Source organism: Candidatus Yanofskybacteria bacterium (assembly GCA_003514055.1).
Taxonomy (GTDB): Bacteria; Patescibacteriota; Minisyncoccia; order 2-02-FULL-40-12; family GWA2-44-9; genus UBA12115.
The window spans coordinates 1-49,646 of the sequence record DOSG01000009.1 but is presented as its reverse complement, the minus strand read 5'-3'; the positions used below and the strand labels follow the sequence as shown (position 1 = coordinate 49,646).

Here is a 49,646-nt window from a genome sequence, read left to right as displayed (position 1 = left end):
ATTACTTCAATTGAAGAGATCGAGAGAATATTGTAATAAAAAACGACCTTTATAATCTGTAGGCAAATGCCCATACTCATAAAGAGTGCGGGACAGGATAATTCCGAGGAGTAATTCAGTCGAAACCAAACTATCCATCTAGATAGTATCCCGATTGAATCCGTGTGTATAAATATACTAGACTCAATTGCCTACAGATTATAAAGGTCGTTAGTAGGTACAAATTAAAACCGGTTAAACCGGGTTTAAGCCTACCTATATTTTAAGCCAAATACCCATGAGTGTCAAGATACCCAATTTAGCCCAGAAAAGCGGCCCAGAAGACCAAGTTTTAGACCTAGCCCTCAGGCCGCAGACATTTGAGGAATATATTGGCCAAGAGAAAATTAAGGCCAATCTAGAGGTCGCCATTGGCGCTTCCAAGAAGCGCAAAGACCAGATAGAGCACATCCTACTACATGGTCCGTCTGGATTAGGCAAAACGACCCTAGCCTACTTAATAGCCAAAAAACTTGGAGCTTCCATTAAGATAACTTCTGGCACCGCCCTCGAGAAAGCCGGCGATGTTGGATCTATTCTAACCGGCCTAAACGATGGCGATATCCTATTCATAGACGAAGTTCACAGACTAAACAAGACCATCGAAGAGGTTATATATCCGGCGATGGAAAACTACAAGCTAGACATCGTTATAGGCAAGGGCAATGCCGCAAAGACTATTCAGATTAATCTCCCCCGCTTTACCCTAATAGCCGCGACTACGAGGATATCTCTATTATCTGCTCCTTTTAGATCGCGATTTGGTATGAACTTCAGATTAGACTTTTACAACGAAACGGAGATAGCCAAGATAGTTTTGAGGTCAGCCTCCTTGCTAGGCATAGCCATAGACCAGGAATCTCTCCTCAAAATATCCGCAGCGTCTAGGTTTACTCCTAGAGTTGCCAATAGATTATTAAAAAGAGCTCGGGACTACGCTCAAATGAAGGATTCTCTAAAGATAACAGCAGACCTAGCCCAAGAGAGCCTAGACATGCTAGAGATAGACAATCGCGGGTTAGAAGATACTGATCGTAAAATATTATTAGCCATCGCAAAAAAATTCAATGGCGGACCAGTGGGCTTAAAAACTATAGCCGCATCAATATCCGAGGAAGAGAATACTATTGAGGACGTCTACGAACCCTACCTAATGCAGATTGGATTCATGGCTCGTACCCCCAAGGGTCGCGTCGTAACCCCTGAAGGCGCAACCCATGTCGGCGCAACAGTACAAAATAAATTAGCATAGAATTATGTCCGGGCACTCAAAGTGGTCTCAGATAAAGCATAGAAAGGCTATCACCGACAAAAAGAAAAGTCAGGCCTTTTCCAGACTCTCTCGTTTGATCACTATAGCCGCAAAGAAAGGGGTAGACTCAAAATTTAATATCGCCCTAACTCAGATAATCGAGAGAGCGAAGAAGGAGAACATGCCCAACGAGAACATTGAGAGAGCGATAAAGAAAGTTAAAGACGGCGGACTAGACCAGCTGGAAGAACTCTCTATAGAAGCTGTGGGTCCAGGAGGAGTCGCCTTGAAGATAAAGGCAATCACAGATAGTCGCAACCGAACCATAGCTGAAATAAAAAGATTCTATCGAACAATAACGCAAAAATGGTATCACCAGATAGCATTGGCTGGATGTTTAGCCAACCCCCTCTTCAGATGACAGATCCAATTCACCAAGAACAGCTAGAAAAACTATTAGAAGCCCTAGGCGACCAAGACGACGTCGAGGATATAACCGACAACCTAGCATAACGATATGCGAATAATTGGTATAGACCCGGGCACAACTAGAATTGGCTTTGGCATCGTAGACTACGAAAACTCTAAGTTCAGTCCCGTAAAGTTCGGGATAATTAAGAACCTAAAGAAAGACAATTCCTATAGCCTAGTCCTAGCTGAGAAAGAAATTTTAAAACTAGTAAAAGAATATAAGCCAACTTTGGCCGGCATAGAGAAGTTGTTCTTTTTCAATAACCAGCGAACCGTTATGGCGGTCAGTGAAATGCGCGGAGTGCTTCTTTTGGCTCTGACCAAAGCTGGATTACCCATAGTAGAGCCCACTCCCCTGCAGGTTAAGCAAGGCCTAAGTGGCTATGGCAAGGCCGACAAGACACAAGTACAGAAGATGGTAAGAATGCTTCTAGGGATACAGGAGGAAATACGACCCGACGACGCTGCAGACGCCTTGGCTATTGCAATTTGCGTGGCAAATAATTATACTCCCATTATTAAATAGTTTAGTTCGTTTTTTGTTATAATTACGTCCACTAAATTTATTCTATTCACTAGCTCAAAAAAAACGTCAGAGCTAGTGAGGATAAGTGGTGGAGACTAACAATGATTCTCGACAAAAAATACCTATTATTGGACGAGGACGACCTTAACGAAATAGAGGAAGGGGCCGAAAAGGAAGGCGACCCCAAGAAAAAAAACGTCCTCGAAGATCAAGACGCAGAAGAGGAAGACGACGAGGAGGACGAGGAGGAAGAAGACCCAAAGGCCGCGGAGGGATGGGATACGGAGGACGAGGAGGAAGAAGACGCGGCTTAGCATTAAATAAAAAGAGAGGGAGCATACGACTCCCTCTCTTTTTATTTAATACGCATTGATAATATCCATATTTTATGGCATTATACTACGTAATGCACTACGACATTAGACCTATTATCCGACGCGCGAAAAAACTTGGACGAAGCTTTGTTTACATCCCAACAAAAAAAATACTCGCAATCGTACCGTGGCTAATCGTTATAGGCGCCATATGTGGCTTCTCTTATTTTATATACCTAGAAAGAACTATCCCCGATCCTGGCACCTTAGTGTTTAGGAAAGTCAGCGAGTCTACTAAAATATTTGATCGTACTGGCGAAATACTCTTATACGACATCCACGGAACCGAGAAGAGAACCGTAATCCCCTGGGAACAGATGCCTATCAGTATTAAAAATGCCGTTTTGGCCTCAGAAGATAGTGGTTTCTATACTCATAAGGGGTTAGATATTCAGGGTATTATGAGAGCGTTTTGGAAAGACATTACCGGGCTGAATCTCTCTCAGGGCGGCTCAACAATAACTCAGCAATTAGTAAAAAATGCCCTCCTTGGCCAACAGAAAACTATATCTAGAAAATTAAGAGAAGTAATTTTGGCGATAGAGATAGAGCGTAGATTTTCAAAAGACCAGATATTCTGGATGTATCTCAATCAAATACCTTTCGGATCAACTCTTTACGGGATAGAAGCAGCTAGTGTTAATTATTTTGGCAAAAGAGCCTCAGAGATGTCTATCTCAGAATCCGCTACTCTTGCGGCGCTAATCAAGGCTCCGTCTTATTATTCTCCCTATGGCAACCACTTAGAAGAGTTATTCGGCCGCCGAGATTTTGTCTTGGATAGAATGCAGTCCTTGGAATTAATAAGTGCCGAAGAATCTCGAAGCGCTAAAGAAGAAAAGATAACTTTCAAGCCGTCTAAGGAGGCCCTACTCGCGCCTCATTTTGTGATCATGGTAAAAGAGTATCTGACTCAAAAATACGGAGAAGAAGTAGTCGAGAACGAGGGGCTCAAGATAATCACTACGCTCGACGTGGATCTTCAAAAAATTGCTGAAGAGTCTGTAACAAAATACGCAGCTATAAATAAAAAACAGTACGGAGCTAAGAATCTAGCCATGGTTGCCTTGGATCCAAAAAACGGAGGAGTTCTCGCGCTAGTCGGATCTAGCGACTATTTCGATATAGCTAACCAAGGCAACTTTAATGTAATCACTTCTCCTAATCGCCAGCCCGGCTCGTCTTTCAAGCCCTTCGCTTACGCCGCCGCACTCAACAAAGGCTTTACCGATTACACAATATTGTTTGATTTAAAGACAGAATTCAATCCCCTCTGCAATCCTGATGGATTACAGAATAAAGACAAGTACGGACTCTCTTGCTATCATCCTCAAAATTATGATGTCTCTTATCGCGGGCCAGTCACCATACGGCAGTCTCTAGCTCAGTCACTCAACGTTCCATCGGTAAAAACGCTCTATCTAGCTGGCACTAAAGAAACCCAAGAACTCGCCACAAATATGGGTATTACCACCCTGAAGGGCGACTACGGCTTATCTTTAGTCCTTGGTGGAGCAGAAGTTCGAGCTATAGATCTAGTCTCTGCCTATGGAGTTTTCGCTAATGACGGCATAAAAAATAACTGGAACATAGTAGCCAGAGTCGAGTCTAATGATGGCTCGATAATGGAAGAAAGAGATGTAAAGCCAGAAAGGGTTTTAAACGCCCAGACTTCTAGATTAATTAGCAACATCTTATCAGATAACGCGGCAAGATCCGCAGTCTTTGGCTACTCCAGCTCTCTGTATATCCCAAACAGAGAAGTGGCGGCTAAAACTGGAACAACTCAAAACAATCGAGATGCCTGGGTACTTGGATATGCTCCCAATATAGCCGTAGGTGTGTGGAGTGGGAACAACGACAACACATCAATGTCTCGTGCAGGTGCCGGCATAAGCGCTTCAGGGCCTCTCTGGCACGAGTTTATGGTAAAAGCACTCGCTAGACTACCAAAAGAAGATTTCATCAAGCCTGAGCCAGTTTCAACAAATAAAATAATGTTAGATGGCAATTATATATACAAGAAAGATGAGTTATCTACTCCGGAGATACACAGTATTTTATATTATATAGATAAAAACAATCCTTTAGGCCCTTTTCCCTCTAATCCCAGTAACGATCCTCAATTCAATAATTGGGAATGGATCGTTCGTAGTACCTATGACTTCTAAAATATTAAATAACAAATAAGTCCNNGGACTTATTTGTTATTTAATATTTAACTTGTCAGGCTTGAGTCCTTTACTTACTAAGTGCCTACGCAAAGACTCTATTCTAAGATTAATTTCCATAGCAATTGTCTTATTTGATGTTATTACTGTGAATGCATTTATTCTTCTATTAGATTCTATGGATATGTTAAATTCTAATATATCATTCCCAAACTCGTCTATTAAAAAATCTTGCAAGGCCTGCTCAGCTTCTCTATTATCCTGACCAATTAGGACAAAACCTTTATTTCTTTTGTTTAGAGCGTTGGCTATACCTCTGAACATATTAAGATTGATTCCTTAGAGGCATTATAAGATACAGCGTATTGCCCTTGTCTTCTGCCGGTCTTAATACGATAGGACTTCCTGCGCCAACGAATTCTATAACCAGCTTCTCAGTATCTATTATCTTCGTTCCATCTAGCAGATAGTGATAGTTTACAGAAACATCAAATGGCTCCCCTCTTAATAGTGATTCTATTCCTGTTTCTATCTCTCCCTTATCGGAATTTTTTGCTATTATTTTTGTCTCTTCTTCGGAGCAACTTATCTTAACATCGGAGATATTAGAAGAAAATAGTCCAGCTAATCGTACTGTTTTTTCCAAATCGTTTTTATTGACCAGAAGTTTAGATGTGAATTTCTCAGGTATAACTTTTTTATAGTCAGGATAATTACCATCAACTATCCTGGATACAAAATCCATATCTTCACTTGAGAAAGCAATCTGATTTTCACTAAGATAAACATTTAGATCTCCTTCAATATCTCCACATATTCTAATAAGCTCGACTACTGTATTCCTTGGTAATATGACCGACGCCGTCTGTGTATTTTTTACAGAGATGCTCTTCTCGGCAAGCCTAAAACTATCCGTAGCCGCGACTGTTACTGTACTAGACCTGAAGTCTGTATAAACCCCTGCTAGCTCTGGCCTAGTCTCAGATATGGCTATAGAATCAAAAACTGAAGCAAGTAGCAATTTAACCGCCTTTGCCTGAACCACGCTAATTAAATTATTTTTAATCTTAGGAATTATGGGAAAATCACTAGCACTAAAACCTAATACTTGGGTCTTATACTTCTCGGAATTAATAATTAAGATATTATTTTTAGTTGAGATACTAATTTTGTCATCTTCTATTCCATTAATAAGATCTACCAGTATCCTTGCTGGTACAGCTATCTCTCCAACTTCATCAATCTTTGATCCAATTGAGTAACTTATACCAACCTCTAAGTTAGTAGCCGATATCTTTAGCCTACCGTTCTCTGTTTTAATCAAAATATTACTTAGCATTGGTAAGGTGGTATTTTTGGAAACAACTTTTTCTACAATACTGAGAGCTTTCTTAAAATTCTTTTGGTTAACAACTGCTTTCATGTGTGGTTATAATAATATATTTATTAGATATTATTACTCTTATTATAGATGTATTTTCTGTGGATAGATAGTCACCCAGAGTCTTAAATCGTAGGCCCAGAGTAGTCAGGTGAGAATATTCATCTTGGACACAAGTGTTCATAAGGTATGGACTGTCTAGGTATAAGCTAAGTACAACTAGAGGATAAGAAATTGCATATCGCCCTAAGCAGCTACTTATACGCAGGCTTTTCAACTACTTATCAAAAGAATTATACACACGTTCTTTGATGAGTACTAATTCTTGTTTTAACGGTTCATCTCCGCTAGATTCTTCTCTTATCTTCTCGCAGGCATGAATTACCGTAGAATGATCTCGGCCACCTAATTTTTGACCTATCTCTGGGAATGAAAGTTTAGTCTCTTCTCTCAATAAGAACATAGCAACTTGTCTGGGTCTAACAACTTCCTTCTTTCTGCTACGCTTTGTTAGGTCATTGGCGGATATGTTGTAAAAATCAGCAACAGCTTTTAGTATTATCTGAGGAGATGTCTTCCTATATGGGGTACTAAGGTATGTATTCAGAATATTCTTAACTTCTTTTAGATCTGGGGTTTTATTATATATCTGACTAAAAGCCACAACTCTATTCAGGGCGCCTTCAAGCTCTCTAACATTTTTTTGAATATGAGTAGCTATATAGGTTAGAACGTCTGTATCTAAGCTAGTTGCTTTTTCGGTACATTTGTTTGTGATAATAGCTAATCTAGTCTCAAAATCAGGTAGCCCAATATCGGCTATCATGCCGCCCTCAAAACGAGATCTTAGGCGCTCTTCTAGAGTGGGGATGGCTTTTGGAGGCCTGTCCGAAGATAGGACAATTTGTTTATTCTTTCCGTACAATTCATTAAAAACCGAGAAAACTATTTCTTGAGTTTTTTCTTTCCCGGCTATGAACTGAATGTCGTCTATAATAAGCAGATCTAGTTTAGAATACCAATTCTTAAGATCTTCTATGCTTCGAGTTCTTATGGCATCTAGCATATCGGCTGTAAATTTTTCAGTTGGAATGTACAGAACCTTACGATCTTTGTTCTCTGAGATTATTTTATTGCCAATAGCCTGAAGAAGATGAGTCTTCCCAAGGCCAACTCCACCGTAAAGGAATAATGGATTGTAAAGCTTGCCGATATTTTTAGTTACTCCAAGCGCGGCGGCATAGGCAAGCTCGTTATTAGAGCCCACCACGTAAGTCTCAAAAGAATAACGCTTATTGAGGTTTGTAGCCTTGTCGACATCGACGTCGTGGGTGCTACTTTCTAGTTTGTCATCCAACTCCTTATCTAGGACAAGCCTAGAGACGTCTGGGCGTATGGGCTCTAGCTTAGGACGACCAATAGTGTATTTAACATCTCTAACGTCTGGTGCTAAGCTTCGAACGGACTGAAGAATTTTTTTGTTGAATTTATTCTCAAGCCACTCCTTAATAAAGCCATTAGGCACGCTAACCAGGACCCCATTCTTATCTTTGGACACGATAGAGGTGTTTTTGAACCAGGTAGTAAAATTTGCCCTACTTAAAGACAACTCCATTTCTCCCAGCACAGCTTTCCATAGTTCCTCGTTAGTCATCTTAGTTTGGTAAATTTAATTTAGTGTTTGGCACTTACTCAACTCTGTCTAAAGCATTATAGGACAATGGCAACTAGAAGAAAGGTTTCAACAAGTGGATATACTGTTTATAACAAGTGGAGATAATAAGTAAATATTGACTTTAAAAATTTTAATTGCAAAAGATTGAATGTTTTAAAAATAACTTACCCTGCCGGTTGACTGTCTCCTGAAATGATAATAGAATTAACGTATTAATCTTAAATTAGGGTTATAACACATGCAAACCACAACATTTAGACCGAAAAAGACGCCTAGAAAAAGAAAACACGGTTTTCTAGAGAGGATGAGGACTAAGTCTGGAAGAAAAGTAATAGCTCGACGCAGGCAGAAGGGCAGAAAGAGGTTGACTGTATAATCGTGGCCCTCTCAGGAAGGAATAGGCTGGCGGCTAGAAACGACATAGATGAGGTTTTTAAGCTCGGGAAAGCTGCTAGAGGCAGCTTTTTACTCGTTAAATACGTGCTAAAGGGTGCTGGCGCAGTCAAGGTCGCGGTTATGGTGCCCATGAGCGTCGCCAAGAGCTCCGTAGACAGAAATCGTATAAAGAGAACGATGCTAGAGGCTGTTAGGGTACAGATAGGTTCCATGCAAGAAGGTTGTCGAATTGTCTTAGTGGCACAGAAGGGCATACTTTCAGAAGACAGAGATGCCATCGCTAGAGAAATCGTATTTCTAATAAAAAAGGCTAATCTAAATAATCATGAGTAAGGCGATCGTGGCGTTGATAAATTTTTATAGAAAAATAAATAGATACTGGAGCGTTGTTCCAATTCCTTTTGCTGTCGCTGGATGTAAATTTCATCCAAGCTGCTCAGAATATGCAATTCTAGCGATAGAGAAAGACGGAGCTCTGTCTGGCGTAGCCAGAGCTTTAAAAAGAATAATAAGGTGTAATCCCCTTTCAAGTGGGGGCGTAGACCTACCATAGTAATATGTCCATGTTTTTTAATGAGATAATATATAGGCCGCTACTGAACATAGCAATAGTAATTTATAACGCTCTACCCGGGAATGATTTTGGAATTGCGATTGTAGTAATGACCGTTTTAGTTAGGCTGGCGCTCATGCCCCTCTCTCTTAAGGCCTTAAGGTCTCAGCAGGCTTTAAACAAAATAAATCCCAAATTAAACGAAATAAAAGAAAAGTTTAAGGATAATAAAGCTGCCCAGTCTGAAGCGATAATGAAGCTATATAAGGAAGAGGGCGTGAATCCTCTAGCTGGATGCCTCCCACTACTTATTCAGTTGCCCCTTTTATTCGCACTGTACAAGGTCTTTGCCGTTGGATTAACCGAATCAAGCTTGAGCCTCTTGTACAGTTTCATAAGTAGGCCGGACGCGGTGAGCCATCTATTCCTTGGCATCGTAGATATAACACAAAGAAGCATACCCCTAACGGTCCTAGCCGGGGTCTTACAATTTATTCAGGGCTGGCAACAAAAAAACAGCGTCAAAGGAACTCCCGGCGTAGGCAAAGAGGTCGCGGCTTTAAATAGTCAAATGTTGTATTTCTTGCCAGTTTTCATTATAATTATTGGTTGGAAAATGCCAGCTGGATTAATAGTGTATTGGGTAGCAACTACAGCCTTTTCCATATTTGAACAGTTTTATATAAAATCAAAAAAATCATAATAATATGGAAGACTACATAAAGAACAAAGACAAAATAAAGGAGGCCATAAAGAGGATCGTCTCCTACATGAATATTGAATGCCAAGTCGAGATAGACAAAGAAGTCGGGGGTAATTCGAAAACTGTCCTGGTGTCCATATATACTCCGGATAATGCCAAGTTTTTAATTGGGAGAGACGGGCAAAATCTAAAAGCTCTGGAATACGTGGTTAGGAACATGTTCGCTAAAGACGTTGGAAGCGATGTCTCGTTGGCGGTAGATGTTAATGATTATAAAAAGTCTAAGGCGAATTACGTTATCGATCTAGCCAGACAAGCGGTCATGCGGGTTAGAAACATACAAAAGGCTGAAGCCTTACAGCCAATGTCCTCGTATGAGCGCAGGCTAGTACATATGGAGCTGGCTTCATATCCGGATATTGCCACAGAAAGCATAGGCGAAGAGCCACAGAGGAGAATAGTGATAAAGCCATATTCTATATAACTCTAAAATATAAACAACAGTTCCGCCAAAAGCGGAACTGTTGTTTATATTGCTAGCAGAAAGACTATTCTGCCGTCTCAACTAAATACAGTCTCTCGTCTATGTCGTTGAGTACTATTAGGTAGTCTTCAAGTAGAGATAAGTGGGCCTCTCTCGGGCTTATGTGTCCCGGTACGGGCTTTACGTCTATAGGCTTGCCGTCTTCAGCGTTGATTTTGTAGAGTCTCTGATTTGGGTCTCCTGGATCTTTAGCTCCAATGCAATACACCGTGCGACTATCCATGCTCCAGGCGCAATCAGAGGGCCTGAGGCTTAACTCAACAGAAGACATGACGCCCGTCTCAATATCTATAATCCTTAGCAAAGGTTGCGACTCACCGGCCTGAGAATATATCATTCTCTTACCGTCTTTTGACCACAACTCAGACAATTCGGATACGTTGTTTAGTATGGAGGAGATTTCTCCTTTAGTATTTATTCCTAGTAAATTAGTGGAGCCCGTGTTCTCATCTACGCTCTTTAGAATGATTAAGTCGGCCTTGGGCCACGCTAGAGAGACACTGCTCATGCGTGTGCTTAATATTCTTTTTGCCCCAGATCCATCAGGAGAAGATATGTAGATATAATTTAGTTCATCGCCTACTAGAAAGTAGGTTAAGTTCTTTCCATCTGGAGAGAAGGCAACCGACCGGATGCCTTCGGTTAAGAGAGTAGACTTCTTGGTTTTGTAGTTAAAGTATTTGTAGGCGTTACCAGCCGGCTCATAAAATAGACTTATTACCTCTTTCTGCGTAGGAGACCAGACGGTGGATAAGAAATTAGGCAGGTTAGCTAAGGATAGTGGCAATTCTTTTTTTGTTGATAGGTTAAGTTCAAAAACATGTCCAGTTGCCTTTTCGTAATATAAGATCGAATTGTTGTCTTTCGATGGGGCTATAGAGTTTATCTTTCTGGTGATTGCGATTCTATCCGAACTAGGGCCTAGGGTATCTGCTGTGGCCTCCAGCGATTTATCGTCGAACCTGGATAGCATGTTCCCCGTTCCGGCAGAGTCCGTATCTGGTAGTCCCCCCCTACTAATAATATAGCCACCCAAAAAAGCTATTACTATTAGACTTAGCATTATTAGCCCAATTAATATTTTTTTTGAATTCATTTTTAGATAAGCCATATAATTCCGAGGAGGTCGTTATTACTCTCCAAATGCTTCGTCTGCGGCTTTGGCGGCGTCCTTCAGGGCCTCGCTCTCATCTCTATAGCTTAGATATGTGCCTATAATCTGCCAAGGCAGAAGGCCTAGCGCTGGCACTAAATTGGCACAAGATGCTGCGATAAATTTAGATAAGGGGCTACTTCTTGCCGCTTTATATATCCTTGCGGTTTGTCTACCAATCTTCGCCACTCCCTTCCCGCCAATTTTCCTAACAGTTTTATTGCGGCTAAGTTTATGCGCTATTCTGGAGATCTGCACGGTGCGTCTCTCAATGTGAGCCATGTTCTTCTCCAAATTTTTTAGAAAAACAGCTAGCTTCTGTTGGTATTTCTTGGCATCGTTTTGCTTAGTGTTGGTCAGCCAGAATATCCACAGCATAATCAAGGAGAGCGTGATGCTAATTACTGCCGCTATGAAATAGCCAACTCCGGTTAAAGCCAAGAGGTCAAGTGCGTCTACAATCGTAGCGAGCAAGAATAATATTCCGTACTTAATTTTGGAGGGTTTTCCAAATGAATGACCCTCTTCTTTGATTTGGGCTACCTCGTGATTGATTTCGCTCAAGTCTGTGGCTAGACGCAATTCTTCCAGTTGGGCGCCTAAAAGCTCTTCTTCGCTTGCGACGTCTTCCTCTCCTAAGTCTACAGTATCCTCTGAGGTCTCGTTTTGAGTGGCCTGTTCGTCTGCGGGCGAACTATCTATGGATTCATCTCTAGGATCGATCTCGGCGGAGACTTGGTCCGGCAGAATGTTTTCAGTGTCGCTGGGCTCGGCTTCTGTGGGTGGCCCATAATTACCCGCGCTCACGCCCCTACTCTCGTCTGACTGTGATGTCGATTTTTTCTCTCTCAAGTCTATAATATTTCCCGACGTTTGGTTCTGTCCGGCTGCCATTCATATGAATAGTTAATCTCTTGTTTTAGCCCAATCCTCTTTGGCCTTCTCTATCTCGAGAATTTGCTTGGGGTCAGAGGTGATTATTTGATCTTCAGCGAATGAAGAGACCATTCTTATGCCAACGTGAGTTTGACCAAGGAAAAACAGTCCGAAGCCAACTCTGGCCTCTAGTAGATAGTACTTTTCTGCGTTGGTTAGACTAAATGTCTTTTGTATCAAGTCGATTGTGGCTGGAGATTGCTTCATAAGTATCTGGATTGAAGAGTTGTTTAAGATGCTCTTGCCATCGTCAGTGGCTAGGAACTCTGGGATGTCTTGTGAGATGGTAGTAAGTCCGGCGTAGTACTTTCTAGCTCTTTTGGCGATAGACGACAAGAAGTTGGCTCCAACCTTGGTTCTTAATAGTATCCAGGCCTCATCAACCAACAAGATTCTCCTTTTAAGATTGCGTCTGATGGCCGTCCACATGAAATTAAGAACTATATACATAGCGATTGGTCGTAGCTCCTCCTCCATGTCTCGAATACTGAAGACGACAATCTGGTTGTCTAGAGAGATATTGGTAGGTTGATTTAAGAAGCCGGCGAATGTCCCCTGTGTGAATCGTCTCAATCTGACTGCCAGAGATTCAGATCCTTGCATGCCATCAAGTACGTTTTGAAGATCAGTCATGACTGGCGGTGCCATGTTGCCGAAATCTGAGTCTGGGCCGATATCTTTGATGGCGTATGTCTGACGAAGAGCTTCGTCAAGTAACGTTTCTTCTTCCGACGTTATATCCCCTAGCATGAGCCTGACCAGGCCGGTTAGATTTAAGATGTGGGATTTGAATATGTCAGAAGCAGATTCGTCCTCTTTGGGAATGGGAAGATCGAAGGGATTGATGTGTTGATCAGAGCTTATCGAGACTTTAACAACTGACCCACCGACTGTTTCGGCTAGATATTTATATTCGTCTTCCGGGTCAATAATTATTGCCTGGACGCCGAATATCAGGCTTCTAAGTATCTCTAGCTTTACGGTATAGCTTTTGCCTCCGCCAGACTTACCAAAGACAACGGTGTTAGAGTTTTCAAGACTGAAGCGGTCGAATAACACCAAGGAATTGTTATGAGTATTTATCCCGTATAATATTCCAGACGTGGACGTTAAATCAAAGGACACGAATGGGAATATGGATGATATGGGTTCGGTATTGAGTGAAGTGTGGACGTTGAGCTTGTCGTTGTTTAGGGGCAGAGTCGAGGAAAAACCTTCTGCCATTCTAAATATCGCAGACTTAGGGAACACCAGTTGGTTCTCAAACATTCCCTTTATTTTATTCTCGGTCTCGTCTAACAATTTCACATCGTTCTCAAAAAATGTGATATAGACTCCTAGCTCAAAAAAGCGATCTGTGCCCTGCTGGAGCTTATCTCTGAGCGATTCTATGTCGCCAATAGCAGTCTCTAGCAGGGGGTCTCTTACTTGGCCCTTGGCTGCCCCCTCCATAGCTTGGGCCTCTAAGCGACCAAGCTGGTCTCTGAGTTGTTTCAATGTGTCGGCAGTGTTCTTAGGGACAACGTAAATTGATACGTTAAAAGCCTTATCTAGGTTAATAATCGGCGAGAACCAGCTCATACTTAAGTATCTGGGATATGTCGCCAGAAACATTGTGCGTGCGAAAGTGTCCCCTATCTGTATGTAGTTGGGGTTAATACTAAAAGCTTCTGGAGCGAATGATTCGTCTAGTTGTAATTTTTGATCTTGCATTATGTTGTGGCCGCTTCGGTGCCCTCTGTATTAAACTTTGTTTTTGAGCCGGGGTTATATATTTGATAGAAGAGATTCATTAGGTCGTCTCCTTTTAAGAGCTTTGCTTTTAGGCCAAGGCCTACGAGATTGCTGAAGACTAGGTCGACTCTCTGCATGAGTTGTGAGTGATACTTCTCGACGCTTGTGTCGTCTATCTTAGCTGTAGATTTCTTGTTTGAAAATATTCCGGTAATTCCACTAAATAGTCCGCTGGTAGTCTGTAGTGGCGTGGCATAAAATGGCACCACCACATAGAATTTCTTGGCCATAATGTTTGATAGCTCAGCCAATTGCGAGACAAATTTTGCGTATTCAGCGGCTTGAATTTTTAATAAGTCGTTATCTAGCGTCTCAATCGTAGCCTCAAGGTTTTTTACATAGTCATCTAGAGATAATCTTCTTGATGTCGACACTATTTGCAAAGGGAAATCTATAGAATTTAGAAGATTCTGAAAGTTTTGAACTATCGCGGTTTGCTCATCTGTTGATCGAAGCTCGAAGTTGATGGCGGATACTTCGATTATAGATCTTAGAGATCCATTCTTAAGTAAAACAACGTCGTCTCTTATGGCGGCGATATCGACTAGATTTTTTGTAGTAGCTTCAGGCATGATTAATTGTAAGGCAATCTAATTTTATCATCATTTTTGCGGAATAGATAACGCTTGCTACCGAAAGTATAATTTATAGCATATAAAACGTAGTTGAATAGCGGCGTGCCGTCGATATTCACAAAGGCTAGGGCGGCAGCAGAGGCGGCAATGGGAATAGCTGTTACGAAAAACCATATGGTCAGCTTTAGCCACAAAAATAATACGTAGCTTAGCGATGCGCCTCCAGCTATCCAAAGAAACTGTTTCAAAGTGAACGGCCCAACGAGCTTGGTTTCGGTCTCTATGAATTGTGGTAGTTCGAATCTCATTTATTTTGATCTCTTAGGTCTACGATATTATTTGGATTTATCTGGCCCGGAGATGTCGCGGTCGGTGGTGGCGACGTCTGGGGCTGTCTTTTGTTGAGAGTTTTTAGATCTTCTATCGTGGGAGCAAGGGGTCCCGATAATAAGCCGTTACATATCTCTCTGGCCACATCCACTGGCACGGTAAGTTTCTGAGACATTACGCGGAGGGCGTCGCTTAATAAAATATCCCCCATCAGAATATCTCTAACTATCCGTGTCAGCTCTATCTTTTGATCTGCCGTCAATTCAAATCTTTCCCCGAGGACGTCTTCTATGAATTCAGCTATAGAAAAATCATATATAGAATCTTGGATAGCTTTTGGCAGGACACTGATTCTCTTATCGAAAGAGTCGAGCGCAAGGCCAGTCATTTTTCCTAGATCAACCATATAGGGGGTAAAATAGTTTCTACTAGTGATAGGCATTTTATTACGTGATTAATCCCGCAGTTCTAAGCACGGTAAGTTTCTGTGCTGATTCTGGCGTGTTTTTTATGTTCTTAACCAACGCATTCCTTTCTCTGGCGCGTTGTCTGTATTCAGAATTCCAGTCTTGCCATACTTGCGTTTTCTGGAATTCCTTGTCGGTCCGTATGCTAGCTGGTTTGCGGGGTTCTGGTATAGCTTCAAGCTTTTCTTTCAGGGCTTCTTGGAAAGATGGCTCACTCCAAATTCCGTCATAGGCGAGCTCAGCGACACTCTTTATCTCCGTCTTGTCGATGTATGCTTCGTAATGGTCTTGTTCTAGGTCGGCCGGCGTTACTGGGGCGGTAGGAGCTAGACCTTTCTTGGTTCTATAGTCTTTCATCGCCTCAGCCATCTTGGCGGGATCCGCAGTGCGAATGGTTTGCTGACGCGCATAGGTTAAATCTGGCCTAAATTTACCAAGTTCTTTAGCGAATTTGCTGCCTTCGAAAGATTTGTCTCCGCCCAGCATTTTGATCGCTTCTTCGTATTCGGCGGCCGTTAGTTCTTTAGCAACTTTTGCATTACCCTGCATGTGTTTTAATAACTCTTTTCTGGCTGGTCTTGCTACGTCATTGTTTACGGCTAAGGCATGTATTGTTTTTGCCTTTATGCCAGCGAATTCAGATTCTTGGGCAGTCTTTATTAGATCCTGCGCCGCATAGGGATTGTTGACGGTGGACATGGCTTTTATCGTTTCTTCGAATTGAGTGTCGCCTAGCTCTCCTAATTTTGCGAGCATCTTGCGATAGGCAAATACTTTGGGATCGGCTGCGTCGCCGCTGGCCCCAGCTTTTACTTTGGCTATATCGATTTTACCAATATCGAAATCGTTTTTTATTAAATCGAACTCTTTGCCGGCAGATTCAGTAAACACTTTTTGACGAGCAAGGTCAGCGCCTCTTACGCCGAAAAGCTGGCCCATTTTAGCTTGGCGATCTTTATCGGCCGCTTCGCCGCCGTAGACCTTGTTCAGATATTTATTCTGGAAGCCTTGCTGTTGGAATTGTTTCTTCCTAGCTTCGATAGCGGTCTTCCCTCCTTTGTAATATCCCCCTAGCCACGGCGTATTACTTAGGAGCATATCGCCAGTCAATTTGCCTAAGGTTTTATTCACGCCGGTGGCTGATGCCTGAGCGCTGCTCATGGCTAATTTAGTGCCGCCAACTAAGATAGTATTAACGATTATATAGAAGAAGACGACTTGAACGGTTATCCCAGGGTTGCCAGTATTAAGCCCGTAATCAGCAGTCTGAGCTTTTTGAAGGGCTGATGTCCAAATAGAATCCTGTTTCGACAGAACAAAAAGAGCTAGATAAACAAAAAACAGATAGTATGGCAAGAACAATACCCAGCCGAGGAATTTGGTCCACCACTCGGAAAAACTCTTTCTTGTGCTCGGAAATATGTTGGCAATCCAAATTAGGGGCGAGAACATTAAAAGCATCCAGATAATGGGGATACGCATTATCATGAATAACGTGGCCGTGAGTATCGACATGAAGAAGGACCCTAGTAGTATGATCATGAAAACAACAGATACTATAGCCGCCGTTGTTACGTCTGCAGTTTCAGTTATGGTGGCGGACCCGCCAGTACCGCTATAAGCTAGCATCCCTTGAACATTTAGACCTCCTCCGAGTCTACCGGATATATCCCCCATCGAAGTGAGAAGCATGTTTGTGGGGACCTGCACTATGTCGATAACTACAACGCCCAAGGTCATGCTAAAGTTAATGAGTACCGCAGCTATTAAAAGCTTGGCCAGCATACTCTTCCAGTCGGTGCCCTTGAATGCCCCAAAGCGACTACCGAGATCGAATATGGTAGAGAAGGCCATGACTATGAGGGCAAGGATAAATATCATATTAGCCATATCTCTAAATATCTTCCACATTTCTTCTACGACAGGGACACCGGTTTTAGGATAGACGGCTATGGTCGCAACCGAGTGCATTAGGCCAATGAAGAAAGACAGCATTCGGCCTATGAGCTGAAGGAATGTGTAAAGTGAACTGAGTATCGCGCCCTTGGTCGCGTCTAGGGCCGCGCTCCCTACGGCATCCATGACCCAGCTTATGGGGTTAGCCGCAGCAGCTGACCCCGGATAGAGCAGCGCAGATAAAGCAAAAACAACCATGAGGATGGATGCGTATATCTTCTTTTGACCGTAGGAGTTTTTAAACGTTTTAATCACTTTTTCGTAAATAAAATGCCTAAGACGGATTATTGGTATTAATCGGGAACGACTCTAGCCCAATCAGTCAGTTCGCCGCCATCGCTAGTCTGCAGGGCATCGCGAAGAGGCCTTCCATCTGATTCAGCGGTACCGCTTTTGAAATCATAGACTTCGCCGAATACGTCGTAATCTTTGCCGAAAATAATCGCGTCTGTGCCAATACTACCTCCAGGCTCGCAGCTGGTATATATTCTGCCACCTCTGAAATTAGACATATTTGATTTTATGATAGATATAAGAGCAGCAGCTGTTTTATCGAGATCTGTTTGAGGATAGGATATCTCTTCGGGATGTCTTGGGTTCCCTCCAAGCACGGGAACACTGTTTAGGAAATTTGGATTTTGACTCTTAAGCGTGTCTATAGCCACAGAAAGCTCTCTTCCGTATTGGAACGGGCCCTCGGTGCTACACTCGAGCGTACCTGGCGTCGGCGTGAGGGTTGGTAATGGGCTAATACTGGGTATGGGCTGAGTAGTATAGTCGCCCTCGTTTGGGTTGCTGAGGTCTCCGAGTCTGTTTATGAGTATGTCCACGCCAGACGCTATCATCTCTGATAGCTCGTCTACGTTTGTTATCCAGGCTAGTTCTTGCTGGACTACGGCGGCTAAGTTGGCCGCTACATAGCTACCCGGAGTTTTTATATCCTTATATTTAATACACTTGCCTCGCTCGTCTTTCAGTGCACAACTATCGCTAGCATTCTTACCGCTAATACCCTGATAGCCATTATTGGCCAAAGCCTCAGCTTGATCAGCCTGCTGTTCCAAATTTCTCTGATTTGATATTTCTTGCCCGGCCAATAAGGCCATCCCGAGTGGGTTATTCTGAGTCTCTAAGAGTCTATTAAATGCTTCCCATCCGCCATTACCGCTGAAATCTTTCATGTAGCCATCCATGCTGAAACTAGAGGGCATGCTACAATTGGCAGTCAGTTGAAATGGGCTCGTGCTGCCAGTCCTAGTATTTAATCCAGATAGGGATACCTGCTTCGTGACTCCGAAGCCTTGCTTTACTCCCGTTTCCATATATTTACAAACCTTAGTATTCGATAGGATCGTCCTAAAAATACTCTCTCCTCTGTATTGAGATCCCGTGAGGTAATTACGCCAGTTCTGGATAAACGTAGTTCCGCCATCTCTGCCTCCCGTCCTTGCCATGTTGGTCAAGTCCTTTGACGCCCTATTGAATATCTCCCTAGCTAAGCACCTGGCAACGACATCTCCGAACTTTTCTTTAGCGTCTGTATTCTGTCTAGTCTTACTAGCTTGATTGTTTATCTCATCTTCTACTCTACTATCGTATACTGGTACTTTCGTTATGCCCGTTACCGTGCTAGTAAATTTACCAAAAAGACCTGGAAGTTTTGCCTTTACCCAGTTCATGCCTAAGTCTTGGAGCTCCGTGATCCCCTTTTCTAGAAATGGCGCCAATACTCCGCCAGTCACGCATGCCGGCATACTAGCCGCCGAAACATAAGCTGGAGTCGCCAGAATGAATGCTGCGGATAGGCTTATAATTATGTTTTTTGAAATTTTATATTTCATTGCGTACTAATTTTTCTAGGAACGAGCTGCCTTTTAGATTTAGCTTTTGAGCGCCAATGATGAATGGATTGATGACGTCGGATGAGCCATCGATCAAAGTCTTCAAGCCATTGAACCCGGCAATCGCTTTTATGGGATCTTTATCTCCGCCAGCTATTGTCTTATTCACTCCGGCAAGATTATAAGACATTCTTAATATGGCCAAGTGAGCATCCTTCCAGTCGGTCGGAACAATTATTCTCTCTATCGAGTCGGTTATGTCTAGGAAGACTTTAGATTTACTCGAAAAGTATCTGTTGACTTCTTGATCAGCAAAACCCCTAGACTCAATTAGGGCTAATTTAGATTCGAGATCAGCCACTTCACCATAGAATTCAATCATGATTTTTTCGAAGTTCGGAGAAATTGCCTGGATATACGCCTGACTATTCTGAGTCGAGGCCGAAGTGGTTTTTAGGTTAAATGTCCTCGGCTTATTAAATATTACTTCCGAGGCGATACTGTTAGTCATGTCGGATAGTTTGTCTATGTAATCTGGGTCAGACGTCTTTATGGACCCATCGGCATAGCTGGCTAATGTCATAGCTAGGAAATTCTTGGTTATGTTGTCCGACTCTACTAAGTCGTCGGGACCTTTCTTCATGGGGTCATGGCCAGAGATAACCTCTTCGCCATCTTTAAAGCCATCGCCATCTGAGTCAGGATTTTGAAAATCTGTACCCCAGATAGATTCCTCGGCATTTGATAGGCCATCGTGGTCAGTATCGGTTTCTAGAGACATATCTATCTCGTTTCTGGAGGGAGCAACATCTAAGGATGACCCCGATCTGAACTTGCCGTATAGAGATAAAACCGAAATCAGGGCGACTAAGCCCAAAGCGCCAAAAATTAATTTAATCTTGGCCGTCATCTAGTCAAATTATACCACTTTAAGCCGTTGTTTTAGCCAAAATATCTGTGCATATCTTATCTCAAAAACGGCCTCGGAAGAGGCCATTTTTGAGATAAGAGAATTTAGGGCAAGCTATCTTAAACTAGTTCCAAACATGGTGATAGGAGAATAAGATCCGACAGATACGCAATACGGGAGAACGCCCATCATGCAAGGCATCGGAGTTGGTGACGCTAGACCAAGAATCCATCTGCCAATTGATGGGAAATAGTAGCTGTACGGCTTACTAGTATAGGGCACATACAAAAAGATCCCAGGCCTCGGTGTTCCAACGGTAACTATGGCCGTTCCGAAGCCGCAAGTGCAAGGAGTATATGTGAGTATCTTGCCTCCAAATGGAGTGCCAAGGCTAAGGGCTAGAGCCGAGCTTGAGTATAAAAGCGATGTCAGCGTAACGACTAAGGCAATATAATAAATCTTAAGCTTCTTGGGCATCTTTAAATTGTATCACTCATCGATACATTTTAGGAGAGCCAACCACTGATCTTGAGATAGTATCTCGGGACGTGCGTCTTGGCGAATGCCAATGTGCCCTAGAATTTCAGCTACCGCCTCCTTAGGTATCCCCTCTTTCTGCCCCGCTACCTTGGCTAACTGTTTTCGTTTTTCTGCGAAGGCCGATTTTAAAAGGCTGAAATATCTTTTTGCTTCAGTTGGATCTAGCGGCGCTTCTTTCGGTGTCAACTTAATGATGGCTGAATCAACATTGGGTTTTGGGAAAAAACTTCCGGCTGAAATATAGTCCACAATCTTTGGATTAGAATAGAACTGAACTGATAACGCCAATAGGTTCATGTGGGGTGGCTTGGCAACAATTCTCTGAGCTACCTCTTTTTGTATGGTGATAACGACTAATTTCGGCTTTGGCCAAAATTCAAGGACTTGGCGTATAAAATTTGAAGTTATGTAGTATGGAATATTGGCAACTATCTTGTAGCCGCCTTCTTTTAAGCCTAAGTCTCTAGGATTTATTTCGAGCGTATCGCCTTCGAATATCTCGACATTTGCGCTAGAGAATATGGATCTTAGCTCGTCAATTGTTCGATGATCTTTTTCGATGGCTATGACTCGGCCAGCTTTCTCCGACAAGATCTTGGTTAAGTTGCCAGTCCCTGGCCCGACCTCTAAAACTACATCTTCTTTCGTTAGATCAGCCGCATCGGTTATCTTGCCAAGTATTTTTGGATCGTGCAGAAAATTCTGACCAAGTGATTTTTTTGGAGAAATCTTCATGCTAATAATATATTTTTTCTTCAAAATCTTCGGGATCTTTCTCGTAATTATTGTTGTCGGCGTGATGGTCGACGATATGGGCTGGAATTTCGGATATAAATCGTGATGGTAGATTAACTTCTAGGGAGCCAAATATATTCCTAAAACGAGTATGAGTTAAGACGAGTTTTTCTTTGGCTCTGGTAATGGCCACATAGCAAAGGCGACGCTCTTCTTCTAGCTCTTGCGGATCGGTAATGGCTCTATTCTGAGGAAATAAACCTTCTTCTAGGCCGACCACAAACACAATTGGAAATTCTAGGCCCTTGGATGCGTGCATAGTCATGAGCGTGACTCTGTTCTCGGCTAAGCCGACCTTGTCGGCGTCTTGAAGGAGGGCGATTTCTTCTAAAAACTGTTCGATCGCCTTTTCTTTGTCGTCAACTTTATCGTATCTTTTTGCTACGGTTAGTAATTCTTTTAGGTTCTCTATCCTGTCTTCAACGTTTTCGTAGGCCGCTCTCGAAGTCAGACTCTTGAGATAGCCTTCGTAGTCGATTTTCTCTATTATTTCCTTGATTAAAGATGACGGCGATTCTCTTCTAACTAATTGTTTAATATCGGTAATTATTTTATCGAATTTGATTAATTCACCAAGTTGTTTTTTTGGCAGAACTTCGTTGTCTATAGATAATTTTACGGCCTCAAGGACGTTGTCTTTGTTCTGAGCTAATATTTTCTCGATTCCGACTGGTCCAATACCGCGCAAAGGTATATTTATAACTCTTTCGAAGCTAATGACGTCAGATGGATTAGTGGCGAGCTTGATGTAGGCTAGAATATCTTTTATCTCCTTACGCTCGTAGAATTTAGCTCCACCGATTATTTGGTATGGTAGGCCGTTCGATATTAAGCCTTCTTCGATGGCTCGCGACTGAGCGTGAGTGCGATACAGTACGGCCACGTCTTTAAGCTTATATCCTTCGCGAATAAAATCCATTGTTTTGGATACGATGAAACTGGCCTCCCTTTTCTCGTTCAAGGCTTCTTTTATTATTATCTTCGCTCCCCCGTCGTTCTTGGTCCATAGCGATTTTTGAATCTGAGTTTTGTTATTAGAGATAATCTCCTGAGCTGCCGCGATTATATTTTTCGTCGAACGATAATTTTGCTCAAGCATAATAACCTTCGCTTGGGGATAATCTTTCTGAAAATTTAGAATATTTCGCATATCAGCCTTGCGAAATTGGTATATGGATTGAGCGTCGTCACCGATGCAGAATATATTCTTATTTTTTTGAGCGAGTAGTCTAATAAGCATGTATTGATCGTGGCTAGTATCCTGGTATTCATCTACTAGTATGTATCTCCAGATATCTTGGTATCTATCGAGTGTCTCCGGGTGATTTGTGAATATTTTTACGGTCAGGCCGATTAAGTCGTCGAAATCTAGGGCATTTATGCGGCGCATCTCAGACTGATAAACTTTAAACACTCGGCCTACCAGCTTCATATAAAAATCCGTGGGCACGTATTTCTCGGCATCGATTAGATCGGTTTTAATATCGGAGATCTTAAAACCGATAGCTCTCGGTAGGAATTTCTTGGTATCAATCTCGAGGCCAGTCATAATCTTTTTTATCATCGACGACTGTTCGTCGGAATCAAAAACTACGAAATTAGAGCCGTAGCCTAACTTTTCTATCTCTCTACGTAGGATCCTTAGACAAACCGAGTGGAACGTGCCGATCATGGGCATACCCGGAGTGATTAAAGCAAAAGTATTGTGGGAGTATTTTTGGCCAAGAATATGGGCTACTCTTTCTTTGACCTCGCCCGCAGCTTTATTTGTAAAGGTAACGGCTAGGATATTTTCTGGTCTAACTTCGTTGGCTATAAGATTAGCAACACGATGAGTTAAGCACTTTGTTTTTCCGGAGCCTGGTCCAGATATAACCAAAACAGGGCCGTCAACGATGCTGACGGCCCTGATCTGTTGCTCGTTTAATCCTTTGAATATTTTCTCTTGCATGTTTGGTGGACCCGGGGAGAATCGAACTCCCGACCCAGCAATGCGAATGCCGTATAATACCACTTTACGACGGGCCCAGAATCGTCGGACACAACACAAGCTAAGCTTATAACCACAATGTCGGGCCGCCGAGATCCAGCAGTTGCCGGAGAACTCAACGGGACAAGTCGAATATTGAATCATGGCTATTATGTCGGGCCGCCGAGAATCGAACTCGGTCTTCACGAACCCGAATCGTGCGTACTACCGGCATACTCCGGCCCGACATAATAGCCACATGTTTTAAACGATACTTGTCCGTCAGAAGTAAAGTGTTTTACTTCTGACCTTCACGAACCCGAATCGTGTGTACTACTCGCCTCGCTAAAGCTTCAGCGCTTCTTACACGTAATACTTCTTCATTCTTTCTTTCTCCTCGGCTTCGATCGCCTTCTGAATCTTATCTAGCGAGTTCTTTAAATCCTCTGGCGTCGATTTGTCGAGATCGTGTATCCTTATGATTAATTCTTCTTTTTTGTTCTTCGTGGGATCATCTAAGACTTCAGCTAGTAGGCAACTTAATATTAGGCCAATCTTTGGGCTAGGGCTAATGCCTAGCTCTTTCATTATATCCTGGCCGTTAACTTTCAGCATCTTGGCCGAGATGGGATCATTCGAGACTTTGTCGATTAAATATTTAAGATGTCTTAGTTTGTACGGTACAGCTTTAGGTCGGCCAGAACCTATTCTATCTGCTTCTCTAACCTTAATCAAATCTTCAATATTTTCCGGCCCAACGTTAACCAATAGGCGCCTAACTGAAGATTCTGTAACTTCGCCAACGTTATAATAGAATAGATGGTATCGGACTAGCCTAACGACTTTTTCCGTTATGTCTTTTGAAAACTTCAGCCGTTCCATTAGCTTGGCTGTTATTTTAGCTCCGACGATGTCGTGGCCGTAAAAAGTGGAGTATTTACCATCCCCATTTTTAGTCTGGGGCTTTCCAATATCATGGAACAACGAAGCCAGTCTAATCTCTAGGGAATAATTTTTTTCTGTTGCGTATTTGAGCGCCAGAAGATTGTGCTCCCAAACAGTGTAAATGTGATGAAGATTCTGGCCTACGTTGATCCCCTGTCTTAATTCGGGAGTTATATATTCTAATAGTCCTAGATCCTCTAGAAGTAAGATTCCGTGGTAAGCATTCTCGGAATTAATTATTTTAATAAACTCATCTCGTATTCTTTCTTTCGATATCGCTCGCAACCATTCTGAATTTTCTTTCATGGCTCTACTGGTGGCTGTATTGATATCGAATCCTAGGACGGCAGCAAAACGAGCGGCACGAAGTATTCGCAAGGCGTCTTCACCAAACCTCTCTTCGGGTTTGCCAACTGTTCGTATAAGTTTATTTTTTAAATCCTCTTTACCTCCAAAGGCGTCCTTAATCTCGCCCGCCTTATTGATGGCCATAGCATTAACGGTGAAGTCGCGTCGGGAGAGGTCGTCCTCTAGTTTGGTCACGAATTCCACTTCTTCGGGGTGGCGCTTGTCGGTATACTTGCCCTCCACTCGATAGGGCGTGATTTGTATCTCTCTTAAGGATGGATCTTCGGCCTCAGTTTTTACGGTGACAGTGCCAAAAGAGTTCTCATAGAAGTGCTCGGGGAATAGCTCTTGGATTTGCTCGGGTTTGGCGTTAGTGGTTATGTCCCAGTCTTTAGGTTTTTTATCCAGGCTTAAATCTCGTACACAACCACCTACGGCGTATGCCTCAAAACCAGAATCTTCTAGATTTTTCAAGATGCTTATTATTTCTTGTGGAAGAGTCATGTAGCGTGTGTGCCCTCGAAAGGAATCGAACCCATATCTTCTCCTTAGGACGGAGCCGCTCTATCCATTGAGCTACGAGGGCGCTAATATTAATTTTTACCTTGATATGATAGCATTTTCGTGTTATTTTACAATGCGGTTGATATCCTGAGGGCGCTTAGCTCAGTTGGTTAGAGCGACTCGTTTACACCGAGTAGGTCGAGGGTTCGAATCCTTCAGCGCCCACATAATACAAAAACTCCCAGTCGGGAGTTTTTGTATAGCGTAAGAATGAGAACGCCGGGCAAGTTTTAGCTCAACAAGATGACCTTATCTACAACACGCCTAATTCTTCAAGGGCGCGACCATAGAACTGTACGGCTTTTTTGGCCTCAGCATGCCGTAAAAAATAATTAGTCTCGTGGGCGAGGCGGTTTCTTATTTTGTGAGCCTCCCATATTAAATTCAATGGCTGCAATTGCCCGGGTTGAACATTTTTTAATCTATCCCCCATCGTGTCTCCGGTGTAGCCTGCTTTTTTTAGAATATCATCTAATAATTTGTCTGCTTCAATGACTGCAAATTTCCATTCAGCCTCTTTCGTAGATTCGACGTGTCTTTGTATCTCGGCCCATCTTGCGATAGTTGGACCGCCGTCACTTATTGGCGAGGGCTTCACTATATCGGTAACAACTCCTGCGGCTAATGCTTTGAATTTACCAAGTTTAATATTTAAAAGAATAATGACGATGGCTAAAATAACAGAGATTACGAACGACACTGTCTTTATATCCCACACGATACCTGAGCCCATGAAGGCTGTGAACTGATCAGAGATTTGACCTAGCTGATAGTCTCCAATTTTTAAATCGGAAAAGCTAAATAGCGAGTCATGCAGGTTGTTTAATAAATTTGGAGATTCCATTATTTTTCTATTGATTGTTCGAATTGATAGGCCAATCGAAGCAGGGTCTCTTCGTCGAAGGGCTTGCTTATCATGTGAAGGCCTACTGGCATATTACTCATCTCTCCGTTACCGCACGGGATTGATATCCCCGGAAGGCCAGCTAGATTAACTGGCACGGTGTATATATCTGACAGGTACATAGATAATGGGTCTGAAGATTTTTCGTTTAATTTGAATGCGGTACTTGGTGCTACGGGGCCGACTATCACGTCTACTTTAGCGAAGGCCTCATCAAAGTCTTTTTTAATTAGGGTCCTAATCTTTTGAGCCTTGAGATAGTATGCATCATAGTAGCCCGACGAAAGAGCGAATGTCCCCAATAGGATCCTTCTCTTGGCTTCAGCTCCGAAACCGCCTTCTCTTGACCGGAGGTATGTATCGAGTAGTGTCTTCGCCTCCTTATCGGAGAGGCCATATCTTATACCGTCGAATCTGGCTAGGTTTGAAGATATCTCTGAAGGAGCTACGATATAGTATGCGGCAATTGAATATTTAGAGTGAGGTAAGGATACCTCTTTTATCTCACAGCCTAGCTTCGCTAGCCTCTCTATGCTTTCCATGATCTTATCTTTAACTTCTTTATCTAGTCCTTGGCCGAAAAATTCTGCTGGCACGCCAACTCGTAAGCCCTTCACACTTTTGTCGATATTAAGCAGGAAGTCTTCAGATTTTTTAGGTACGGTTGTTGAATCAAACATGTCGTGGCCAGAGATGACATTCATGAGCAGAGCGGCGTCTCTCACATTTTTAGTGAATGGTCCTATCTGGTCTAGTGATGACGTCATGGCAATTAAGCCATGACGAGACACTCTGCCGTAAGTAGGTTTAAGGCCCACCGTACCGCAAAAACTTGCTGGTTGTCTTATAGACCCAGCGGTATCTGACCCAATCGAAAAGACTGCTAGGTCTGCGGCAACGGCTGCCGCAGAGCCGCCAGAGCTTCCGCCGGGCACGCGTGTCGTATCTAGCGGGTTCTTGGTAGGTCCGTAGGCCGAGTTCTCGGTTGAGGAGCCCATAGCAAATTCATCAAGATTTGTTTTTCCCAAGAAAACAGAGCCGGCAGACCTGAGCTTGTTTATTATCGTGGCATCGTAGGCTGATACATATTTTTCTAATATCTTTGATCCGGCAGTGCAGATTGTTCCGGCGATTAATATATTATCTTTTATTGCTGATGGCACGCCGAATAAGACACCATCTCTAGGTTCTTGAAATTCGTGCATGCTTAGATAAGCGTGCAAATCCTTGTCGAGGACTTTTATCTTGGCGAGATATTCGTTAAATATTTCTTTAGCCGAAAATTGGCCATTGCGAATACCTTTAACAATCGACTCTATTGTGTGACCTTTGGCTGGCATTATTTTTTATTACGGTCGATGATCGAATTAACTTTAAGGAAATTATTTTCGGTTGTCGGAGCTTGGCTAAGTAGTCTATCTTCTAGATTTATACTCGTGTCATGGCTCTCTCTTGGTGCGTCCTCTCTTAAGGAATTTTCCAATCCAGTAGTCTGATATGTGGCTATTACGTTAGACGTGTCTAAGGTATCTAACTGATCGATATAACCCAAAATAGAAGACAGTTTGTCTTTGAGTTGTTCTCTCTCGGCCGCGGATATCTCTATCCTGGCCAGCTTGGCGATATGTTCGACGTCTTTCTCGGTTATCATGGATTGAGAGATGGACTGGGTGGGCAGGGCTTCCAGCCTGCCGAACCGGGATTTGCCGTCCCGTGCCTTATTTCTCGGCCACACCCAGGAATTTAAATTTATCATAATTAGCCGAGCATTTCCAAGAACTCCGACTCTGAGATTATCTTTACGCCTAGTTTTTGGGCCTTATCGTATTTCGACCCAGCATTTTCGCCAGCCACAACGTAGCCAGTATCCTTTGAAACCGTGGAAGATATGTCTCCACCGAGATCTCTTATTTTTTGACTGGCCGTCTCTCGAGATAGCGTTTTCATTGATCCAGTAAGGACAAATATTTTGTCAGCTATTTTCTCGTTACGCATTGTTGGCCGTTCTTCTTCTATCTTTATGTCTGCAGTCTCTAATTTCTGCAGCATTTTATGATTATATGATTTACTGAACCAATCATGTATGCTCTGTGCAACTACTGGACCAACATCGCTCACGTCTCGTAGCTCTTCTAGGCTGGCCGTTGCAATTTTGTCTAGGGTTTTGAATTTCTTAGCCAATACGAAAGCCGTTTCTTCGCCAACATGCTCTATGCCTAGAGAATATATAAATTTAGACAAAGAGATCTTTTTTCTGGATTGGATAGATTCGTATGCATTCCGGGCTGATTTCTCGGCGAATCTATCGAGATTAAGAAAATCGCCTTCTTTTAAATGGAATAGGTCGGCCGAGTCTCTTATTAGGGCAGCAGCTATGAGCTGATCAATGACCTTAGGCCCTATGCCATCCATGTTAAAAGCTTTTCTGGATATGAAGTGGTATATCCCCTCTCTTCTAATGGCCGGACAATTTTTATTGACGCATTTGTAGGCGACCTGCTCTTCGATTTTATTTATGACTTCTCCGCAGACGGGACAACTTTTTGGCATGCAGAATTTTTTCTCCCTACCCGTGCGTAAATCCTTAAATACTTCTCTGATATCTGGTATAACGTCGCCGGCGCGTCCAACTAAAACCGTATCGCCTACTTTGACGCCCAATCTTTCGATCTCGTCTAGGTTGTGGAGAGTGGCTCTCGAGACCGTAACCCCGCCTATTTTGACTGGCCTCAATATGGCTACTGGCGTCAGAGTGCCGGTGCGGCCAACTTGTATGACTATATCTTCGATCATGGTTTGAGCCTCCGCCGGAGCGAATTTATAGGCGATGGCCGCACGAGGCGCGCGGCCAACGTGGCCGATTTTATCAAACTCTAGATTATTGTTTAAGACTACGACGGTGCCGTCTATCTCATATTCTAACTTATCTCTGGCGGTCGCCCAGTAGTCCCTAAACTTATAGACCTCTCCTATCGTTTTGCAAGGCTTATTGTGGGGATTAGTCTTGAAGCCTAAGGCGCTTAGAATCTGATGCTCCTCTTCATGGGTCGTTTGGCCAAGATTTGTTTTTAGGGCATAAGCGAAAGAATCTAGTGATCGCGATCCGGTCACGCTGGGATCTAGCTGCCTGATTGATCCAGCAGCTAAATTCCTAGGATTAGCATATAGCTTACCATCATTTTTGGCTTGCTCCTGGTTGACTTTATTAAATTGATCTTTTCCTAAGAATACCTCTCCCCTGACTACCACCCTGTCTCTGATCCCAGAGATAACGGCATCTTTTATCCCTAAAAGTTTTTCTCGAGCTAAGTTCTTTATGACATCTTCTTCGGGGATGATACTAAGGGGTATAGCTTTTATAGTTTTAAGATTCTGGGTTACGTCTTCTCCGATATTGCCATCGCCTCTGGTTGACCCAACGCTGAGGACGCCTTTCTCGTATATAAGCTCTATGGCTAACCCGTCTATCTTTAGTTCGCAAAAATAGCCATGCTTAGTAGAGCCGGGAGAGATTTTCTCTAAACGATTATTCCAATCTGTTACATCGCTAGGATCAAAACAGTCATTTAGCGATGGCATTAACTCTGGGTGTTTAAATTTATCGAAATGATCTAGCGGTTTGCCTCCGATCCTTTGTGTTGGCGAATCCGGAGTCACGAGTTCTGGGTATTGTTTTTCTATTTCGGCCAACTCGCTTCTAAGGGTATCGTAGGCCTGATCAGATATCTCTGGCTCGTCCAGGACATGATAAAGATAGTCGTGTCTGTTTAACGATCTTCTAAGCTTCTCTGCCCTCTCTTTAGCTTGTTTAACCTCTAGCATCTATATATCTTTATAGCACTTAAAAGGGCCTTTAAAAAGGCCCTTTTAAGTGCTATGCGTAGGTTTGAAGCTATTCAATTTGGGTAACCTCAAATGATCGTGTAACTCCGCCATACGTCCCTAGTGTCCTGAAGTTAAGTTTATCGCCTTCACAGAATGCGTTATTGGTTATGTCGATCTCTGGCTGGCCGCTGATGCTACCATATATTTCGTATTCGGCCGTATTGGTCAACTCGGGTGGCGCTATCCAAAGCTTAGCCCTGTTGGTGTAAAGGCACCATTCCATCGCCGTGTCGGCGGCAAAAACTGCATAAACTGAATTAACAGCTTCGTTGATTGTTTTTATTTTTGGTATGACAATTTGAACCAGCGTCAAGGTTATCGTAAGTAGGATCGTCATTATTATTATCGAGAAAACGATAATTGATCCTTGCTGTGATTTTTTATTAGTTCTGGAAGTCATCTCTTACGTCACGTGAAGTTATTGTGGTCTGGACGTCGACTGAATATACATTATCAATTTTGGCTTGGATGTTGGCAGTAATCGTAACTCTTGCTGGCTCCAGGTCGTCTGGCCTCGATCCCCTGATGCAGAAATTCAGCGTATTAAATACAACGTCTGTAGAGGTTACTAACTCCGCTGAAGCGGCTAATCCTTCCTGTCGGGTTATCCCTCCTCCAGAGCTCAAAGAGAACGTAACAGGATCCCACTCTGGCGCGGCGAATGGACTATTCATGGTTATTGAGGTATAGCAACCATTATCGAGAGGGGCCACTTGGCTTATTCTTATTTCTCGAGCCATGATCTCAAAGACCCTCAGCGCATTTTCTTGTATCTTTTGAGCTGCGAATGTTTTTCTCTCTAACTTAAGGGCTTGAGCGAATATCCCACCAATGGCTACAACTAAAACGGAGAATATAAATATAGAAATAATGACTTCAATGATAGTGAAGCCGGCTTGCTTATCCTTTTTTAGCTTTAAGTCTCGCATTATTTCCAGTCGTAAAGATGATCTTCTATCCGAATTACTTTATCGGAGGATCTGTTCTTGTAGGTTACTTCGCAAACGACGATCATCTCGTCTTCATTGGTAGGATTCTTGGTTATGGTTATTTTCCTTCTAAATATAGTATCCGTGCCAGAATCGTAATTGTATAGACCAGTCTCGGCATTGAACCTAAGATATTGATTATCTTCGTCGATATTTATTGGTTCAGGACTCTTATTTGCTAGATTTGTATCTGACTGAAGTATCCATGTGCCAACCAGGCCTTGATCAAATTCGACACTGTTTAGCCAGTTGGCATCTCTTAAGGCTCTAACAACTTCTACTCCTTCTTGGGCTAACATTGCTCCAGTAAGGTTGTTCTTTACCGCTGCGGAGACATTGGAGGCCATGCTAGCCATGGCTAACATGGGGCCAAGTGCTACGCCTAAAACGGCGAGTGCGACTAGGCTCTCTATTATCGTAAAACCACCCTGACTTCGCTTATATTTTATGGACATGATATGGAGTCGTCATATGTTTCTATCCTTCCAGTTCCGTATACGCATATAGTTTTACATAGTGACGAAGTGCAGTCTTCGTCGATCTTTCCAATAACTAATCTCCCAGATCTATTTGCCGGGCACGTACCTAAGAGTTCGTCTATGCCATTTATGCATGTCTTTGGTTCGGGCGGAGTGAAGAATACGTCTAGGTCTTCAGCTGGAGGGACCTCTCTCTTTATTTCTACTCTAAGGTCGATGAGCTTAATATTTTCTATGATCTTGTAGCCCAGGTCGGCATCGAATTTCTTATCTCCACAATCGCTTGGATTGTTGGTAGTCGGCCCAGCGTAGAGCGCTACAGACTTTGTGTCGTAAACGCGAAGTCCGAAGCCGCATCTGTGAGCGTCCTCGTATGTGGTGCTAGACGTCGTCTTGACTTCGGCCGCTCGTATGGCCGCCACCAGTATGCCGGCCGACTCGTTTAGGTTTAATCTTGTTTTTGAGAAGTTAGAGAGAAGAAGGCCACTCATAGCCGCAATGATAGTTATGGCGACAAGAATATCTATCAGGGCAAATCCGCCCTGATTGTTTTTAGAGGCTAACTTCAAGCGCATAGCTATATTTTTATTTCTATTCTGTCGCCGGCTCTAACTTGAGTCTTATCTACTTCTCCCGATGTAAGCTTTTTAGAGTTCAGATAAATTTCAAAACTGTCTCGATATCCGCCAATATTTAATATACTAGCCTGATTGTTTTTAGAAAGATCATACTCAAAATCTATTTTTCCAGTCGTCGTTGCTACGTCTATAGCTCCTAGTACGGTCATGCCTTCGGTGATCCCGCCCTCAAATGCTCTCTCTTGTCCGCCGATGCCTATTTGTACATAGACTGTGGCTAGTGCAGCATCTTTGGTTGTATTAGATGCCCAGCCTATGATAGCCACGACCAAGATTATGACTATGACCAGTGCAACCTGGGCGATAGTCGTTTCCCTAGAAATAATATCGTTCGATGATTTTTGTAAAACCATGTTGGTATGTTATTAAAATTAAAGTGATTATAGAGATAAATGATCCAAGAGGCAGAGCAGTTTTTAGGCTGGCTCTTCTGCTAATTATTAGACCGATACCGACTATCGACGCCAACCATACGGCTAGTATTATTGCTAACAGGCCCTGGGGATAGCCAAGCAAGAAGCTAACTATGAAAACTAATTTTACATCTCCGAAGCCAATCCAGGTCCCATGTGAGACTAAATACAGTATACCAAAGAATGAGGCAATGGATAAGCCGCATGCCAATGAATACCAGAAAGTATCCATTCTAAAATAAATATTTATGAATAGGGACATGATCAAGAGAGCGATTAATACCTTGTCGGGCAATATGTAGTATAGGTAGTCGAAGAAGATTAAAGATACCAAGGTCGCACCGATTGTGACGTGAGCTAGCAGGAATATATATCCTTGCGACCCGAGATTGAGGAGCATAGCTATGAAAGTCAGTGCTGTCGCTAGCTCAACTGCTGGGTAGATCAAAGAGATCTTCCCTCTACAGTAGCGACACCTGCCTCTAAGCGCGACGAAACTTACAATTGGTACTAGGTCATACCAAGCCAATGTCTTGTGGCAGTGGGTGCATTCCGATCTTCCGGTTACTATGCCCCCTCTTCTGTCCAATCTATATAGCAAGACATTCAGGAAACTACCAATGCATAAACCTAGAACGCCGAAAATTATATAACTAGAAACCATATTTAAAGGATATCATAAAAATACGCCTCGAGCATATTCTTGTATCGGCAAATAAAATAAAAGACTCCCGCTTAGCGGGAGTCTTTTATTTGTAAAAGCTAGTTAGTCGTACCTACGTCGTAAACGCAATCTCTGGCTGTAGCGTCTAACGCTCCTGTGGTTAGATCTGGAGGAGCATATGCTGCAGCGCAAAGCTCTGAGACTGCTGGAGTTCCGGCATCAAGCACGAATCCTTGAACACCAGCCGTAGGCCATTTGTCAGCCGCAGTATCGGAAGAATTTATGTCGGCGTCAGCTGCAAAAGCGGCCGTATTTTTTCTTTCTAACTCAGCATACAGATGGAATTTGTAGGCTTTAATCGGTGTCGCCACTCTGCCATAGCTTGAATATCCATAAGGACCACCAGAGATTGGATCAGTTGGCAACGTATTAGACGTCATGTATTTGACCAGGATGTCTTTATCTGTGCCCGAGTCGATCGTAGAGGGATATCTGCCGCCATTATCGTCGAAGAACATCTCGACAGCTGTTCTTATTTGGTTTACGTCTGTAACCCTTTTGGCATCTCTAGCCTTAGCTCTGGCTGTTCCAAGTTGGAGGAGAAGCATTGTGGACAGAACTCCAATGATGGCGATAACGACTAGCAGCTCGACTAGTGTGAAACCTTTGGAGAGATCTCTTTTCTTTAATAGTTTTTTTACAAATGACACCTTTTTATTTCTCAACTTCTACGCTTAGGCCCAGATGTTCAGGGGCTAAGATGTGAAATTGGGGGTTAGTTTCCTATGCTCGTATTATATATACATCAAGAGTTAACTACAACTAGGTTGTCAACAGCTAACTGCCTACCATGCCATATATTGGAAGTAAAACACTTGAGACTAGTACTGCTACGCCGGCGCCTAAAACAAGAACCAATATTGGCTCGATAAGGGCAGAGATGTTTTGGATAGTTTCGTAGGACTCGTTTTTATAGAATTTCGCTACATGATCAAGCATGAAATCTATCTTGCCCGTCTTCTCCCCTATCGCAACCATGGAGGACATGAGTGGAGGGATTTCTTCATAATCATCTAAGACCTCAGATATGGAACCGCCGCCACGTACACTCTCCTCGGCTTGTAAAATAATTCTTCTGTAATTCTCGTTGCCGACTAGATCGGCCGCTATTTTTAGGGCATCTAAAATGGGAATCCCCGATTTAATTAGGGTCGCCAAGCTCTCGGCTATCCTGGCTAGATATATTTTCCTAGCGATTGTCCCAAGGCCTGGAAAGTCGATTTTGATTTTATCGAGCATGGTTCTACCACGAGGCGTCCCGATAAACTTCCAGGCGGATATTCCTAGAAGAATAAGAGCTATAATTACCTGGAAAATGTATGCATTCAGGAAGTCAGTAAACCAGATTAAGAACCTTGTCGTAATTGGGAGATCGGCTGCATTCGTCTCTTTGAAAATAGACAGCAACTGAGGAAAGACATATATGGTGATAACGCCGGTAACTACGAGCATGGCGAATAATATGAAGGCTGGGTAGGCCATCGCCCCTTTAATTTTTGAATTTATGGCCTGAGACCTTTCCATGTAGTCGGCTAGATAGAGCAATGTATCGTGCATCTTCCCCGTCATTTCTCCGGACCTAACTAGCTGAATATAAAATGATGAGAATAAGTCTGGATGCTGAGCCATGGCTGCAGATAGAGACGATCCTGCCTCCACGGAGGAAGAGACTTCGGTAAGTATTTTTGCTAAAGCTGGCTTGTCTGTTTGACGAGCTAAGGTTCTTAGGCCCTCGGAGAGTGGCATGTCTGCGTCCATTAACGTGGCCAGTTGCCTAGTGAATATGACGATGTCCTTATTCTTTACTCTGGACAGGTATTGATTTATGTCTATATCGAGAAAACTTTTCTTAGCTGGGGCTATAGATACAACAATGTAGCCCTTGGTCTGAAGGATCTTTACTGCCTCTTCTTCTGTGGGGGTATCGATGATGCCGTCGAGCAACTCCCCTGGCTGAGTTTTTGCTTTGTATTTAAAGTCCATATTTATAGCAGGCTTCTAAAGCCCGAAGGATTAAGTGAATAAAACTCCGCTCTTTCAATGCTGATTAATTTACGACGAACTAGATCGGCAAGCGACCTGTCTAGCGAGATCATGCCAACGTCTTGGCTAGTTTCTATGACTAAGTCCAATTGCTTGGGACGATTATCTCTTATGAGCGTGCGAACTGCTGGCGTAGCTATCATAACTTCAACTGCCGGGACTAGCCCACCCTTAACTCCGGGAATGAGTCTTTGTGATATAACCCCAGACAAAGTGTTAGCGATTTGATTTCTGATTTGTGGCTGCTGATCGACTGGGAAGCTGTCTATTATTCTTTCGACTGTCTGGCCAGCGCTATTAGTATGTAAGGATGCCAACACGAGATGGCCGGTTTCGGCGGCAGTCACGGCGGCACTCATGGTTTCGTAGTCGCGCATCTCCCCTACCATGATTACATTTACGTTCTCTCGAAACGTGGATCTTAGGGCTCTGTGGAATGAGAAGGTATCCCCATAAAGCTCTCTCTGGTCTATGACGCTTTTATCCGGAGAGAAAATATATTCGATGGGATCTTCGATGGTTACTATTTTCTCCGCACGCTCTTTATTTATCAATTCTATGATGGCGGCTAAGGTCGTTGATTTGCCATGGCCAGTCGGTCCGACTACAAGGACGAAGCCCTGAGAGAGCTTGCTGAAAAGTTTTACTATCTGAGGTAGCCCTAGGTCTTCAATGGTCTTTAATTCATTTGGGACTAACCTCATGGCCGCAGCATAGCCGCCTTGAACTTGATAGGCGTTAGCTCTGAAACGAGAGTCCCCCAAAGAGAAAGAGAAGTCTAGCTCTTTCTCGGATATAAACCTGGCGGCCCTATCTCCTAGCAGGGCTAGCACTAGATCACTCGCCGTCTCCTTGTCTAATATTTTGTAATTAGACAACTGTACTAGTCGACCATCGATCCTGATCACTGGATAATGGCCCGGAGATATGTGTAAATCTGATGCTCCATTCTGAGCAGTAGTTTTTAGTAGTTCTTCCAAGTATTGCTTCTGGTCCATACTTTTTATTATACACTATTAAGAGCTGTCTTCAGCCTGGGCTTCTTCTAAGAGGTCTTCCATCGAGACCAATCCCCGAAGAACTTTTAGAATTCCATCTTGAAACATTGTGATCATGCCTTGGCGTCTAGCCTCTTGAGCAATTACAGTCTCGGATATGGTGCCAAGTATTATTTTCTCAAGCTCTGGCGTCATCTCCATCATTTCGAATATGCCTATTCGGCCCTTAAAGGCCTTACCATTGCACGTCTTGCAGGCGAAACCGATATTTGGTTTACGGATTGAATAGCCCTCTTTAGAGTAAAGGCTATCTGCATAATCCTTGGGCATGGATTTTATAGCTTCATTTATAATTTTCTCTTCTCCTGTGTTGGCCCTTGCTTCTATTTTACACTCGGGACATAGCCTTCTGAGTAGCCTTTGGGCCGCGGCGACATTTATTGTAGGAGGTATTAGATATTTCTCTACGCCCATGTCTATTAACCTAGGAATCACACCGATAGCGTCATTGGTGTGGAGGGTAGATAAAACAATGTGGCCGGTTAGGGCAGCTTGAGTCGCTAGCCCAGCTGTTTCTTTATCTCGGATTTCTCCTACCATGATTACGTCGGGATCTTGTCTAAGAATATGCCTCAATCCAGAAGCAAACGTATATCCTATTTCTTCGTGGATCTGTGATTGATTTACGCCATCTACAAAATATTCAATTGGATCTTCGAGAGTTACTATATTGATATCCTCGGTGTTTATGCGTTTTAGCATACCAGCCAAAGTCGTAGACTTTCCGGATCCGGTTGGTCCGGTGATGAGAATGCTTCCAAAAGGTTTCTTGAGTGCCCTTTCTAGGACTTCAAGCGGCCTGCCCTCTAGTCCTAAATCGGGAAGATCGACTTTGCCAGTTAAGGGATCAAGTATACGCATAACAACTTTTTCGCCGTTTTTGGTTGGGAAGGTGGAAACGCGAAAATCGATCTTCCTATCGTTTAGTTTTGTCGCGAAGCGTCCGTCTTGAGCTAGTCGAGTCTCGTCAATTTTCAGATCAGAGAGAATCTTAATACGAGTTAAAACTGCCGAGTGTAAATTTTTTGGTAGTGTTAAAGACGTATTCAGAACGCCATCAACCCTGAAGCGTATCCTAACTCGATCATCGAATGGCTCGATGTGAATGTCAGAAGCTCTGGAATCTACGGCGTGCTTAACTATAACGGCTACGATTTTTGTTACCGGAGCTTCGGCCGTGATTTCGTCGATCGATTTCGGCATGGCTTCTTGGACCTCTTCGCTCCCCTCTTTCTCTAGCTCACCAGACAAAGATTCAAGAGCTTCTCCCACTTCTCCGGTCAACGTTCTGTAATTTCTCAGTATCGAACTAAAGTCTCGATAGCTTATTAGGTATTGCTCTATGGTTAGGTCTTTGTTCCCGGCGATAAATTTAAGAGCTTCAAGAGCGCCAATGTCGTCCGGGTTTATTATTCCTACTTTAAGCACTCCATTATCTCTAGCGAAGGGAACAATTTTATAGAATACAACTGTCTCTTCTGGAATTTCTTTTAAAGCTGTTTTGTCTAAATCTATTTTATCTAATTCTACAATTGGGAGACGATATAGCTCGGATTTTAAATTAAGAAGATCTATGTCTGAGAGTACGTTCTTATCTATAAGTATTTGGGCAAAGTCGCGATTTTGCTTCTCGGCAAGCACGGCAAAAGTATCGGCGTCTTTTTGGAGAATGACCCCTTTTTCTAGTAGTCCCCTTATTAGTGTTTGTGGACTCTTGTTCGGCATGATAAAAATGAAATCCTCGGGCTTAACGCACGGGATTCCCCGATAACCAGTGTACCCCTGCGACGTTAAATGGGAGCAAAAATATCTCTATTGCCGGTTACGCCTGGATTAACCGGAGATTCGCCAAACTGTTTCAAAGATTTGAAGTCTGAGCCATCTGTAATGTCCCATCTGATCTTAGAGATGAGCTCGGTAAGCCCGGATACGCTAACCTTGGATGTCGCAGACACTGGAACTAGGGTCGCGGCCTCGGTGTAATATATGGTGTACATATAGCCCAAGGCAATCCCAAGGAATATAATCGCCAGAAGTATTAATTTATTTGTTGATTGTCGGGGCATCGTTTTTTAGATAATAACCACTGATACTAATTTTAAAGCTGAGCTGCCCTGGATTTTGTTGATCTTTGCCCATTTGAACGGAAGTAACATCTAGGAGGCGGATATTGCTCTCGATCGTCTTTAAGAATACGCCAATAGATGGGTATGCTCCGTTTATGGTCAATTCTATCGGGGACAAATTATATGGTAAGCCAGACTGAGATTTGGCGTCCCCTACGGCTAGCCTGGACAACCTAACTCCGGTAACCGATATAATAGCTTCGATCGTGGATATTATTTCTTCGGTATTCTTTTTCTGCGGTATAAGTTTGGTTACTTTAGTCACTATCGGTCCTCGTGACTCGTATTCCTCTTTTATCTTTTTGATACTTTCTAGCGCAGTCGTAGCCATGGCCTTATTCTTCTCCATCTCAATTATCCCGGTTTTTATGGTGGGGATGCTCGAATATTCTGGCCAGGCAAAAGCTATTAAGCCGAATAAGCTTATTGAGATTAGAGTTGCGCCGATATAATTTTTAGTCGTGGGTGTCATTATTTGGCTGGCGTTGGATTCGGAGTTGTATCTGGTCTTAGGAATGTTGACCTTTCGATCTCGATATTCATGCTGAACTGAAGTTTACCAGTCGTCTGAGTAGTTATCTCGCCTATAGTAACGTCTTTAATATATTTTGGATTACTAACAAAAGATGCTATTTGCTTTGCTATCGCCGTGTAGCTTGGAGCGAGGGCCATGAATTTTATCGTACCATCTGCGGCTGACATCGATAATGAATCAACCTGCACGGTGGGCAACAGTAGGCCTTCTAGCCTTTCTAGCCCTTTTGACCATAGTATGTGTGAATTTAGAAGAGACGACGCAATGTCTAGCTGTTTTCCCGTCACCCTTATCTTCTCGATCAGGTCTGCCCCGTCTTCGCCCTTAGCTTGAGTATTTATTTCTAAATTCTTTTTTTCTACATCGGCTCTTAGTGAGTTGTAACTCTCAAGCTCCTGGCTCGTATAAAATTTTATACCAAAGACAGCCGTTGCCGATAAAATCAAAAAGACAACGCCTAGATAAAGAAGCCTATTCTCGCCAGGGACGGTAACGGTTATTTTTCTCCTTGTTTCTGGGAGAAGTTGTAAGCCACCTTGATCTGACATAGTGTTTATTACTTAATTATATCCTGAAACGCCTTTATTGTTATCAACAAACCGGATCATAAGTTGAGTAAGTCGCTGATTTGATTGGCAATTGGCAGAGGGGTCGTCCTGTTGTTTAGTACATTGACTATCCCTATTATTGAAAGTATTAGCGTTACTACAGATATTATTAATGAGAAGGCATGAACTCCTGGCATAAATCCCAATATCCAGCCAATAACTTCTAATGAGAACACGCCCAGACCCTGCTTGGCATGAAATTTGATGAACTCGTTATCCTTGGCCGTAACAAAAGGAATGAAAACTAGAAATGATAGGTAGCATAAAATCCCCATAAGGGTATCGTTGCGATCGCTTCTCTGTATCGATTGTGGTTGCTGTCTTTGTTCTTCCAAGTTTTTTTGATTATTTATTTGGTTAAAGGTCTCGCATCGCCAGCCCAGTAGCCACTGCAAATGTGCTCGATATCTCTGGTATAACTTTTGTTAGGCCCTGAGGATACACCACTCTAGCCATGGGATTGCCAATAAGGGCGTCCCTCCCAAGCTTCTCTTTGAAATAGTTTGCAAAGTGGGGCATATTAACTAATCCGCCTACCAGTATTACTCTGAGTATTTTTTGATTTTGGCTTTCTTCGTATATGTTTATGGTCTTCCTTGTCTCAAAGGCCATCATGTCTATAAGCGAGAACATGGCTTGGCGAACTATGTTCTCGTCATCTTGGTTGAGCCCAAGCTTCTTTTTAAGTTCTTCTGCTTTCTCTACGCCTATGCCCAGAGACTTGGCTATTGATTTAGTGATCTCGAATCCGCCCACTTCGTAGTTGTGGCCCATTCTCTCGTATCCTTTGCTCACTATTAGTATAGAAGTGCTTCGTCCGCCTATGTTAATAATAGCCGTCGGGGCGAGATCATTTCCCAGTAAGCCCCTAATTAGGGCAGAGTTTTCTAGCTCTATCGCTTTTAAGTTCAGGCCGGCATTCTGCATAATTCTTTGATATCGAGCCGTCTCATCTTTGGGGACAGCAGCTAGGAAGACTTCTACGGTTGGCCTAGTTGGGTTATTGGGATTTTTTTTGACTTCAATTATTGACCAATCCATACTCACCTCTTCTATTGGAATGGGTATATATTTCTTAGCTTCGAAGGGTATGGCTTTTATCAGATCGTTCTCGGACAGATAGGGCATCTGTATTACGGTCGAGAACGTCGAGAAGGATGGGATAGAGGCTATTACATCCTTAGAAGATATATTGGCCTTCTTGATAACCTCTTTTATGCCCCAGACAATTTCCTCGTCTGGAAGTTTTAGTATGTTCTGCCCGGATACTCCACCAGAGGTTGTCGACTCATTCAATTCGAAAAGTCCGTAGTTGCTTAAGGCAAAACGATTATCTTTCTTAGCCATTTCGACAATCTTTATCGAGGCGGTGCCTATATCGATCCCGAGCTTGCTTTCAGATTTGAATAGTCCAAACATTCCTTTAGTTTATTTGTAGTATCAACTACAATAATAAGTATATCACAATAGAAATAAGACAAAAAAGAAAATATGCACTATTGCAGCAGAATTAGTGGCTGGTTGATGGATTTAGTTTTTCCTATTCGATGCCTAGGTTGTCGAAAGATAAAAGATGTCTATCTGTGTGACTCGTGCATGTCGGATATAAAAATAAATAGGAGTTTTAAATGTATCGGCTGCAAGCTAGCGGTCATTGACGGAGAGGCTTGCTGGTTGTGTCGAGATAGCGTTTACATAGATAGACTTTTTGTGGCCACAGAATATAAAGATAAGTTGATTCAGAGGTCTGTGAAGTACTTTAAGTATAGCTTCATAAAAGAGCTCAGCGGTCCCCTATCGGTACTATTGATTAAGTATCTAGGGTTGCTTGGCAAGGAAAGAAAGATTAACTTGTTCGATCAGAGCACTATAGTCATGCCGGTACCATTAAGTAGGAGGAGGTTCAATTGGCGAGGTTTCAATCAGGCAGAACTTCTAGCCAAGAGCATCGCCGATAATTTTTTAATGCCGATGGAGGTCGATACAATAAGGAGACGGGAAGGTTCTGTCTTACAGGCTAGTGTAAAAGATAGGAGTGTCCGCCTAGAGAATGTACTGAATATCTTCGAGGCGAAAGATCTTAAATACGCGAAGGGTGCTAGGGTAATCCTAGTGGATGATGTGGTCACGTCGGGTGCGACGATGAATGAATGCGCCAAAGTTTTGAAGGAAAATGGGGCCAGAGAAGTTTTCGGACTCGCGATTGCTCGGGGCTAGCTTCTGTGATAATATTTGCTGAATTGGAGACGTGTCAGAGTGGTCTAATGTGCCTCTTTGCTAAAGAGGTGATCGGGTCAAACCGGTCCGGAGGTTCGAATCCTCCCGTCTCCGCATATTGTACTAGTCTGCCATCGGGGCGGGCTGGCACAAGCTATCTGTGGGTTCGGGAGGATTCGAACGCCGGAACGATGTTGGCGCAACCGAAATGCGAAGAAGGATCTTCTCATCTTCCCTTTGGAGAGATGGCTGAGTGGCTAAAAGCAGCGGTTTACTAAACCGCCAGACTCGCAAGGGTCTCGTGGGTTCGAATCCCACTCTCTCCGCATATGCCACCGGATGTGCCCTAATGGCACATCCGGTGGCATCTATTCTTGAGTTGATGTGAGATTCGAACGCCGGACTGATTTCATTAGTAAATAAAATCAGGAGGCGGTGGTCAGGCAAACTTTTGTGACGACAAAAGTTTAGTCGAGGCCGAATCCCACTCTCTCCGCCAAATTTATGCGCATTTGGGACATACATCCAAAACATCTATGCAGAAAGCATCTTCTTGCGGAACATCGCGAATTACACGGTTTGTGGAATATTTTAACTATACACGACGGTAAGGGTGGGTATTCTCAGCATCCAGAGACTAAGCGTTGGGTTGGCAAATTGAAGGCCCTATACATCAGGCATGAGTCCTTGGTAGAGGAAATGATTAACAGAAAATATAGTCATAGATCTCCGCTGAACAAAAAATATTCCAAAGGGAAGCCAGGTCAAGAATATCTCATAGATGACCTGGATAGGCAGAAAGTATTGCTACGGGATAAGCCTTGCGAGTGTTTTAGAGATTAGCGGCTAAATAATAGCTATCGCGAGTGCGATAGCTATTATTTTGACCGAATGGGGTCATCATGATAGACTTGAAATCGGTCAATATGTCAAATAACGAGATAAAACCTAATATTAATTCAAGGCCACCGGTGGTGGTTGTCTTGGGTCATGTAGATCATGGCAAGACTAAGCTTCTTGATGCGATTAGGCATACCAACGTTGTGGACGGTGAGTCCGGCGGGATCACTCAGCATATAGGTGCTTATCAGGCCGAGGTCCACGGTAAGACAATCACTTTCTTAGATACTCCCGGGCATGAGGCCTTCGCCGCTATAAGAACTAGAGGCGTCAAAGTTGCGGATATCGCAGTCTTAGTCGTTGCGGCAGATGAAAGTGTTAAGCCGCAGACCAAAGAAGCTATCAATATTATAAAAGAAGCAGGGATTCCGTATATAGTAGCTATAAATAAAATGGATAAGGATGCGGCTAATCCTCAGAGGGTCAAGCAGGACTTGGCTTCTGAAGATGTACTGGCCGAAGATTGGGGCGGCAAGGTGCCTATGGTAGAAGTTTCTGCTAAAGACGGGAAGAACTTGGATGACCTCCTGGATATGATTTTACTAGTCGCTGAAGTCGAGGAGCTTGGCGAAGATCTAGGCTCCCCTACTGGTGGCGTCATAATTGAATCGCACCTAGACAAACAAAGAGGAAACGTAGCAACGGCCCTGGTAAATAAGGGCGTTCTTAAGATTGGAGACTTTATTGTAGTGGGCACGGTGATTGGAAAGATAAAATCGATGGAAGATTTTAAAGGAAACTCGATCGTAGAAGCTCGACCATCACAGCCGGTAGTAATTATGGGCTGGGCATCTGCCCCTCAGATAGGAAAAGGTTTCGAGGTTGCCAAGAACAAGAATGAGGCTGAAGATCTGCAAGCTGCAAATGTTGACATTAAGCAGCTGCTTCTATTCATTACGAGCACAAGAGAAGATCACGGAGATAAAAAAGTACTCAATATGGTCTTCAAGACAGATGTCTCTAGCTCTATGGAGGCCCTGGATAACGTTGTCGGTCAGATCAAATCGGATGAAGTAGGATACAACGTGATTAGTTATGGCATAGGAAGTATTGGGGAAGCTGATATCAAGACGGCCATTGCTAGCAAGGCTCAAGTTATTGGATTCAGAGTTGGAGTAGACAAATCGGCTGAGAAATTGGCAGAGAGGGATGGCATCAAGCTAGCTACATTCGACATTATTTATGAGTTAGTCGAATATATCAGGGGCGAAATGGCCAACTTGCTTGGAGCTGAGGTTAAGAAAAACATTATTGGCAAGCTCAAAGTTATCGCTATATTTAAAACAGATACTAAGTCTATAATCCTTGGTGGCAAGGTCATATCTGGTAAAGCCCTTAGGGGTGTCGGATGCGATATATTAAGAGGAGAGGGTGTATTGGGGAGTGCCAAAATCGGTCAACTCCAACACAACAAGGGAGATGTAACTGAAGTGTCCGACGGTCTCGAAGCTGGATTAAGGCTGGACTTCGGCGGTAAAGATATGCCAGAGATAAGGCAGGGCGATATAATAGAGATATACGAAGAAGAGAGCGTGAAGAGGACTTTGTAATGGCGCGGTAGCCAAGTAGTAAGGCAGCGGTCTGCAAAACCGCTATACGCGGGTGCAATTCCCGCCCGCGCCTCATAATCATAAGAGCCCACCATAGGTGGGCTCTTATGATTACTTGTATCTAGGGGAAGACTCTCTACCCTTCTGGCCCACTTGTCTGGCTAGAGCGAAGAATAGGCTTGATAAGCGATTCATGTAGGCATTGGCCGTGGGGTTTTTTAGTTTAATCCTCAGTAGGGCCCTTTCAGTAGTTCTTGATTTAGCTCGTATGTAGTCTAGCCAGGCTGACGTTGGATTAGTTCCGGGTATAATGAATTTTCTTTCTACCTTCAATTTCGATTCAATCTCATCAATCACTGATTCTATGGACCTAAGAGTGGACTCCTCTAGTTGTGGGGGTATCCTTTTCTCTCTGAGCATCTTGTAGGCGACAATGGCTTGAATAATAAAAAGATTCTCTTGGACACGGTGCAGTGTCGTTTTTAACGCCTTATCTTTTTGCTCCGACTTAAAAACGCCAATTAGACAGTTTAGTTCATCCAGCTGGCCAAGAGCTTCGATATGGTGGTCGAGCTTGCTAATCTTGATTTTGCCGACGTGGCTGAAGCCCTTGTCGCCCTTTTTCGTATAGAATAACCCCATAGCAAGATCATAATATCAGAATTGAAAATAATTCGAAATGAAGTTATAATCACTGGTGTTTAGTGGTTTTGCCCGGGTGGGCCGAATGCGAGTGTTGTAGCATTTGGCGGGAAACAAAAGTTTCCCAGGACCATCACCCGGCAACAACTTTATGATTTGCCCGGGTGGTGGAATGGTATACACGAAGGACTTAAAATCCTTTGCTCGCAAGGGCTTGTGGGTTCGAGTCCCACCCCGGGCACTTATAAGCATAATGACCACGTTCGCGTGGTCATTATGCTTATCGGGACGAGAACGCCGGAGCGATGTTGCGCCAGTAGGCGCGACCGCGAGGCGGTGGCCAGGCCGAGGAGCGCGACGGCGTGACGAGAGCCGAGGCCGAGTCCCACCCCGGGCACCAATAAAAAATAGTCCGGCAGCTGCCGGACTATTTTTTATTGTGGAATCTCTGGTGTACCTCGCGAAGTTGTTTGTCGGTGACGTGGGTATATATCTGGGTTGTGGTTACTGATGAGTGGCCGAGCATAGCTTGGACGGAGCGGATATCGGCGCCATTACGTAAAAGGTCAGTAGCGTAACTATGGCGCAATGTGTGTGGGCTTATGTTCTTGCCCATGATGCCGGACTTAATTGCATACTTCTTTACGATTCTCTGGATACTCCTAGGAGTGAGTCGGAGGTCGTCTTCTTTCCCGAATTTGCCATTTTTAGGGATCCTTATAAAAAGAGCTTCGTCCACGTCGGAGCGTTTGGCGATAAATTCCTTTATGTTCTCTTTGGCGTCGTCAGATAGGAATACGACTCTTATCTTGCTCCCCTTCCCTACTATCGATAGCTCGCCTCGATTTACATCTATTTTATTTCTATCTAGAGAGCATAGTTCAGAAACACGCATACCGGTGCTAAATAAAATAGTCAGAACTGCCCTATCACGCAGTGCGCGCAAGTTCTTATCGCCCGGCGATTCTAGGAATCTTTTTAATTCTTCTGGCTCAAGGAATGTAACTTCTCTATCTTCCTGCTTACCCAACTCTATCTTCTCGGCTGGCACGCATTTTATACTTCGCTTGGCTAGATATTTAAGAAAATTTCTCAGGGCGATGATGTGGTAATTCTGAGTGATTCTCTTTAGCGGTTGATTGTCGTGATCACGTAGACGATTAAGATGGAGTCGGTATTGTCTTATTGTTTCTTCAGAAATATCCTCAACGTTGGCAACCTTGGCGAAATTTAAAAAACGATCAAGATAGCGGCCGTAGTTCTCCGTGGTTTTGGGCGCTCGGTTCTTCTCGATTTCGATATATTCTAAGTATTGGATCTTAAGCGTTTTTGCATTATTTGCCATGGCATTTAAATTATACAACTTTAGGCAATCGTCGCATAACGGAGTCATTTGACGAACTAAATTTATCGTGATATAATCGGGGTAACCTTAAAAAGAGAGGGGTGCCCAATGAAGGAGATCGTGGATTTCTTAGTAGCGGCGTTCGTGGTCCTCGGAAGCTGTGTCAAGGTGATTGCTCAGGTGATCGTTGCCGCGGTAATGATCGTTGCCTTCATCATGTGGGTCGTCTCCGGTATGGCTGGTCTCATGTTTATGGTCGACGGGGTTTTGAGGGGTTCACCGCCTCCAGGAGTCAGTCATGGCGAGATGACTTTCTTCCGCTTCGGCCTCGCATCCTGGGGCCTCGTTGCCCTGGGGTACTTTGTTCGAGCGACGATCCTGGAGAAAAGGAGGCGGGCTTCCAAGCCGAACTGAAGCCGCGTCATCTCGTCAGACCCGGCCCGCGGAACTTTCCGCGGGCCATTTCTTTATAAAAACGTATTTGCATTTGGCTATTTTTTATGGTAAAACAAGATATAAGTTAATTACGGTTCATTGGCCGAGGCTGATGGATACGATCAAGACATGTTAAATAGCAAAGAGAAAACAAAAGTGATGGAGAAGGTCAGGATCCATGAAAAGGATACTGGATCAGCTGAGGCCCAGGTTGCTTTGTTTAGCGAGGAGATTATTAGGCTCACTAAACATCTCAAAAAGCATCAAAAAGACAACAGTTCAAGGTTGGGTCTTCTAAAGATGGTGGCCAAGAGAAAGAGACTTTTGGATTACCTCAAGAGAGAGGCACCAAAAAGACACGCCTCTTTGGTCAAGAAGCTTGACCTCTAATAGAATAAGTCCATGTCTCACAAAATAACCTCTCCCCAAAGAAAACATCACCGTATCGGTGTATTTGTCGATGTTCAGAATATGTATCATTCGGCCAAGAACCTTTATAAGGCCAGGGTTAATTTTAAAGAATTACTAAAGATTGTATCTGACGGTCGCCAGCTTTCTAGGGCCATTGCCTACGTCGTCAAGTCAGATACCGATGAAGAGCGTGCCTTCTTCGGTGCTCTTGAAAAGTCTGGATACGAGCTAAAAATGAAAGATTTACAGATATTCCCAGGAGGCATGAAAAAGGGTGATTGGGACGTGGGTCTAGCCGTAGACGCAATTGGCTTATCTCGCTTGCTGGACGTAGTTATTATCGTTTCTGGCGACGGCGATTTTGAGCCGCTAGTCGAGTATCTACAGTATAGCGGGCTGATAGTTGAGGTAGCTGGATTCAAGAGAAGCGCTAGTGCCAAGATAATCGAAGTGGCTAATAATTTTATTGATTTAGAGCAGTTAAAAGATAAAATACTTTTGAAGTAATTTAACAGGCAAACAGATACGAGGGCGAGGAATGAGGCGATGTGCGGGTTTTTCCCAGTGTTCTCTGGAAGGCCAGAAAATAGTGGGCAGAATCCCAGTCCGCCTCCGGCAATTGCCGGAGGCGGATATTACTCACTTTCCTCTCGTTTGTCGGTAATTAAATGGAAATAAAGAAGTACCAGGAAGAGTTCGCTGGAAAGACTCTATCCGTTGAAGTTGGTCGTTTAGGCGGCCAGGCTAATGGCGTTTGTTTGGTCCAATATGGTGAAACAAGCGTTTTGGTTAATGCCACCATGTCGGCCAACGAGAAGGCTGTCGATTATATGCCGCTTCAGGTTGAGTACGAAGAGAAGTACTACGCAGCTGGCAAGATAAAAGGTTCCAAGTGGATCAAGCGTGAAGGCCGACCATCAGATGAGGCCATTCTGTCGGGTCGTCTAGTTGATCGAGCTCTACGCCCACTCTTTAATCACAATATCCGCAACGAGATACAGGTGGTGACCACCGTTTTGTCGTTCGACGGGATCAATGATCCAGATATCCCCGCTTTAATCGGTGCCTCGATGGCCCTTATGATCTCTGATATCCCTTGGGCTGGGCCTGTCGCTGCTGTCCGAGTTGGCAGAGTTGACGGTAAGCTGGTTTTTAACCCAACATATGCCGAGCGTTTAGTAAGTGATTTCGATATCGTGGTTGCCGGAACAGCTGGAAAAATAAATATGATCGAGGCCGGCGCCAATATCGTGCTAGAGAAAGATATGGCCGAAGCTATCAAGGCTGGATTTGAACAGTTTGGGGCAGTCATTAATTTCCAGAATAAGATCGCCGACGAGATAGGAAAAAAGAAGAAAGAGCTTAATATATTTACTCACGATCAGGCCTTAACGGCTTTGGTTCGTGACTTTGCAGATCCAAAACTTGAAAAAACTCTATATGCGCCCGGTAAAAGTAAGACCGAATTCTATGAAGGTCTTGGCCAGGTCAAAGATGAGTTGATGGCGTATATCAAGGGCCAATTCGCTGACAGCCCAGAAGCTGACAAGAAGCTAGCCGAGGCGTCTGCAATATTTGAGGAAGAGATCGATCGTATCGTTCATCGTAATATTCTCGATGGCGAGAAGCGTCCTGATGGGCGCAAGATTGACCAGCTACGCGAGCTTTCAGCCCAGGTCGGGATATTGCCCCACACTCACGGTACCGGGCTATTTAATCGTGGTACTACCCAAGCCTTGTCTATCTTAACGCTGGCCGCACCAGGCATGGAACAATGGCTAGAAACCATGGAAATAAGTCTAACTAAGAAGAGGTTTATGCACCACTACGCATTTCCTCCATACAGCGTGGGCGAAGTTAAACGTGTTGGAGCTCTGAGCCGTAGAGATATTGGCCACGGCTATTTAGCCGAGAGGTCTTTAGAGCCTATCATCCCGAACAAAGATGAATTTCCGTATACTATTCGCTTAGTATCTGAGATTCTTTCTTCTAATGGTTCGTCATCGATGGCCTCGGTTTGTGGTTCAACGCTAGCTTTGATGGATGGCGGAGTGCCAATCAAGTCCCCCGCCGCCGGTATTGCTATGGGGCTGATGTTTGATGAAAAGGGTGAGAAATACAAAATATTAACCGACATTCAAGGACCAGAAGACCATCATGGAGATATGGATTTGAAGGTTGCCGGTACAAAGGATGGCGTGACTGGGATGCAGATGGATGTGAAGATTGAAGGTATTACCCCTCAGATCGTTGAAGAGACTCTAGCTCAGGCTCGTAAGGCTCGATTGGAGATATTAGATGTCATAACTAAAACTATCGCTACGCCTAGGGCAGAGTTGTCGTTGTATGCTCCTCGAATTCAAACTGTGAAGATAGATCCAAAAAAGATCGGCGCCCTTATCGGCCCAGGAGGTAAAATGATTAATGAGATTATTGAGCAAACTGGAGCTGAAATTGATATCGATGATGATGGGTCGGTATTCGTGACTTCGGCTACCACCGAAGGTATGGAGAAGGCTATAAAGCTTATAAATCA

54 protein-coding genes and 7 tRNA genes are annotated in these 49,646 nt (G+C 43.4%); 22 read left to right on the top strand and 39 right to left on the bottom strand.

Translation table 11 applies throughout. The features are described 5' to 3' along the window. Positions 1-277: 277 nt before the first annotated feature. The 5 genes from DEG18_03875 to DEG18_03855 all read left to right on the top strand — a co-directional run bounded on the left by DEG18_03875 (position 278) and on the right by DEG18_03855 (position 4,833). The gene (locus tag DEG18_03875; GenBank protein ID HBX58716.1) at positions 278-1,291 is read left to right on the top strand and encodes a Holliday junction branch migration DNA helicase RuvB; all 1,014 of its coding nucleotides are present in this window, start codon (positions 278-280) and stop codon (positions 1,289-1,291) included. Between the two features lie 4 nt (positions 1,292-1,295). Then, the gene (locus tag DEG18_03870) at positions 1,296-1,712 is read left to right on the top strand and encodes a hypothetical protein (protein HBX58715.1); all 417 of its coding nucleotides are present in this window, start codon (positions 1,296-1,298) and stop codon (positions 1,710-1,712) included. 96 nt (positions 1,713-1,808) lie between these two features. Further along, the gene (locus DEG18_03865) at positions 1,809-2,288 is read left to right on the top strand and encodes a crossover junction endodeoxyribonuclease RuvC (GenBank protein HBX58714.1); all 480 of its coding nucleotides are present in this window, start codon (positions 1,809-1,811) and stop codon (positions 2,286-2,288) included. Between the two features lie 101 nt (positions 2,289-2,389). Continuing rightward, positions 2,390-2,602 carry a hypothetical protein gene (locus tag DEG18_03860; GenBank protein ID HBX58713.1) on the top strand — a complete coding sequence of 71 codons (213 nt, stop codon included), beginning with the start codon at positions 2,390-2,392 and terminating at the stop codon, positions 2,600-2,602. Between the two features lie 74 nt (positions 2,603-2,676). Then, positions 2,677-4,833, top strand: a complete 2,157-nt coding sequence (locus tag DEG18_03855) for a hypothetical protein (GenBank protein ID HBX58712.1) — start codon at positions 2,677-2,679, stop codon at positions 4,831-4,833. Between the two features lie 36 nt (positions 4,834-4,869). Here DEG18_03855 and DEG18_03850 read toward each other — a convergent pair whose 3' ends face one another. The 3 genes from DEG18_03850 to dnaA form a co-directional block, all read right to left on the bottom strand. Beyond that, entirely contained in the window at positions 4,870-5,157 is a 288-nt protein-coding gene (locus DEG18_03850; protein ID HBX58711.1) for a hypothetical protein, read from the bottom strand. Position 5,158: 1 nt separating this feature from the next. Then, on the bottom strand, positions 5,159-6,256 hold the full coding sequence (gene dnaN, locus DEG18_03845) for a DNA polymerase III subunit beta (protein ID HBX58710.1): 1,098 nt from the start codon (positions 6,254-6,256) through the stop codon (positions 5,159-5,161). Between the two features lie 235 nt (positions 6,257-6,491). Continuing rightward, positions 6,492-7,868 (bottom strand): chromosomal replication initiator protein DnaA, encoded by a 1,377-nt coding sequence (dnaA, locus tag DEG18_03840; protein HBX58709.1) that lies wholly within the window; start codon positions 7,866-7,868, stop codon positions 6,492-6,494. Between the two features lie 259 nt (positions 7,869-8,127). Here dnaA and DEG18_03835 point away from each other — a divergent pair, with 259 nt between their 5' ends. Genes DEG18_03835 through DEG18_03815 form a run of 5 tightly spaced genes read left to right on the top strand, consistent with a single transcriptional unit; the run spans position 8,128 to position 10,025 of the window. Then, positions 8,128-8,265, top strand: a complete 138-nt coding sequence (locus DEG18_03835) for a 50S ribosomal protein L34 (GenBank protein ID HBX58708.1) — start codon at positions 8,128-8,130, stop codon at positions 8,263-8,265. Then, the gene (gene rnpA, locus DEG18_03830) at positions 8,262-8,618 is read left to right on the top strand and encodes a ribonuclease P protein component (protein ID HBX58707.1); all 357 of its coding nucleotides are present in this window, start codon (positions 8,262-8,264) and stop codon (positions 8,616-8,618) included. Before DEG18_03835 ends, rnpA begins: the two co-directional genes overlap by 4 nt. Then, positions 8,611-8,838, top strand: a complete 228-nt coding sequence (gene yidD, locus DEG18_03825) for a membrane protein insertion efficiency factor YidD (protein HBX58706.1) — start codon at positions 8,611-8,613, stop codon at positions 8,836-8,838. Before rnpA ends, yidD begins: the two co-directional genes overlap by 8 nt. Before the next feature lie 4 nt (positions 8,839-8,842). Continuing rightward, positions 8,843-9,541, top strand: a complete 699-nt coding sequence (locus DEG18_03820; protein ID HBX58705.1) for a hypothetical protein — start codon at positions 8,843-8,845, stop codon at positions 9,539-9,541. 4 nt (positions 9,542-9,545) lie between these two features. After that, the gene (locus DEG18_03815) at positions 9,546-10,025 is read left to right on the top strand and encodes a hypothetical protein (protein HBX58704.1); all 480 of its coding nucleotides are present in this window, start codon (positions 9,546-9,548) and stop codon (positions 10,023-10,025) included. A gap of 64 nt (positions 10,026-10,089) precedes the next feature. Here the strand turns inward: DEG18_03815 and DEG18_03810 are convergent, their stop codons facing one another. The 15 genes from DEG18_03810 to DEG18_03740 form a co-directional block, all read right to left on the bottom strand. After that, on the bottom strand, positions 10,090-11,196 hold the full coding sequence (locus tag DEG18_03810; protein ID HBX58703.1) for a hypothetical protein: 1,107 nt from the start codon (positions 11,194-11,196) through the stop codon (positions 10,090-10,092). A gap of 21 nt (positions 11,197-11,217) precedes the next feature. Next, on the bottom strand, positions 11,218-12,132 hold the full coding sequence (locus tag DEG18_03805; GenBank protein ID HBX58702.1) for a hypothetical protein: 915 nt from the start codon (positions 12,130-12,132) through the stop codon (positions 11,218-11,220). Between the two features lie 12 nt (positions 12,133-12,144). Beyond that, positions 12,145-13,887 (bottom strand): conjugal transfer protein TraC, encoded by a 1,743-nt coding sequence (locus tag DEG18_03800; protein HBX58701.1) that lies wholly within the window; start codon positions 13,885-13,887, stop codon positions 12,145-12,147. Then, complete coding sequence (locus tag DEG18_03795) at positions 13,887-14,540, bottom strand: hypothetical protein (protein HBX58700.1); 654 nt, start codon at positions 14,538-14,540, stop codon at positions 13,887-13,889. Before DEG18_03795 ends, DEG18_03800 begins: the two co-directional genes overlap by 1 nt. A gap of 2 nt (positions 14,541-14,542) precedes the next feature. Further along, positions 14,543-14,851 (bottom strand): hypothetical protein, encoded by a 309-nt coding sequence (locus DEG18_03790; GenBank protein ID HBX58699.1) that lies wholly within the window; start codon positions 14,849-14,851, stop codon positions 14,543-14,545. Next, the gene (locus DEG18_03785) at positions 14,848-15,279 is read right to left on the bottom strand and encodes a hypothetical protein (protein HBX58698.1); all 432 of its coding nucleotides are present in this window, start codon (positions 15,277-15,279) and stop codon (positions 14,848-14,850) included. The genes DEG18_03790 and DEG18_03785 overlap by 4 nt, the downstream gene beginning before the upstream one ends. A gap of 40 nt (positions 15,280-15,319) precedes the next feature. Then, entirely contained in the window at positions 15,320-17,551 is a 2,232-nt protein-coding gene (locus DEG18_03780) for a hypothetical protein (protein HBX58697.1), read from the bottom strand. 38 nt (positions 17,552-17,589) lie between these two features. Next, on the bottom strand, positions 17,590-19,137 hold the full coding sequence (locus tag DEG18_03775) for a hypothetical protein (protein HBX58696.1): 1,548 nt from the start codon (positions 19,135-19,137) through the stop codon (positions 17,590-17,592). Next, positions 19,127-20,047, bottom strand: a complete 921-nt coding sequence (locus tag DEG18_03770; GenBank protein ID HBX58695.1) for a hypothetical protein — start codon at positions 20,045-20,047, stop codon at positions 19,127-19,129. The genes DEG18_03775 and DEG18_03770 overlap by 11 nt, the downstream gene beginning before the upstream one ends. Before the next feature lie 114 nt (positions 20,048-20,161). Continuing rightward, positions 20,162-20,524, bottom strand: coding sequence for a hypothetical protein (locus tag DEG18_03765; protein ID HBX58694.1), 363 nt, complete (start codon positions 20,522-20,524; stop codon positions 20,162-20,164). A gap of 12 nt (positions 20,525-20,536) precedes the next feature. After that, positions 20,537-21,322 carry a ribosomal RNA small subunit methyltransferase A gene (rsmA, locus tag DEG18_03760; protein HBX58693.1) on the bottom strand — a complete coding sequence of 262 codons (786 nt, stop codon included), beginning with the start codon at positions 21,320-21,322 and terminating at the stop codon, positions 20,537-20,539. Between the two features lies 1 nt (position 21,323). After that, positions 21,324-23,333 (bottom strand): ATP-dependent DNA helicase PcrA, encoded by a 2,010-nt coding sequence (locus DEG18_03755; GenBank protein HBX58692.1) that lies wholly within the window; start codon positions 23,331-23,333, stop codon positions 21,324-21,326. Positions 23,334-23,336: 3 nt separating this feature from the next. Beyond that, positions 23,337-23,410, bottom strand: a tRNA-Ala gene (locus DEG18_03750). A 304-nt stretch (positions 23,411-23,714) separates the two neighbouring features. Next, on the bottom strand, positions 23,715-25,148 hold the full coding sequence (locus DEG18_03745; protein HBX58691.1) for a hypothetical protein: 1,434 nt from the start codon (positions 25,146-25,148) through the stop codon (positions 23,715-23,717). 10 nt (positions 25,149-25,158) lie between these two features. Next, positions 25,159-25,230: transfer RNA gene (locus DEG18_03740), tRNA-Arg, on the bottom strand. A gap of 69 nt (positions 25,231-25,299) precedes the next feature. Here DEG18_03740 and DEG18_03735 point away from each other — a divergent pair. Next, positions 25,300-25,373: transfer RNA gene (locus DEG18_03735), tRNA-Val, on the top strand. 88 nt (positions 25,374-25,461) lie between these two features. On the opposite strand, the gene DEG18_03730 is transcribed toward DEG18_03735, so the two are convergent. From DEG18_03730 to DEG18_03640, 19 genes are all read right to left on the bottom strand, one after another. Continuing rightward, the gene (locus tag DEG18_03730) at positions 25,462-26,052 is read right to left on the bottom strand and encodes a hypothetical protein (protein ID HBX58690.1); all 591 of its coding nucleotides are present in this window, start codon (positions 26,050-26,052) and stop codon (positions 25,462-25,464) included. Then, the gene (locus DEG18_03725; GenBank protein HBX58689.1) at positions 26,052-27,452 is read right to left on the bottom strand and encodes an Asp-tRNA(Asn)/Glu-tRNA(Gln) amidotransferase GatCAB subunit A; all 1,401 of its coding nucleotides are present in this window, start codon (positions 27,450-27,452) and stop codon (positions 26,052-26,054) included. Before DEG18_03725 ends, DEG18_03730 begins: the two co-directional genes overlap by 1 nt. Continuing rightward, a complete protein-coding gene (locus tag DEG18_03720; GenBank protein HBX58688.1) occupies positions 27,452-27,868 on the bottom strand; it encodes an Asp-tRNA(Asn)/Glu-tRNA(Gln) amidotransferase GatCAB subunit C in 417 nt (138 codons plus the stop codon). The genes DEG18_03725 and DEG18_03720 overlap by 1 nt, the downstream gene beginning before the upstream one ends. A 2-nt stretch (positions 27,869-27,870) precedes the next feature. Continuing rightward, positions 27,871-29,934, bottom strand: coding sequence for an NAD-dependent DNA ligase LigA (locus tag DEG18_03715; GenBank protein ID HBX58687.1), 2,064 nt, complete (start codon positions 29,932-29,934; stop codon positions 27,871-27,873). A 70-nt stretch (positions 29,935-30,004) separates the two neighbouring features. Further along, complete coding sequence (locus DEG18_03710) at positions 30,005-30,397, bottom strand: hypothetical protein (protein HBX58686.1); 393 nt, start codon at positions 30,395-30,397, stop codon at positions 30,005-30,007. Beyond that, positions 30,381-30,926 (bottom strand): hypothetical protein, encoded by a 546-nt coding sequence (locus tag DEG18_03705; GenBank protein ID HBX58685.1) that lies wholly within the window; start codon positions 30,924-30,926, stop codon positions 30,381-30,383. Before DEG18_03705 ends, DEG18_03710 begins: the two co-directional genes overlap by 17 nt. Then, a complete protein-coding gene (locus DEG18_03700) occupies positions 30,926-31,441 on the bottom strand; it encodes a hypothetical protein (GenBank protein ID HBX58684.1) in 516 nt (171 codons plus the stop codon). Before DEG18_03700 ends, DEG18_03705 begins: the two co-directional genes overlap by 1 nt. After that, positions 31,432-32,040: a hypothetical protein gene (locus DEG18_03695; GenBank protein HBX58683.1), complete on the bottom strand. Its 609-nt coding sequence runs from the start codon at positions 32,038-32,040 to the stop codon at positions 31,432-31,434. Before DEG18_03695 ends, DEG18_03700 begins: the two co-directional genes overlap by 10 nt. Before the next feature lie 2 nt (positions 32,041-32,042). After that, a complete protein-coding gene (locus DEG18_03690) occupies positions 32,043-32,456 on the bottom strand; it encodes a hypothetical protein (GenBank protein HBX58682.1) in 414 nt (137 codons plus the stop codon). Beyond that, entirely contained in the window at positions 32,419-33,180 is a 762-nt protein-coding gene (locus DEG18_03685; GenBank protein ID HBX58681.1) for a hypothetical protein, read from the bottom strand. Before DEG18_03685 ends, DEG18_03690 begins: the two co-directional genes overlap by 38 nt. 98 nt (positions 33,181-33,278) lie before the next feature. Further along, positions 33,279-33,905 (bottom strand): hypothetical protein, encoded by a 627-nt coding sequence (locus DEG18_03680; GenBank protein ID HBX58680.1) that lies wholly within the window; start codon positions 33,903-33,905, stop codon positions 33,279-33,281. Between the two features lie 112 nt (positions 33,906-34,017). Beyond that, positions 34,018-35,223, bottom strand: coding sequence for a hypothetical protein (locus tag DEG18_03675; protein HBX58679.1), 1,206 nt, complete (start codon positions 35,221-35,223; stop codon positions 34,018-34,020). 2 nt (positions 35,224-35,225) lie between these two features. After that, complete coding sequence (locus DEG18_03670) at positions 35,226-36,281, bottom strand: type IV pili twitching motility protein PilT (GenBank protein ID HBX58678.1); 1,056 nt, start codon at positions 36,279-36,281, stop codon at positions 35,226-35,228. A gap of 18 nt (positions 36,282-36,299) precedes the next feature. Then, on the bottom strand, positions 36,300-38,066 hold the full coding sequence (locus DEG18_03665; protein ID HBX58677.1) for a hypothetical protein: 1,767 nt from the start codon (positions 38,064-38,066) through the stop codon (positions 36,300-36,302). 65 nt (positions 38,067-38,131) lie between these two features. Beyond that, on the bottom strand, positions 38,132-38,407 hold the full coding sequence (locus DEG18_03660) for a hypothetical protein (GenBank protein ID HBX58676.1): 276 nt from the start codon (positions 38,405-38,407) through the stop codon (positions 38,132-38,134). After that, entirely contained in the window at positions 38,385-38,939 is a 555-nt protein-coding gene (locus tag DEG18_03655) for a hypothetical protein (protein HBX58675.1), read from the bottom strand. The genes DEG18_03660 and DEG18_03655 overlap by 23 nt, the downstream gene beginning before the upstream one ends. Then, the gene (locus tag DEG18_03650; protein ID HBX58674.1) at positions 38,939-39,550 is read right to left on the bottom strand and encodes a hypothetical protein; all 612 of its coding nucleotides are present in this window, start codon (positions 39,548-39,550) and stop codon (positions 38,939-38,941) included. The genes DEG18_03655 and DEG18_03650 overlap by 1 nt, the downstream gene beginning before the upstream one ends. A gap of 56 nt (positions 39,551-39,606) precedes the next feature. Continuing rightward, on the bottom strand, positions 39,607-39,885 hold the full coding sequence (locus DEG18_03645) for a hypothetical protein (protein ID HBX58673.1): 279 nt from the start codon (positions 39,883-39,885) through the stop codon (positions 39,607-39,609). An 82-nt stretch (positions 39,886-39,967) separates the two neighbouring features. Continuing rightward, the gene (locus tag DEG18_03640; GenBank protein HBX58672.1) at positions 39,968-41,029 is read right to left on the bottom strand and encodes a hypothetical protein; all 1,062 of its coding nucleotides are present in this window, start codon (positions 41,027-41,029) and stop codon (positions 39,968-39,970) included. A gap of 72 nt (positions 41,030-41,101) precedes the next feature. On the opposite strand from DEG18_03640, the gene DEG18_03635 reads away from it, so the two are divergent. The 6 genes from DEG18_03635 to DEG18_03610 all read left to right on the top strand — a co-directional run bounded on the left by DEG18_03635 (position 41,102) and on the right by DEG18_03610 (position 44,350). After that, a complete protein-coding gene (locus DEG18_03635; protein HBX58671.1) occupies positions 41,102-41,827 on the top strand; it encodes a hypothetical protein in 726 nt (241 codons plus the stop codon). 25 nt (positions 41,828-41,852) lie between these two features. Continuing rightward, a tRNA-Ser gene (locus DEG18_03630) sits at positions 41,853-41,941 on the top strand. Positions 41,942-42,066: 125 nt separating this feature from the next. Next, positions 42,067-42,153 (top strand) — tRNA-Ser (locus tag DEG18_03625). Positions 42,154-42,331: 178 nt separating this feature from the next. After that, complete coding sequence (locus DEG18_03620; protein ID HBX58670.1) at positions 42,332-42,670, top strand: pyrimidine dimer DNA glycosylase; 339 nt, start codon at positions 42,332-42,334, stop codon at positions 42,668-42,670. A gap of 59 nt (positions 42,671-42,729) precedes the next feature. After that, positions 42,730-44,277: a translation initiation factor IF-2 gene (gene infB / locus DEG18_03615; GenBank protein HBX58669.1), complete on the top strand. Its 1,548-nt coding sequence runs from the start codon at positions 42,730-42,732 to the stop codon at positions 44,275-44,277. Position 44,278: 1 nt separating this feature from the next. Continuing rightward, positions 44,279-44,350, top strand: a tRNA-Cys gene (locus tag DEG18_03610). A gap of 38 nt (positions 44,351-44,388) precedes the next feature. On the opposite strand, the gene DEG18_03605 is transcribed toward DEG18_03610, so the two are convergent. Continuing rightward, a complete protein-coding gene (locus DEG18_03605) occupies positions 44,389-44,919 on the bottom strand; it encodes a cob(I)yrinic acid a,c-diamide adenosyltransferase (protein ID HBX58668.1) in 531 nt (176 codons plus the stop codon). Positions 44,920-45,077: 158 nt separating this feature from the next. On the opposite strand from DEG18_03605, the gene DEG18_03600 reads away from it, so the two are divergent. Continuing rightward, positions 45,078-45,160: transfer RNA gene (locus DEG18_03600), tRNA-Leu, on the top strand. A gap of 186 nt (positions 45,161-45,346) precedes the next feature. On the opposite strand, the gene DEG18_03595 is transcribed toward DEG18_03600, so the two are convergent. After that, on the bottom strand, positions 45,347-46,312 hold the full coding sequence (locus tag DEG18_03595; protein HBX58667.1) for a hypothetical protein: 966 nt from the start codon (positions 46,310-46,312) through the stop codon (positions 45,347-45,349). 60 nt (positions 46,313-46,372) lie between these two features. Here DEG18_03595 and DEG18_03590 point away from each other — a divergent pair, with 60 nt between their 5' ends. The 4 genes from DEG18_03590 to pnp all read left to right on the top strand — a co-directional run. Then, positions 46,373-46,678: a hypothetical protein gene (locus DEG18_03590; GenBank protein ID HBX58666.1), complete on the top strand. Its 306-nt coding sequence runs from the start codon at positions 46,373-46,375 to the stop codon at positions 46,676-46,678. A gap of 150 nt (positions 46,679-46,828) precedes the next feature. Continuing rightward, positions 46,829-47,089 carry a 30S ribosomal protein S15 gene (locus DEG18_03585; protein ID HBX58665.1) on the top strand — a complete coding sequence of 87 codons (261 nt, stop codon included), beginning with the start codon at positions 46,829-46,831 and terminating at the stop codon, positions 47,087-47,089. A 12-nt stretch (positions 47,090-47,101) separates the two neighbouring features. Further along, positions 47,102-47,617, top strand: coding sequence for a hypothetical protein (locus DEG18_03580; protein ID HBX58664.1), 516 nt, complete (start codon positions 47,102-47,104; stop codon positions 47,615-47,617). A gap of 161 nt (positions 47,618-47,778) precedes the next feature. Further along, the coding region (pnp, locus tag DEG18_03575) for a polyribonucleotide nucleotidyltransferase (protein HBX58663.1) at positions 47,779-49,646 on the top strand (1,868 nt) is incomplete at its 3' end.

Coding starts and splice junctions, on each gene's coding strand:
- DEG18_03875 (HBX58716.1), top strand. CDS start 278: ATGAGTGTCAAGATACCCAATTTAGCCCAGAAAAGCGGCCCAGAAGAC.
- DEG18_03870 (HBX58715.1), top strand. CDS start 1,296: ATGTCCGGGCACTCAAAGTGGTCTCAGATAAAGCATAGAAAGGCTATC.
- DEG18_03865 (HBX58714.1), top strand. CDS start 1,809: ATGCGAATAATTGGTATAGACCCGGGCACAACTAGAATTGGCTTTGGC.
- DEG18_03860 (HBX58713.1), top strand. CDS start 2,390: ATGATTCTCGACAAAAAATACCTATTATTGGACGAGGACGACCTTAAC.
- DEG18_03855 (HBX58712.1), top strand. CDS start 2,677: ATGGCATTATACTACGTAATGCACTACGACATTAGACCTATTATCCGA.
- DEG18_03850 (HBX58711.1), bottom strand. CDS start 5,157: ATGTTCAGAGGTATAGCCAACGCTCTAAACAAAAGAAATAAAGGTTTT.
- dnaN (HBX58710.1), bottom strand. CDS start 6,256: ATGAAAGCAGTTGTTAACCAAAAGAATTTTAAGAAAGCTCTCAGTATT.
- dnaA (HBX58709.1), bottom strand. CDS start 7,868: ATGACTAACGAGGAACTATGGAAAGCTGTGCTGGGAGAAATGGAGTTG.
- DEG18_03835 (HBX58708.1), top strand. CDS start 8,128: ATGCAAACCACAACATTTAGACCGAAAAAGACGCCTAGAAAAAGAAAA.
- yidD (HBX58706.1), top strand. CDS start 8,611: ATGAGTAAGGCGATCGTGGCGTTGATAAATTTTTATAGAAAAATAAAT.
- DEG18_03820 (HBX58705.1), top strand. CDS start 8,843: ATGTCCATGTTTTTTAATGAGATAATATATAGGCCGCTACTGAACATA.
- DEG18_03815 (HBX58704.1), top strand. CDS start 9,546: ATGGAAGACTACATAAAGAACAAAGACAAAATAAAGGAGGCCATAAAG.
- DEG18_03810 (HBX58703.1), bottom strand. CDS start 11,196: ATGGCTTATCTAAAAATGAATTCAAAAAAAATATTAATTGGGCTAATA.
- DEG18_03805 (HBX58702.1), bottom strand. CDS start 12,132: ATGGCAGCCGGACAGAACCAAACGTCGGGAAATATTATAGACTTGAGA.
- DEG18_03800 (HBX58701.1), bottom strand. CDS start 13,887: ATGCAAGATCAAAAATTACAACTAGACGAATCATTCGCTCCAGAAGCT.
- DEG18_03795 (HBX58700.1), bottom strand. CDS start 14,540: ATGCCTGAAGCTACTACAAAAAATCTAGTCGATATCGCCGCCATAAGA.
- DEG18_03790 (HBX58699.1), bottom strand. CDS start 14,851: ATGAGATTCGAACTACCACAATTCATAGAGACCGAAACCAAGCTCGTT.
- DEG18_03785 (HBX58698.1), bottom strand. CDS start 15,279: ATGGTTGATCTAGGAAAAATGACTGGCCTTGCGCTCGACTCTTTCGAT.
- DEG18_03775 (HBX58696.1), bottom strand. CDS start 19,137: ATGAAATATAAAATTTCAAAAAACATAATTATAAGCCTATCCGCAGCA.
- DEG18_03770 (HBX58695.1), bottom strand. CDS start 20,047: ATGACGGCCAAGATTAAATTAATTTTTGGCGCTTTGGGCTTAGTCGCC.
- DEG18_03765 (HBX58694.1), bottom strand. CDS start 20,524: ATGCCCAAGAAGCTTAAGATTTATTATATTGCCTTAGTCGTTACGCTG.
- rsmA (HBX58693.1), bottom strand. CDS start 21,322: ATGAAGATTTCTCCAAAAAAATCACTTGGTCAGAATTTTCTGCACGAT.
- DEG18_03755 (HBX58692.1), bottom strand. CDS start 23,333: ATGCAAGAGAAAATATTCAAAGGATTAAACGAGCAACAGATCAGGGCC.
- DEG18_03745 (HBX58691.1), bottom strand. CDS start 25,148: ATGACTCTTCCACAAGAAATAATAAGCATCTTGAAAAATCTAGAAGAT.
- DEG18_03730 (HBX58690.1), bottom strand. CDS start 26,052: ATGGAATCTCCAAATTTATTAAACAACCTGCATGACTCGCTATTTAGC.
- DEG18_03725 (HBX58689.1), bottom strand. CDS start 27,452: ATGCCAGCCAAAGGTCACACAATAGAGTCGATTGTTAAAGGTATTCGC.
- DEG18_03720 (HBX58688.1), bottom strand. CDS start 27,868: ATGATAAATTTAAATTCCTGGGTGTGGCCGAGAAATAAGGCACGGGAC.
- DEG18_03715 (HBX58687.1), bottom strand. CDS start 29,934: ATGCTAGAGGTTAAACAAGCTAAAGAGAGGGCAGAGAAGCTTAGAAGA.
- DEG18_03710 (HBX58686.1), bottom strand. CDS start 30,397: ATGACTTCCAGAACTAATAAAAAATCACAGCAAGGATCAATTATCGTT.
- DEG18_03705 (HBX58685.1), bottom strand. CDS start 30,926: ATGCGAGACTTAAAGCTAAAAAAGGATAAGCAAGCCGGCTTCACTATC.
- DEG18_03700 (HBX58684.1), bottom strand. CDS start 31,441: ATGTCCATAAAATATAAGCGAAGTCAGGGTGGTTTTACGATAATAGAG.
- DEG18_03695 (HBX58683.1), bottom strand. CDS start 32,040: ATGCGCTTGAAGTTAGCCTCTAAAAACAATCAGGGCGGATTTGCCCTG.
- DEG18_03690 (HBX58682.1), bottom strand. CDS start 32,456: ATGGTTTTACAAAAATCATCGAACGATATTATTTCTAGGGAAACGACT.
- DEG18_03685 (HBX58681.1), bottom strand. CDS start 33,180: ATGGTTTCTAGTTATATAATTTTCGGCGTTCTAGGTTTATGCATTGGT.
- DEG18_03675 (HBX58679.1), bottom strand. CDS start 35,223: ATGGACTTTAAATACAAAGCAAAAACTCAGCCAGGGGAGTTGCTCGAC.
- DEG18_03670 (HBX58678.1), bottom strand. CDS start 36,281: ATGGACCAGAAGCAATACTTGGAAGAACTACTAAAAACTACTGCTCAG.
- DEG18_03665 (HBX58677.1), bottom strand. CDS start 38,066: ATGCCGAACAAGAGTCCACAAACACTAATAAGGGGACTACTAGAAAAA.
- DEG18_03660 (HBX58676.1), bottom strand. CDS start 38,407: ATGCCCCGACAATCAACAAATAAATTAATACTTCTGGCGATTATATTC.
- DEG18_03655 (HBX58675.1), bottom strand. CDS start 38,939: ATGACACCCACGACTAAAAATTATATCGGCGCAACTCTAATCTCAATA.
- DEG18_03650 (HBX58674.1), bottom strand. CDS start 39,550: ATGTCAGATCAAGGTGGCTTACAACTTCTCCCAGAAACAAGGAGAAAA.
- DEG18_03645 (HBX58673.1), bottom strand. CDS start 39,885: ATGGGGATTTTATGCTACCTATCATTTCTAGTTTTCATTCCTTTTGTT.
- DEG18_03640 (HBX58672.1), bottom strand. CDS start 41,029: ATGTTTGGACTATTCAAATCTGAAAGCAAGCTCGGGATCGATATAGGC.
- DEG18_03635 (HBX58671.1), top strand. CDS start 41,102: ATGCACTATTGCAGCAGAATTAGTGGCTGGTTGATGGATTTAGTTTTT.
- DEG18_03620 (HBX58670.1), top strand. CDS start 42,332: ATGCGCATTTGGGACATACATCCAAAACATCTATGCAGAAAGCATCTT.
- infB (HBX58669.1), top strand. CDS start 42,730: ATGATAGACTTGAAATCGGTCAATATGTCAAATAACGAGATAAAACCT.
- DEG18_03605 (HBX58668.1), bottom strand. CDS start 44,919: ATGGGGTTATTCTATACGAAAAAGGGCGACAAGGGCTTCAGCCACGTC.
- DEG18_03595 (HBX58667.1), bottom strand. CDS start 46,312: ATGACTCCGTTATGCGACGATTGCCTAAAGTTGTATAATTTAAATGCC.
- DEG18_03590 (HBX58666.1), top strand. CDS start 46,373: ATGAAGGAGATCGTGGATTTCTTAGTAGCGGCGTTCGTGGTCCTCGGA.
- DEG18_03585 (HBX58665.1), top strand. CDS start 46,829: ATGTTAAATAGCAAAGAGAAAACAAAAGTGATGGAGAAGGTCAGGATC.
- DEG18_03580 (HBX58664.1), top strand. CDS start 47,102: ATGTCTCACAAAATAACCTCTCCCCAAAGAAAACATCACCGTATCGGT.